This window comes from Streptomyces atroolivaceus (assembly GCF_000717025.1).
GTDB lineage: Bacteria > Actinomycetota > Actinomycetes > Streptomycetales > Streptomycetaceae > Streptomyces > Streptomyces atroolivaceus.
Genome location: NZ_JNXG01000002.1, coordinates 332819 through 389854 on the forward strand (window position 1 = coordinate 332819; position 57036 = coordinate 389854).

Annotated in this window: 51 protein-coding genes and 3 pseudogenes (2 of these 54 only partly in view); 31 read left to right on the forward strand and 23 right to left on the reverse strand. The window is 70.9% G+C overall.

All coding sequences use genetic code 11. The annotated features are described in order from the left end of the window. Both OO67_RS04760 and mptB read left to right on the forward strand, forming a co-directional pair. Positions 1-289: the final stretch of a geranylgeranyl reductase family protein gene (locus OO67_RS04760; RefSeq protein WP_033297515.1), read on the forward strand. 995 nt of this gene lie to the left of the window's left edge; 289 of the gene's 1284 nt are visible here — the last part of the coding sequence; its start codon lies off the left edge, out of view; the stop codon is at positions 287-289. 65 nt (positions 290-354) lie between these two features. Next, a complete protein-coding gene (gene mptB / locus OO67_RS04765) occupies positions 355-1842 on the forward strand; it encodes a polyprenol phosphomannose-dependent alpha 1,6 mannosyltransferase MptB (RefSeq protein ID WP_033297516.1) in 1488 nt (495 codons plus the stop codon). Between the two features lie 66 nt (positions 1843-1908). On the opposite strand, the gene OO67_RS04770 is transcribed toward mptB, so the two are convergent. After that, positions 1909-2742: a C40 family peptidase gene (locus OO67_RS04770; protein ID WP_033297517.1), complete on the reverse strand. Its 834-nt coding sequence runs from the start codon at positions 2740-2742 to the stop codon at positions 1909-1911. A 1079-nt stretch (positions 2743-3821) separates the two neighbouring features. Here OO67_RS04770 and OO67_RS04775 point away from each other — a divergent pair. The 15 genes from OO67_RS04775 to recQ all read left to right on the forward strand — a co-directional run bounded on the left by OO67_RS04775 (position 3822) and on the right by recQ (position 21931). Continuing rightward, positions 3822-4181: an NADH-quinone oxidoreductase subunit A gene (locus OO67_RS04775; protein WP_018490714.1), complete on the forward strand. Its 360-nt coding sequence runs from the start codon at positions 3822-3824 to the stop codon at positions 4179-4181. An 18-nt stretch (positions 4182-4199) separates the two neighbouring features. After that, positions 4200-4754, forward strand: coding sequence for a NuoB/complex I 20 kDa subunit family protein (locus tag OO67_RS04780; RefSeq protein ID WP_014154689.1), 555 nt, complete (start codon positions 4200-4202; stop codon positions 4752-4754). Then, on the forward strand, positions 4751-5467 hold the full coding sequence (locus OO67_RS04785; RefSeq protein ID WP_033297518.1) for an NADH-quinone oxidoreductase subunit C: 717 nt from the start codon (positions 4751-4753) through the stop codon (positions 5465-5467). Before OO67_RS04780 ends, OO67_RS04785 begins: the two co-directional genes overlap by 4 nt. After that, on the forward strand, positions 5467-6801 hold the full coding sequence (locus OO67_RS04790; RefSeq protein ID WP_033297519.1) for an NADH-quinone oxidoreductase subunit D: 1335 nt from the start codon (positions 5467-5469) through the stop codon (positions 6799-6801). Before OO67_RS04785 ends, OO67_RS04790 begins: the two co-directional genes overlap by 1 nt. A 29-nt stretch (positions 6802-6830) precedes the next feature. After that, on the forward strand, positions 6831-7682 hold the full coding sequence (gene nuoE / locus OO67_RS04795; protein ID WP_033297520.1) for an NADH-quinone oxidoreductase subunit NuoE: 852 nt from the start codon (positions 6831-6833) through the stop codon (positions 7680-7682). After that, positions 7679-9055, forward strand: a complete 1377-nt coding sequence (nuoF, locus tag OO67_RS04800; RefSeq protein WP_208860961.1) for an NADH-quinone oxidoreductase subunit NuoF — start codon at positions 7679-7681, stop codon at positions 9053-9055. Before nuoE ends, nuoF begins: the two co-directional genes overlap by 4 nt. Continuing rightward, positions 9052-11559 carry an NADH-quinone oxidoreductase subunit G gene (locus OO67_RS04805; RefSeq protein WP_033297522.1) on the forward strand — a complete coding sequence of 836 codons (2508 nt, stop codon included), beginning with the start codon at positions 9052-9054 and terminating at the stop codon, positions 11557-11559. Before nuoF ends, OO67_RS04805 begins: the two co-directional genes overlap by 4 nt. After that, entirely contained in the window at positions 11556-12974 is a 1419-nt protein-coding gene (gene nuoH / locus OO67_RS04810) for an NADH-quinone oxidoreductase subunit NuoH (RefSeq protein ID WP_033297523.1), read from the forward strand. Before OO67_RS04805 ends, nuoH begins: the two co-directional genes overlap by 4 nt. Then, entirely contained in the window at positions 12967-13563 is a 597-nt protein-coding gene (nuoI, locus tag OO67_RS04815) for an NADH-quinone oxidoreductase subunit NuoI (RefSeq protein ID WP_078597639.1), read from the forward strand. The genes nuoH and nuoI overlap by 8 nt, the downstream gene beginning before the upstream one ends. Next, complete coding sequence (locus OO67_RS04820; RefSeq protein ID WP_033297525.1) at positions 13560-14414, forward strand: NADH-quinone oxidoreductase subunit J; 855 nt, start codon at positions 13560-13562, stop codon at positions 14412-14414. The genes nuoI and OO67_RS04820 overlap by 4 nt, the downstream gene beginning before the upstream one ends. After that, positions 14411-14710, forward strand: a complete 300-nt coding sequence (gene nuoK, locus OO67_RS04825; protein ID WP_033297526.1) for an NADH-quinone oxidoreductase subunit NuoK — start codon at positions 14411-14413, stop codon at positions 14708-14710. Before OO67_RS04820 ends, nuoK begins: the two co-directional genes overlap by 4 nt. Before the next feature lie 12 nt (positions 14711-14722). Then, positions 14723-16618 (forward strand): NADH-quinone oxidoreductase subunit L, encoded by a 1896-nt coding sequence (gene nuoL, locus OO67_RS04830; protein ID WP_033297527.1) that lies wholly within the window; start codon positions 14723-14725, stop codon positions 16616-16618. Positions 16619-16622: 4 nt separating this feature from the next. After that, positions 16623-18194: an NADH-quinone oxidoreductase subunit M gene (locus OO67_RS04835; protein ID WP_033297528.1), complete on the forward strand. Its 1572-nt coding sequence runs from the start codon at positions 16623-16625 to the stop codon at positions 18192-18194. Next, on the forward strand, positions 18191-19855 hold the full coding sequence (gene nuoN / locus OO67_RS04840) for an NADH-quinone oxidoreductase subunit NuoN (protein ID WP_208860962.1): 1665 nt from the start codon (positions 18191-18193) through the stop codon (positions 19853-19855). Before OO67_RS04835 ends, nuoN begins: the two co-directional genes overlap by 4 nt. A gap of 120 nt (positions 19856-19975) precedes the next feature. Then, positions 19976-21931 carry a DNA helicase RecQ gene (recQ, locus tag OO67_RS04845; protein ID WP_033297530.1) on the forward strand — a complete coding sequence of 652 codons (1956 nt, stop codon included), beginning with the start codon at positions 19976-19978 and terminating at the stop codon, positions 21929-21931. An 18-nt stretch (positions 21932-21949) separates the two neighbouring features. Here the strand turns inward: recQ and OO67_RS04850 are convergent, their stop codons facing one another. The 11 genes from OO67_RS04850 to OO67_RS04900 all read right to left on the reverse strand — a co-directional run bounded on the left by OO67_RS04850 (position 21950) and on the right by OO67_RS04900 (position 35106). After that, positions 21950-22558, reverse strand: coding sequence for a Uma2 family endonuclease (locus OO67_RS04850; RefSeq protein ID WP_033297531.1), 609 nt, complete (start codon positions 22556-22558; stop codon positions 21950-21952). Positions 22559-22643: 85 nt separating this feature from the next. Then, positions 22644-25364 (reverse strand): fumarate reductase/succinate dehydrogenase flavoprotein subunit, encoded by a 2721-nt coding sequence (locus OO67_RS04855; protein WP_033297532.1) that lies wholly within the window; start codon positions 25362-25364, stop codon positions 22644-22646. An 11-nt stretch (positions 25365-25375) separates the two neighbouring features. Continuing rightward, positions 25376-26122: an ABC transporter ATP-binding protein gene (locus OO67_RS04860; RefSeq protein ID WP_033297533.1), complete on the reverse strand. Its 747-nt coding sequence runs from the start codon at positions 26120-26122 to the stop codon at positions 25376-25378. Further along, complete coding sequence (locus tag OO67_RS04865) at positions 26119-26985, reverse strand: ABC transporter permease (protein ID WP_033297534.1); 867 nt, start codon at positions 26983-26985, stop codon at positions 26119-26121. Before OO67_RS04865 ends, OO67_RS04860 begins: the two co-directional genes overlap by 4 nt. Continuing rightward, on the reverse strand, positions 26982-28355 hold the full coding sequence (locus OO67_RS04870) for an ABC transporter substrate-binding protein (RefSeq protein ID WP_033297535.1): 1374 nt from the start codon (positions 28353-28355) through the stop codon (positions 26982-26984). The genes OO67_RS04865 and OO67_RS04870 overlap by 4 nt, the downstream gene beginning before the upstream one ends. A 15-nt stretch (positions 28356-28370) precedes the next feature. Next, positions 28371-28598 carry a 4Fe-4S dicluster domain-containing protein gene (locus tag OO67_RS04875; protein ID WP_033297536.1) on the reverse strand — a complete coding sequence of 76 codons (228 nt, stop codon included), beginning with the start codon at positions 28596-28598 and terminating at the stop codon, positions 28371-28373. Positions 28599-28629: 31 nt separating this feature from the next. After that, on the reverse strand, positions 28630-29400 hold the full coding sequence (locus tag OO67_RS04880; protein ID WP_208860963.1) for a GntR family transcriptional regulator: 771 nt from the start codon (positions 29398-29400) through the stop codon (positions 28630-28632). A gap of 152 nt (positions 29401-29552) precedes the next feature. Beyond that, positions 29553-30236: a GOLPH3/VPS74 family protein gene (locus OO67_RS04885; protein WP_033297538.1), complete on the reverse strand. Its 684-nt coding sequence runs from the start codon at positions 30234-30236 to the stop codon at positions 29553-29555. Then, positions 30233-31462, reverse strand: a complete 1230-nt coding sequence (gene fahA, locus OO67_RS04890) for a fumarylacetoacetase (RefSeq protein WP_033297539.1) — start codon at positions 31460-31462, stop codon at positions 30233-30235. Before fahA ends, OO67_RS04885 begins: the two co-directional genes overlap by 4 nt. Before the next feature lie 110 nt (positions 31463-31572). After that, on the reverse strand, positions 31573-33597 hold the full coding sequence (locus OO67_RS04895; RefSeq protein ID WP_033297540.1) for a CocE/NonD family hydrolase: 2025 nt from the start codon (positions 33595-33597) through the stop codon (positions 31573-31575). 9 nt (positions 33598-33606) lie between these two features. Further along, complete coding sequence (locus OO67_RS04900; protein WP_033297541.1) at positions 33607-35106, reverse strand: peptide MFS transporter; 1500 nt, start codon at positions 35104-35106, stop codon at positions 33607-33609. Positions 35107-35262: 156 nt separating this feature from the next. On the opposite strand from OO67_RS04900, the gene OO67_RS04905 reads away from it, so the two are divergent. The 5 genes and pseudogenes from OO67_RS04905 to OO67_RS04925 form a co-directional block, all read left to right on the forward strand. Then, positions 35263-36273, forward strand: coding sequence for a polyprenyl synthetase family protein (locus tag OO67_RS04905; protein ID WP_033297542.1), 1011 nt, complete (start codon positions 35263-35265; stop codon positions 36271-36273). Positions 36274-36511: 238 nt separating this feature from the next. Further along, a complete protein-coding gene (locus OO67_RS04910) occupies positions 36512-37738 on the forward strand; it encodes a LolA family protein (protein ID WP_033297543.1) in 1227 nt (408 codons plus the stop codon). Between the two features lie 208 nt (positions 37739-37946). Continuing rightward, positions 37947-38933 carry an ABC transporter ATP-binding protein gene (locus tag OO67_RS04915; protein ID WP_033297544.1) on the forward strand — a complete coding sequence of 329 codons (987 nt, stop codon included), beginning with the start codon at positions 37947-37949 and terminating at the stop codon, positions 38931-38933. Further along, positions 38920-39807, forward strand: coding sequence for an ABC transporter permease (locus tag OO67_RS04920; RefSeq protein ID WP_033297545.1), 888 nt, complete (start codon positions 38920-38922; stop codon positions 39805-39807). The genes OO67_RS04915 and OO67_RS04920 overlap by 14 nt, the downstream gene beginning before the upstream one ends. Positions 39808-40005: 198 nt before the next feature. Then, positions 40006-40584 (forward strand): annotated as a pseudogene (locus OO67_RS04925) (TetR/AcrR family transcriptional regulator); the annotation flags it as partial. 127 nt (positions 40585-40711) lie between these two features. Here the strand turns inward: OO67_RS04925 and OO67_RS04930 are convergent. The 3 genes from OO67_RS04930 to OO67_RS04940 form a co-directional block, all read right to left on the reverse strand. Further along, positions 40712-41257, reverse strand: coding sequence for a flavodoxin family protein (locus OO67_RS04930; RefSeq protein ID WP_033297547.1), 546 nt, complete (start codon positions 41255-41257; stop codon positions 40712-40714). A gap of 114 nt (positions 41258-41371) precedes the next feature. Beyond that, entirely contained in the window at positions 41372-42181 is an 810-nt protein-coding gene (locus tag OO67_RS04935; RefSeq protein ID WP_033297548.1) for an HAD family hydrolase, read from the reverse strand. Positions 42182-42246: 65 nt separating this feature from the next. Further along, positions 42247-42696: a VOC family protein gene (locus OO67_RS04940; protein WP_033297549.1), complete on the reverse strand. Its 450-nt coding sequence runs from the start codon at positions 42694-42696 to the stop codon at positions 42247-42249. Between the two features lie 93 nt (positions 42697-42789). Between OO67_RS04940 and OO67_RS04945 the strand changes: the two genes are divergently transcribed. Then, positions 42790-43026: an ABATE domain-containing protein gene (locus OO67_RS04945; protein ID WP_051709129.1), complete on the forward strand. Its 237-nt coding sequence runs from the start codon at positions 42790-42792 to the stop codon at positions 43024-43026. On the opposite strand, the gene OO67_RS04950 is transcribed toward OO67_RS04945, so the two are convergent. From OO67_RS04950 to OO67_RS04960, 3 genes are all read right to left on the reverse strand, one after another. Continuing rightward, positions 43007-43456, reverse strand: coding sequence for a hypothetical protein (locus tag OO67_RS04950; RefSeq protein WP_033297550.1), 450 nt, complete (start codon positions 43454-43456; stop codon positions 43007-43009). The genes OO67_RS04945 and OO67_RS04950 overlap by 20 nt on opposite strands. A 118-nt stretch (positions 43457-43574) precedes the next feature. Next, positions 43575-44564 carry an EamA family transporter RarD gene (gene rarD, locus OO67_RS04955; protein ID WP_033297551.1) on the reverse strand — a complete coding sequence of 330 codons (990 nt, stop codon included), beginning with the start codon at positions 44562-44564 and terminating at the stop codon, positions 43575-43577. Positions 44565-44679: 115 nt separating this feature from the next. Further along, positions 44680-45540: an SDR family oxidoreductase gene (locus tag OO67_RS04960; protein ID WP_033297552.1), complete on the reverse strand. Its 861-nt coding sequence runs from the start codon at positions 45538-45540 to the stop codon at positions 44680-44682. 99 nt (positions 45541-45639) lie between these two features. On the opposite strand from OO67_RS04960, the gene OO67_RS04965 reads away from it, so the two are divergent. Beyond that, the gene (locus tag OO67_RS04965) at positions 45640-46047 is read left to right on the forward strand and encodes a winged helix-turn-helix transcriptional regulator (RefSeq protein WP_033297553.1); all 408 of its coding nucleotides are present in this window, start codon (positions 45640-45642) and stop codon (positions 46045-46047) included. A gap of 6 nt (positions 46048-46053) precedes the next feature. Here OO67_RS04965 and OO67_RS04970 read toward each other — a convergent pair whose 3' ends face one another. The 5 genes and pseudogenes from OO67_RS04970 to OO67_RS04990 all read right to left on the reverse strand — a co-directional run bounded on the left by OO67_RS04970 (position 46054) and on the right by OO67_RS04990 (position 52644). Continuing rightward, on the reverse strand, positions 46054-47055 hold the full coding sequence (locus OO67_RS04970) for a 2-oxoacid:ferredoxin oxidoreductase subunit beta (RefSeq protein ID WP_244300083.1): 1002 nt from the start codon (positions 47053-47055) through the stop codon (positions 46054-46056). A 55-nt stretch (positions 47056-47110) separates the two neighbouring features. Beyond that, positions 47111-49066, reverse strand: coding sequence for a 2-oxoacid:acceptor oxidoreductase subunit alpha (locus OO67_RS04975; RefSeq protein WP_033297555.1), 1956 nt, complete (start codon positions 49064-49066; stop codon positions 47111-47113). A 265-nt stretch (positions 49067-49331) separates the two neighbouring features. Next, the gene (locus OO67_RS04980; protein ID WP_033297556.1) at positions 49332-49991 is read right to left on the reverse strand and encodes a response regulator transcription factor; all 660 of its coding nucleotides are present in this window, start codon (positions 49989-49991) and stop codon (positions 49332-49334) included. Between the two features lie 210 nt (positions 49992-50201). After that, positions 50202-51339: pseudogene (locus OO67_RS04985) on the reverse strand (sensor histidine kinase). A 377-nt stretch (positions 51340-51716) separates the two neighbouring features. Beyond that, a pseudogene (locus tag OO67_RS04990) lies at positions 51717-52644 on the reverse strand (sensor histidine kinase). On the opposite strand from OO67_RS04990, the gene OO67_RS39525 reads away from it, so the two are divergent. The 7 genes from OO67_RS39525 to OO67_RS05020 all read left to right on the forward strand — a co-directional run. After that, positions 52562-52756, forward strand: a complete 195-nt coding sequence (locus OO67_RS39525; protein WP_244300100.1) for a hypothetical protein — start codon at positions 52562-52564, stop codon at positions 52754-52756. The pseudogene OO67_RS04990 and the gene OO67_RS39525 overlap by 83 nt on opposite strands. Positions 52757-52887: 131 nt before the next feature. Continuing rightward, positions 52888-53289, forward strand: coding sequence for an NADH-quinone oxidoreductase subunit A (locus OO67_RS04995; protein ID WP_033297557.1), 402 nt, complete (start codon positions 52888-52890; stop codon positions 53287-53289). Continuing rightward, positions 53280-53915, forward strand: a complete 636-nt coding sequence (locus OO67_RS05000; protein WP_033297558.1) for an NADH-quinone oxidoreductase subunit B — start codon at positions 53280-53282, stop codon at positions 53913-53915. Before OO67_RS04995 ends, OO67_RS05000 begins: the two co-directional genes overlap by 10 nt. Then, positions 53912-55150 carry an NADH-quinone oxidoreductase subunit C gene (locus OO67_RS05005; protein WP_033297559.1) on the forward strand — a complete coding sequence of 413 codons (1239 nt, stop codon included), beginning with the start codon at positions 53912-53914 and terminating at the stop codon, positions 55148-55150. The genes OO67_RS05000 and OO67_RS05005 overlap by 4 nt, the downstream gene beginning before the upstream one ends. After that, the gene (locus OO67_RS05010) at positions 55147-56115 is read left to right on the forward strand and encodes a complex I subunit 1/NuoH family protein (protein ID WP_033297560.1); all 969 of its coding nucleotides are present in this window, start codon (positions 55147-55149) and stop codon (positions 56113-56115) included. Before OO67_RS05005 ends, OO67_RS05010 begins: the two co-directional genes overlap by 4 nt. Next, positions 56115-56735 (forward strand): NuoI/complex I 23 kDa subunit family protein, encoded by a 621-nt coding sequence (locus OO67_RS05015; RefSeq protein WP_033297561.1) that lies wholly within the window; start codon positions 56115-56117, stop codon positions 56733-56735. The genes OO67_RS05010 and OO67_RS05015 overlap by 1 nt, the downstream gene beginning before the upstream one ends. Further along, a protein-coding gene (locus OO67_RS05020) for an NADH-quinone oxidoreductase subunit J family protein (RefSeq protein ID WP_244300039.1) crosses the window boundary here: on the forward strand, positions 56732-57036 show its start. It continues 427 nt past the right edge of the window; only the first 305 of its 732 coding nucleotides appear in the window; it begins with the start codon at positions 56732-56734; its stop codon lies beyond the right edge, outside the window. The genes OO67_RS05015 and OO67_RS05020 overlap by 4 nt, the downstream gene beginning before the upstream one ends.

A 57036-nucleotide genomic window follows, 5' to 3' on the forward strand; every position in this document is an offset into this window, starting at 1 on the left:
CATCGTGCAGGCCCACGCCCGCGCCACCCCGGCCCAGCGGGAACTGGCCCTGCACCACTACCCGAAGATCCTCAAGGACACCTACGGCGGTTACTACACGCTGGGCCGCGCCTTCGTGAAGATGATCGGCAACCCGAAGGTCATGAAGATCGCGACGCAGCGCGGCCTGACCCACCCCCTCCTGATGAAGTTCACGCTGAAGATGCTCGCCAACCTCACCGACCCGACGGGCGGCGACGCCATGGACCGCATCATCAACGGCCTCTCCAAGGTCGCCCCGAAGGCCTGAGCCGAGGGGCCCGGGGCGACCCGGGCCCTGGTCCCCCGCGGCCCGCCCTGCGATAGGTTCGGGCCATGGGGGCGACAGCGGCATGGACCACCGGCGGTTACCGACGACTCGGCGCGGCCGGGTCGGTGGCGGTCGCGCTGGGCGGCTGGGCCGTCGGCACGCTGCCCGCCCACGACCCGTGGGGCCTGTGGGTCCCCCACGGGACCGCGGTGACCGCGGCGGGCTACACACTGGCGTACGGCGGCCTGACGGTGCTCGTCGTCGCCTGGTGGCTGTACGGGAGGGCGGGAGCCTCCGTACGCGACACCCTCGTCACCCTCGCGTGGTGGACGGCCCCGATGGTCCTCGCGCCCCCGCTCTACAGCGCCGACGTCTACAGCTACATCGCACAGGGCGCGATGGTCCTCGAAGGCCATGACGTCTACAGCCTGGGGCCGTCCGTCCTCGACCCCGACGGGCCGGGCGGCGACGCCGCGGCGAGCGTCGGCGGGCACTGGACCGACACCCCGGCCCCGTACGGGCCCTTCTTCCTCCTGCTCGCGCGAGGCGTCGCCTGGGCGACCGGCGGCACGATCGTGCCCGCCGTGGTGGGGATGCGCCTCATCGCCCTGGGCGCGCTGGTGCTGATCGTGTGGGCGCTGCGGAACCTCGCCCGGGAGCACGGCCGCAGCGAGAGCGCCGCGCTGTGGCTCGGAGCCCTGAATCCGCTGCTGCTCATCCATGTGGTCGGCGGCGTACACAACGACGGGCTGATGACCGGGCTCATGCTGGCCGGGGTGCTGCTCGCCCTGCGCGGGAGGTGGATCATTGGGTCGGCGCTCGTCGGACTCGCCATGATGGTGAAGTCGCCCGCGGCGGTGGCGCTGCTGTTCGTCGGCGTCGTGGTGGGCCGGGCCGCGAGCGGGCCGGCCGTACGGCGGGTGGCGAAGGGGCTGCTGGCGCCCGGGCTGGTCGCCGGTGCGGTCGTCGTCGGCGTGACGTTCATCGGCGGCACCGGCTTCGGCTGGCTCGGGACCCAGAGCGTCGCGGGACGCATCCACACGGCGCTCTCGCTCAGCAGCGACCTCGGCCTGGGCCTCGGTGAACTCCTGCGGCTGCTGGCGGGGACCGACCCGGACCCGGTGAAGTCAGCGGTGCAGAACCTGGGGCTGCTGCTCGCCCTGGCGCTGATCGCCCGCCTCGCGTGGCATGCGACCACGGGGCGGACGGAACCCGTGCACGCCCTGGGTCTCGCGCTGCTGGCCCTGGTGGCGCTGTCGCCGATGGTGCAGCCGTGGTACCTGCTGTGGGCGACGGCGGTGCTCGCCGCCACCGCGAGCGGCGGCCGCGCCGTGGGCGCGGTCACCGTCCTGTCGGCAGCACTCGTCTACGAGACGCAGCCCTCCGGCTCGACCCCCGCGTACGGTTTCGTGCTGGCCGCCCTCGTGTGCGTGGCGGGCGTGGTGCTCCTGCGCCGGGACCGGGCCGGGCGGGCACGGGGACGTGTGCCGGGCCAGCGCCTGCCGGCCCCGGCCGAGTCTCAGGCCGAGGCGGGCGCACCCACGGCACGATGACGGGCCGTCACCCCGGCCGGTGGGGTGACGGCCCGCGATCGTGTCCGGGCGTGCGGAGCTTGTGAATCAGAGAACGCGGACGGCGCCCGACGGCGGGTCGTAGTCCAGGGACTGCTGTACGACGCCGGTGCTGGAGTTCTGCGCACCGACGAACTGGCCGCCGCCCACGTAGATCCCGACGTGGTACGCGCTGCCCGCACCGCCCCAGTACAGGATGTCGCCGGGCTGGAGGTTGTCGAGCGAGACCTGGGTCCCGGCCGTCGACTGGCTCTGCGAGACGCGCGGCAGGTCGATGCCGACCGAGCCGAAGGCGGCCTGGACCAGACCCGAGCAGTCCCACGAGTTCGGGCCGGTGCCGCCGGAGACGTACGCGTCGCCGACCTGGGACTGCGCGAACGCGATGACGGACGCGGCGGACCCGGTGGCGTTCGACGACGACGAGGAGGAGGCGGAGGAAGAGGAGGAGGAGTCCGAGGAGCCGGAGGACGCGCTGAGCGTGGTGCGCTCGGCGGAGCGGGAGGCGCGCTCGGCGGCCTCCGCCTTGGCCTCGGCGGCTGCTTCGGCCTTCTTCTTGGCCTCAGCCTTGCGGACGGCCTCGGCCTTGGCCTTCTTGGCGGCCTTGGACGCCGTCTCGGCCGCGGCGTCCTCGTGCGCCTGCGTCTCGAGGTCGAGAGCGACCGCCTGGGTCGCCTGCGCGGACGCGGCGACGGAGGTGGAGAGCCCGGCCGTGATGGTGGGCATCTCGATGGTCTGGGTGACCGGCTCGGCCTGGGCCGGACCGGCGGCACCCGCGACCGCGATGGTGCTGAGGACGCCACCGGCAACTCCTGCCCGCAGCGCCGTCTTCGAGGCGCTCTGGCGGGGCTTCCGGTGGCTGGGTATGTGAGCGGTGTGGGACATGGGTACTAGCGCTATCAGGGCTGTAGGGGTCCCATCAAGAAACGTGTGTTGCGACACAGTTACGTTCGGAATCTTTGAATCCGCTTATTCCGGGCCCTTATTGACGCCCTAACGGGCATTTCGGGCATGCATGTACACGCCTGTGATCACGGCGTTCTTTCAATACGCCCGAATTGCCCGTCGCTTACCATCCGTTCACACGGTTGGCCAAGCCCGCTTTTCTTGCAGCGTCCGTGGAGTGATGCAGGTCACAGCATGGGTCTCCCGTGAGAGGCAACCGTGCGCCCGCGCCCGGATCCGAGCCAGGGGCCCGCCTGCTTCTGGCCACCGCGTGACCTATTGGTGCGTCATGTCCGTTTTGGGTCAGACCCCTTCGGTGACCGGGGGTCGGCGGCTCGGGGCGGGGGTCCGGGGCGGGGGCCCGGTCGGGGGCCCGGGTCGGCTTCACCTCTCGTGCATCTCGTCCGATCATCCGCCCGGCAGGGGCGTGACGCCTCCCGGGTCGCGAGGCCGGCTCGATCGCGAGGGCGGGGTGCTCGATCGCGAGGGCCCTCGTGCCGCGGGGCGGCCGTCGAGCCCGCCCCCTCTCCTCCGCGCGCGGAGGCCCGACCCGGCACCCCTTTCCTCACCGAGCCCTTGGACGCGGAGAGTTAGTGAACGGATGCGCATGGCCACCGTCCACCTCGATCCCGTGGGCCCCTCTTCCGGGTGGGGGCGAGTATCGGCCCGTGCTCATATCACCTCATCGGCGTCCATCGCCAATTTGCATGTAGGTGCCTACTATTGATAGTGCCGCATGGCTTTGACCAGCATCGACGCCGCCAAATGTCACGTCTCGTAACCGCTCGGCCGCTTCGGGTGCGTAGATCACCGCTCATCCGCCTTCATGATCGTTCGGTAGGTGGTGGAGATCACAAACTCGGGTGTGCACCCCGTGTCGCAGATCACAGGACGGCAGGCATAGGATGCGGGGCAGTCGGGCTTGTGAACTGCCTCACATGTGCACGATCTTGATGAGGTGGCGAGCCGGTCGCCCGATGCGGTCCAACGGTCAAGGACGACTGGAAGGAGCGAGGAGCGTGAATGCCTACGCGCCCATCCTCGTGCTCGGCGCCCTCGGGGCAGGGTTTGCGATCTTCTCCGTGGTCATGGCCACGCTTATCGGCCCCAGGCGGTACAACCGGGCAAAGCTCGAAGCGTACGAGTGCGGCATCGAACCCACCCCGACTCCGGCCGGAGGCGGCCGTTTTCCCATCAAGTACTACCTGACGGCGATGCTGTTCATCGTCTTCGACATCGAGATCGTCTTCCTCTATCCCTGGGCGGTCAGCTTCGACGCCCTGGGGATCTTCGGGCTCGTGGAGATGCTGCTCTTCGTGCTCACCGTCTTCGTCGCCTACGCGTATGTGTGGCGCCGGGGCGGCCTGGAATGGGACTGAGGGGCTGAGGGGCACACCATGGGACTCGAAGAGAAGCTGCCGAGCGGCTTTGTTCTGACCACTGTCGAGCAGGCCGCCGGCTGGGTGCGGAAGTCGTCCGTCTTCCCCGCCACCTTCGGCCTCGCCTGCTGCGCCATCGAGATGATGACGACCGGGGCCGGGCGGTACGACCTGGCCCGTTTCGGGATGGAGGTCTTCCGCGGATCGCCGCGCCAGGCGGACCTGATGATCGTCGCCGGGCGGGTCAGCCAGAAGATGGCGCCCGTCCTGAGGCAGGTCTACGACCAGATGCCGAGCCCCAAGTGGGTCATCTCCATGGGGGTTTGCGCGTCATCGGGCGGGATGTTCAACAACTACGCCATTGTTCAGGGTGTTGATCATATTGTTCCGGTCGACATCTATCTGCCGGGGTGCCCGCCGCGTCCCGAGATGCTGATCGACGCCATCCTCAAGCTCCACCAGAAGATCCAGGGCTCCAAGCTCGGGGTCAACGCCGAGGAAGCCGCCCGCGAGGCGGAGGAGGCGGCCCTCAAGGCACTCCCCCTGATCGAGATGAAGGGGCTGCTGCGATGAGTGACGAGCTGAACACGAACAGCGGCCAGGTGCCCACCCCGCGGGACGACTCCGGTGAGGTCATCGGCGTACGCAAGGGCATGTTCGGCGCCGACAACGGTGGCGACACCTCCGGGTACGGCGGACTCGTCCGCACGGTGACCCTGCCGGGAGCCACCTCCCGGCCGTACGGCGGCTGGTTCGACGAAGTCGCCGACGAGCTGGAGGGAGCCCTGGAGGAACAGGACCTCCTCCCCGGCAACGCCATCGAGAAGACGGTCGTCGACCGGGGCGAGCTCACCTTCTTCATCGCACGCGAGCACCTCGTCCAGGTCGCCCGCACCCTGCGCGACGACCCGGCCCTGCGCTTCGAGCTCTGTACGGGCGTCAGCGGTGTCCACTACCTGGGGGACAAGGGACGCGAGCTGCACGCGGTCTACCACCTGCGCTCGCTCACCCACGGGCGGCTCATCCGCCTCGAGGTGTCCGCCCCGGACAGCGACCCGCACATCCCGTCCCTCGTCGGGGTCTACCCGACCAACGACTGGCACGAGCGCGAGACCTACGACTTCTTCGGGCTGATCTTCGACGGGCACCCCGCCCTGACCCGGATCATGATGCCGGACGACTGGCAGGGCTTCCCGCAGCGCAAGGACTACCCGCTCGGTGGCATCGCCGTCGAGTACAAGGGCGCCCAGATCCCGGCTCCGGACCAGCGGAGGTCGTACAGCTGATGACTACTCCCCACGCAACGCCCCACTCGACACCCCGCACCACCACCGAGGGGACTGTATATACGGTCACCGGCGGCGACTGGGACGAGGTCGTCGAGTCCGCCGCCAAGTCGGACGACGAACGCATCATCGTCAACATGGGTCCCCAGCACCCGTCCACGCACGGCGTGCTGAGGCTGATCCTGGAGATCGACGGCGAGACCGTCACCGAGGCCCGCTGCGGCATCGGCTACCTCCACACCGGCATCGAGAAGAACCTCGAATTCCGGAACTGGACCCAGGGCACCACCTTCGTCACGCGCATGGACTACCTGACCCCGTTCTTCAACGAGGCGGCGTACTGCCTCGGGGTCGAGAAGCTGCTCGGTATCGAGGACCAGATCCCCGACCGGGCCACCGTCCTGCGGGTGCTCCTGATGGAGCTCAACCGGATCTCCTCGCACCTGGTGTGCATCGCCACCGGCGGCATGGAGCTCGGCGCCACGACGATCATGATCTACGGCTTCCGCGATCGTGAACTCGTCCTCGACCTCTTCGAGCTGATCACCGGCCTGCGGATGAACCACGCGTTCATCCGGCCCGGCGGCCTCGCCCAGGACCTGCCCATGGGCGCGATCGACCGGCTCCGCGAGTTCGTCAGGACCATGAAGAAGAACCTGCCGGAGTACGACAAGCTCGCCACCGGCAACCCGATCTTCAAGGCCCGTATGCAGGACGTCGGCTATCTCGACCTGACCGGCTGCATGGCGCTCGGAGCCACCGGCCCGGTCCTCAGGTCAGCCGGACTCCCGCACGACCTGCGCAAGACCGACCCGTACTGCGGCTACGAGACCTACGAGTTCGACGTGCCCACCGCGGACACCTGCGACGCCTACGGCCGCTTCCTCATCCGCCTGGAGGAGATGCGCCAGTCGCTCAGGATTATCGAGCAGTGCCTGGACCGGCTGGAGCCGGGCCCGGTCATGGTCGGCGACAAGAAGATCGCCTGGCCCGCGCAGCTCGCGCTGGGACCCGACGGCCTCGGCAACTCGCTCGACCACATCAAGAAGATCATGGGCACCTCCATGGAGGCCCTGATCCACCACTTCAAGCTGGTGACCGAGGGCTTCCGGGTCCCGGCCGGGCAGGCGTACACCGCCCTGGAGTCGCCCAAGGGCGAACTCGGCGTGCACGTCGTCTCGGACGGAGGCACGCGCCCCTTCCGGGTCCACTTCCGGGACCCGTCCTTCACCAATCTCCAGGCCATGGCGGCGATGTGCGAGGGCGGCCAGGTCGCCGACGTCATCGTCGCCGTCGCGTCCATCGACCCCGTGATGGGAGGCGTCGACCGGTGACCGCGTCCAACCAAGAAGTCAGCCTGGGGATGCCGCAGCTCCCCGCCCCCGCCTACCCGGCCGACGTCCTCGCCCGGCTCGAGGCGGACGCCAAGGAGGTGATCGCCCGCTACCCCGGCAGCCGCTCCGCGCTGCTGCCCCTGCTGCACCTGGTGCAGTCCGAGGAGGGGTTCGTCTCCCGGACGGGCATGGCGTTCTGCGCCGACCAGCTCGGCCTCACCACCGCCGAGGTCACCGCGGTCGCCACCTTCTACACGATGTACCGGCGCCGGCCGAGCGGCGACTACCAGGTCGGGGTCTGCACCAACACCCTGTGCGCGGTCATGGGCGGTGACGCCATCTTCGACCGGCTCAAGGACCACCTGGGCGTCGGCAACGACGAGACGACCGAGGACGGCAAGGTCACCCTCGAGCACATCGAGTGCAACGCGGCCTGCGACTTCGCCCCCGTCGTGATGGTCAACTGGGAGTTCTTCGACAACCAGACGCCGGAGAGCGCCACCCGGCTCGTCGACGACCTGATCGCCGGCCGGACCGTCGAGCCCACCCGCGGCGCGCCCCTGTGCACGTACAAGGAGACGGCCCGGATCCTGGCCGGCTTCCCCGACCGGCGCCCCGGCGCCGTCGAGGCGAGCGGTGGAGCGGGCGCGGCCTCCCTGGTCGGGCTCAAGCTCGCCAAGGGCGAGGGCCCGTCGCCGGCACGCGTGGTCGGACCGAGGGGCGAGACACCCGGGGACGCGCAGCCCCGTGACACGGAGCCGGGCGCCGCACCCCACGACCCGTCGCCGACCGAGCACCTCAGCTCGCACGACGCACCGCAGAAGACGTCGGCCTCCGACCCGGAGCACCCGGCCGGGCCCGCCGCCGAGGAGGGGGAGTGATGACCTTGGCAGCCGAGATCGACAAGAACGGGACCAGCCCGGAGAAGCTCCTGGCCCCGGTCCTCTCCTCCTTCTGGGACGAACCGGAGTCCTGGACGCTGGACACCTACCACCGCCACGACGGATACGAGGGCCTGCGCAAGGCCCTGGCCATGTCACCCGACGACCTCATCGCCTACGTCAAGGACTCCGGTCTGCGCGGACGCGGGGGCGCGGGGTTCCCCACCGGGATGAAGTGGCAGTTCATCCCGCAGGGCGACGGCAAGCCGCACTACCTCGTGGTCAACGCCGACGAGTCGGAGCCCGGGACCTGCAAGGACATCCCGCTCCTCTTCGCGAACCCGCACAGCCTCATCGAGGGCATCGTGATCGCCTGCTACGCGATCCGCTCCTCGCACGCCTTCATCTACCTGCGCGGCGAAGTCGTCCCCGTACTGAGGCGCCTGCACGAGGCCGTGCGTGAGGCGTACGAGGCGGGCTACCTGGGGACGAACGTCCTGGGTTCGGGGCTCGACCTGGAACTCACGGTGCACGCGGGTGCGGGTGCGTACATCTGCGGGGAGGAGACCGCGCTGCTCGACTCGCTCGAAGGACGGCGCGGCCAGCCCCGGCTGCGGCCCCCCTTCCCCGCGGTCGCCGGTCTGTACGCCTGCCCCACTGTCGTGAACAACGTCGAGTCCATCGCCTCCGTTCCCGCGATCCTGAACAAGGGCAAGGACTGGTTCAAGTCGATGGGGAGCGAGAAGTCCCCGGGCTTCACGCTGTACTCGCTCAGCGGGCACGTCACCAGCCCCGGCCAGTACGAGGCACCGCTCGGCATCACCCTGCGCCAGCTGCTCGACATGAGCGGCGGCATCCGGGCCGGGCACCGCCTGAAGTTCTGGACCCCCGGGGGCTCCTCCACCCCGATGTTCACCGAGGAACACCTCGACGTCCCCCTGGACTACGAGGGCGTCGGCGCCGCCGGATCCATGCTCGGCACCAAGGCGCTGCAGTGCTTCGACGAGACCACCTGCGTGGTGCGCGCCGTCACCCGCTGGACCGAGTTCTACGCCCACGAGTCGTGCGGCAAGTGCACGCCGTGCCGTGAGGGCACGTACTGGCTCGTCCAGCTGCTCCGCGACATCGAGGCCGGCAAGGGGCAGATGGCCGACCTCGACAAGCTCAACGACATCGCCGACAACATCAACGGCAAGTCGTTCTGCGCCCTCGGCGACGGGGCCGCCTCGCCGATCTTCTCCTCGCTGAAGTACTTCCGCGAGGAGTACGAGCAGCACATCACCGGCAGGGGCTGTCCCTTCGATCCGGCCAGGTCGACCCTCTGGGCCGACGAAAAAGACGACAAGAACGCTCACCGGGGGGTGAACGCATGACAGTCACCACGAGTGCGCCCTCCGGGGGCGGCGAGGCGGCCGTTCCGCCCGAGGACCTCGTCACGCTCACGATCGACGGCATCGAGATCAGCGTGCCCAAGGGCACCCTGGTCATCCGCGCCGCCGAACTGCTCGGCATCGAGATCCCGCGCTTCTGCGACCATCCGCTCCTCGACCCGGCCGGCGCCTGCCGGCAGTGCATCGTCGAGGTCGAGGGCCAGCGCAAGCCGATGGCGTCCTGCACCATCACCTGCACCGACGGCATGGTCGTGAAGTCGCAGATCACCTCCCCCGTCGCGGAGAAGGCCCAGAAGGGGGTGATGGAACTCCTGCTCATCAACCACCCGCTGGACTGCCCGGTCTGCGACAAGGGCGGAGAGTGCCCCCTGCAGAACCAGGCGATGTCGCACGGCGGCGCCGACTCCCGCTTCGACGGGAAGAAGCGCACCTTCGAGAAGCCCGTCCCCATCTCCACCCAGGTGCTCCTGGACCGCGAGCGGTGCGTGCTCTGCGCACGCTGCACCCGGTTCTCCAACCAGGTGGCGGGCGACCCCATGATCGAGCTGATCGAGCGCGGCGCACTCCAGCAGGTCGGTACCGGCGAGGGCGACCCGTTCGAGTCGTACTTCTCCGGCAACACCATCCAGATCTGCCCGGTCGGGGCGCTGACCTCGGCGGCGTACCGCTTCCGTTCGCGGCCCTTCGACCTGGTCTCCACGCCCTCGGTGTGCGAACACTGCGCCGGTGGCTGCGCGACCCGGACCGACCACCGGCGCGGCAAGGTCATGCGGCGGCTCGCCGCCAACGACCCCGAGGTCAACGAGGAATGGCTCTGCGACAAGGGCCGCTTCGGCTTCCGCTACGCCCAGCAGCGCGACCGGCTCACCACGCCGCTCGTGCGCAACGCGGAGGGTGTGCTGGAGCCGGCGAGCTGGCCGGAGGCGCTGGAAGCGGCGGCTGCCGGACTCTCGGCCGCGCGCGGCAGGACCGGTGTCCTCACCGGGGGCCGGCTGACCGTCGAGGACGCCTACGCGTACAGCAAGTTCGCGCGGGTGGCGCTCGACACCAACGACATCGACTTCCGGGCCAGGGTCCACAGCGGTGAGGAGGCCGACTTCCTCGCCGCGCGGGTGGCAGGGCGCGGCCGCGACCTGGACGGCAGCGGGGTCACGTACACCGCGCTGGAGAAGGCCCCGGCGGTCCTGCTGGCCGGCTTCGAGTCCGAGGAGGAGGCGCCCGGCGTCTTCCTGCGGCTCCGCAAGGCCCACCGCAAGCACGGACAGCGGACGTTCGCGCTCGCCTCGCACACCAGCCGGGGCCTGGAGAAGGCGGGCGGCACGCTGCTCCCCGCCGCGCCCGGCACCGAGACCGAATGGCTGGACGCCCTCGCGGGCGGGGTCGGCCTGGAGGGCGAGGGGGCCGTCGCGGCCGAGGCACTGCGCGGCGAGGGCGCCGTGATCGTGGTGGGCGAGCGGCTCGCCGGGGTCCCCGGCGGACTGACCGCCGCCGTGCGCACCGCCGCGGCGACCGGCGCCACCCTGGTGTGGATCCCGCGCCGGGCCGGTGAACGCGGCGCGCTGGAGGCGGGCGCGCTCCCGTCGCTGCTGCCCGGCGGCCGTCCCGCTACGGACCCCCGGGCGCGGGACGAGGTGGCGTCCGTATGGGGCGTCGCCGAGCTTCCCGCCCGCTTCGGCCGTGACACCGGACAGATCGTGGAGGCCGCGGCCACCGGAGAGCTGGGTGCGCTGCTGGTCGCGGGGGTCGACCCCGAGGACCTGCCCGACCCTGCGGGGGCGCTGCGGGCACTGGACGAGGTCGGCTTCCTGGTCTCGCTGGAGCTGCGGCCCGGAGCGGTGACCGAGCGTGCCGACGTCGTCCTTCCCGTGGCGGCCGTCGCGGAGAAGCCCGGCACCTTCCTCAACTGGGAGGGCAGGGCGCGGATGTTCGAGGCCGCGCTGAAGCCCGAGCAGCTGCCGCGGACGCTCTGCCCCACCGATGCGCGGGTGCTGCACATGCTGGCGGACGCCCTCGACGTACACCTCGCGCTGCCCGACCTGAGGGCGGCCCGCCGTGAGCTCGACCGCCTCGGCGGCTGGCAGGGCGGCCATGCCGACGACCCGCGGGCGACGTCCCGCCCGGTGCCCCGGCCCGGCGACGGCGAGGCGGTCCTCGCGGGCCACCGGATGCTGCTCGACCGGGGCCGGCTCCAGGAGGGCGACGAGGCGCTGGCCGGTACGAGGCACGCGGCCGTCGCCCGGCTCTCCCCGGTCACCGCGGCCGAGTCCGGCGTGAAGGACGGCGATCTGCTGGCCGTCACCGGACCCGCCGGAACCACCGAACTCCCGCTGGCGGTGACCGAGATGCCGGACCGGGTGGTGTGGGTGCCGCTCAACTCCGTCGGCCGGGGAGTCCCCGCCGACACCGGCGCCCAGCCGGGCGGACTGGTCCGGATCGGTCCGGCCGCCCCGGGATCCCACGTCGTGACAACGGAGGTAGGAGAGTGACCGGCCTCGCCCGACTCGCCGCCGCACCGCAGGGCACCGTCCTCGCCGCCGAGGACCTCTCGATGTTCGGCACGGACCCCTGGTGGCTCGTCGTCGTCAAGGCGGTGTTCTGCTTCGCGTTCCTGATGGTGACCGTGCTGTTCTCCATCGTGTGGGAGCGCAAGGTCGTCGCCTGGATGCAGCTGCGCATCGGCCCCAACAGGCACGGCCCCTGGGGCATGCTCCAGTCACTCGCCGACGGCATCAAGCTGATGCTGAAGGAGGACGTCGTCGTCAAGCGGGCCGACAAGGTCGTGTACATCCTGGCCCCGATCGTGGCCGCCGCACCGGCGTTCATGGCGATCGCCGTGATCCCGTTCGGCCCGTCGGACAACAAGGTCTCGATCTTCGGCCACCCCACCACGATGCAGCTGACCGACCTGCCGATCGCGATGCTGTACATCCTCGCGGTCGCCTCCGTCGGCATCTACGGCATCGTGCTGGCCGGCTGGTCCTCCGGATCGACGTACCCGCTGCTCGGCGGGCTGCGTTCCTGCGCCCAGATGATCAGCTACGAGATCGCGATGGGCGCCGCGTTCGCCTCGGTGTTCCTCTACTCCGGCTCGATGTCGACCTCGGAGATCGTGGCGGCGCAGCAGGACCGCTGGTTCATCCTCCTGCTGCCGGTCTCGTTCATCATCTACGTCATCACGATGGTCGGTGAGACCAACCGCGCGCCGTTCGACATGCCGGAGTCCGAGGGCGACCTGGTCGGCGGCTTCAACACCGAGTACTCCTCGATCAAGTTCGCGATGTTCATGCTCGCCGAGTACGTCAACATGGTCACCGTCTCCGCGGTCTCCGTGACCCTGTTCCTGGGAGGCTGGCGGGCTCCGTACCCGATCAGCACCTTCTGGGAGGGCGCGAACCAGGGCTGGTGGCCGATGCTCTGGTTCGTCATCAAGGTGCAGCTGCTCCTCTTCTTCTTCATCTGGCTGCGCGGCACGCTGCCACGCGTCCGCTACGACCAGCTGATGAAGCTCGGCTGGAAGGTCCTCATCCCGGTCTCCGTGGTCTGGCTGATGCTGGTCGCCACGGTCAGGGCACTGAACAACGAGGGCTACGACTACTCCAAGATCCTGCTGTACGTCGCCGGAGCCGTGATCGCGGTCCTGCTGGTCTCCTTCGTCGCGGACGTCTTCCGCGACCGGAAGACCAGGGCCGCCGAGGAGGCGGCCGGACCGGAGCCGGCGTTCGACCCCATGGCGGGCGGATACCCCGTGCCGCCGCTGCCCGGCCAGACCTTGCCGCCGGTGCCGCGCCGAAGTCCACGACGTGAGCGGGAGCTCGTCGTCAGTGGCGGGCCGGACACCCGTAGCGACGATCAGGCGGGTGCCGGAAGTTCGAGTGACGGAAGGGAGGCCGACGGTGTCTGAGTCATCAGAACCCTCAGGGGAGAAGTTCCAGAATCCTGTGGCCGGCTTCGGCGTGACCTTCAAGGCCATGTTCAAGAAGCGGCTGACCGAGCAGTACCCGGAGACGCAGAAGGTGACGGCGCCGCGCTTCCACGGCCGGCACCAGCTCAACCGGCATCCGGACGGGCTGGAGAAGTGCGTCGGCTGCGAGCTCTGCGCATGGGCGTGTCCGGCGGACGCCATCTACGTCGAGGGCGCGGACAACACGGACGAGGAGCGCTACTCCCCGGGCGAGCGCTACGGCCGCGTCTACCAGATCAACTACGCGCGCTGCATCCTCTGCGGGCTCTGCATCGAGGCGTGCCCCACCCGGGCACTGACCATGACCAACGAGTTCGAGCTCGCCAACACCACCCGCGAGAGCCTCATCTACACCAAGGACGAGCTGCTCGCGGGGCTCGAGGAAGGCATGGTCGACAGCCCGCACGCGATCTTCCCCGGCATGGACGAACAGGACTACTACCGCGGTCTGGTGACCGAGTCCGCTCCCGGTACGGAGCGCCAGGTCGCCGTCTCCAAGGGAGAAACGGACAAGGAGGTGGACGCATGACCCCCGCCCTGGCCGCAGCGGCCACCGCCACCTCGACGGGCGAGGCCGTCCAGTTCTGGATTCTCGGCACCGTCGCCGTCATCGGCGCACTCGCCACCGTCCTGATGAAGAAGGCGGTGCACAGCGCGCTGTCGCTCGCCGGCACCATGATCGTGCTGGCGGTCTTCTACCTCGCCAACGGCGCCTACTTCCTGGGCATCGTCCAGGTCGTCGTCTACACCGGCGCGATCATGATGCTGTTCCTCTTCGTGGTCATGCTCGTGGGCGTCACGGCGGCGGACTCCCTCAAGGAGACGCTCAAGGGCCAGCGCTGGCTGGCCGCCGCGTGCGGACTCGGCTTCGGCATCCTGCTGATCGCCGGCATCGGACAGGCCTCGCTGAAGACCTTCAACGGGCTGGGGACGGCGAACGCCCGGCACGGCGGAAACGTCGAGGGCCTCGCCAACCTCATCTTCACCAAGTACGTGTTCGCCTTCGAGATCACCGGCGCCCTGCTGATCACGGCGACCGTCGGCGCGATGCTGCTCACGCACCGCGAGCGCACCGAGCGCGCCAAGACACAGCGTGAGCTCTCCCAGGAGCGGGTGCGCAGCAGTCACCTGCCGCCGCTGCCGGCTCCCGGTGTCTACGCCCGGCACAACGCCGTGGACATCGCCGGACTGCTCCCGGACGGCACCCCGTCCGAGCTCACCGTCATGCAGACACTGCGGCAGCGCGGACAGATCCGCGACGTGTCCCGCGAGTCGCTCGCCGACCTCAAGGCGCTGGAGCAGCGCTCCGGGGAGCGGCTCGGCCGTGACGGCGCGCCAGCCCGTGACCACGCGGATGAAGAGGAGGAGGTCGCCAAGTGAATCCGGTCAACTACCTCTACCTCGCGGCCCTTTTGTTCACGATCGGCGCCTCCGGCGTACTGATCAGGCGGAACGCGATCGTGGTGTTCATGTGCATCGAGCTGATGCTCAACGCCTGCAACCTCGCGCTCGTCGCGTTCTCCCGGATGCACGGCAACCTCGACGGCCAGATCATCGCGTTCTTCACGATGGTCGTCGCCGCCGCGGAGGTCGTCATCGGGCTCGCGATCATCGTGTCGCTGTTCCGCTCCCGCCACTCGGCCTCGGTCGACGACGCCAGCCTGATGAAGCTGTAAGGGGTCGGAATCGTGGAAAACCTGATTGCGCTGCTGGTCGCGGCGCCCCTGCTCGGAGCGGCGGTCCTGCTCTGCGGCGGCCGCCGGCTCGACCGGGCGGGACACTGGATCGGCACGGCGCTCGCCGCCGCGTCGTTCGTCACCGGTGTCGTGCTCTTCACCGACATGCTCGGCAGGGGCGCCGAGGACCGCGCCCTGCACCAGCATCTGTACAGCTGGATCCCCGTCGAGGGGTTCCAGGCCGATGTGGCCTTCCAGCTCGACCAGTTGTCGATGACGTTCGTCCTGCTGATCACGGGTGTGGGCACGCTGATCCACATCTACTCCATCGGCTACATGGAGCACGACGAGCGGCGCCGCCGCTTCTTCGGCTACCTGAACCTCTTCCTCGCCGCGATGCTCATCCTGGTCATCGCCGACAACTACCTCCTGCTGTACGTCGGGTGGGAGGGCGTCGGTCTGGCGTCGTACCTGCTCATCGGCTTCTGGCAGCACAAGCCCAGCGCGGCCACCGCCGCCAAGAAGGCCTTCCTGGTCAACCGGGTCGGCGACATGGGCCTGTCCATCGCGATCATGCTGATGTTCACCACCTTCGGGACGTTCGCCTTCGGGCCGGTGCTCGGAGCGACGGGGGACACGAGCGAGGGCAAGCTCACCGCGATCGGCCTGATGCTGCTCCTCGCCGCCTGCGGCAAGTCGGCCCAGGTGCCGCTGCAGTCCTGGCTCGGTGACGCGATGGAGGGCCCGACCCCGGTCTCGGCCCTGATCCACGCCGCCACCATGGTGACCGCGGGCGTCTACCTCATCGTCCGTTCCGGAGCGATCTTCAACGGGGCGCCGGACGCCCAGCTGGTCGTCGTGGTCGTCGGAGCCGTCACGCTCCTCTTCGGTGCGATCGTCGGTTGCGCGAAGGACGACATCAAGAAGGCACTCGCCGGGTCGACGATGTCGCAGATCGGCTACATGATCCTCGCCGCGGGCCTCGGCCCCATCGGCTACGTCTTCGCGATCATGCACCTGGTCACGCACGGCTTCTTCAAGGCCGGGCTCTTCCTCGGCGCCGGGTCGGTCATGCACGGCATGAACGACGAGGTGGACATGCGGAAGTACGGCGGACTGCGGAAGTACATGCCGGTCACCTTCGTGACGTTCGGCCTCGGCTACCTCGCGATCATCGGCTTCCCCGGTCTGTCCGGCTTCTTCTCCAAGGACATGATCATCGAGGCGGCCTTCGCCAAGGGCGGCACCGAGGGCTGGATCCTCGGCTCCGTCACGCTGCTGGGCGCCGCGATCACGGCGTTCTACATGACGCGCGTGATGCTGCTGACGTTCTTCGGCGAGAAGCGCTGGCAGCCCGACGCGGAAGGCCACGAGCCGCACCCGCACGAGTCGCCGAAGTCGATGACGATCCCGATGATCGTGCTGGCCTTCGGGTCGGTCTTCGCCGGAGGCTTCTTCTCCATCGGCGACCGCTTCATGCACTGGCTGGAGCCCGTCACCGGACACGACCACGGACACGCCCCGGTCAGCGCGGCCACCGTCACCGCCGCCACCATGGTGGTGCTCGTCATCGGTGTCGCCATCGCCTGGGCCATGTACGGGCGCAAGCCCGTACCCGCCGTCGCCCCGCGCGGCTCCCTGCTCACCAGGGCGGCCCGCCGGGACCTCCTCCAGGACGACTTCAACCACGTGGTCCTGGTCCGCGGCGGCGAACACCTCACCCGCTCCCTGGTCTACGTCGACCACACCCTGGTCGACGGCGTCGTCAACGGCACGGCCGCCTCGATGGGCGGGCTCTCCGGCCGGCTGCGCAAACTGCAGAACGGCTATGCCCGCTCCTACGCGGTCTCGATGTTCGGCGGTGCGGCGGTACTCATCGCCGCGACCCTGCTGATGAGGGCGGTCTGATCCCATGTCCTTTCCCCTCCTGACAGCGACGGCCGCGCTCCCGGCGATCGGCGCGATCGCCACCGCGGCCGTCCCGGCAGCCCGGCGCACCGCCGCCAAGTGGCTCGCCCTGGGCGTCTCGCTGGCGACGCTCGTCCTGGCCGGCGTCGTGTTCGCCCGGTTCGAACCGGGCGGCGACCGCTACCAGCTCACCGAATCGCACGCCTGGATCGCGGACTTCGGCGTCCGTTACGAACTGGGCGTCGACGGCATCGGGGTGGCGCTCCTGGCGCTCACCGCGCTGCTGATCCCCTTCGTCATCCTCGCGGGCTGGCACGACGCCGATCCTCTGGAGACGAACAGCTCCCGCTGGCGCCCCACCCAGGGCTTCTTCGCCCTGATCCTGATGGTGGAAGCGATGGTGATCCTGTCCTTCGTGGCCACCGACGTCTTCCTCTTCTACATCCTGTTCGAAGCCATGCTCATCCCGATGTACTTCCTCATCGGCGGCTTCGGGGACCGGGCGCACGCGGGCAGCGACGAGAACGCGGCGGCACAACGCAGCTACGCGGCCGTGAAGTTCCTCCTCTACAACTTGGCCGGCGGGCTCATCATGCTGGCCGCCGTCATCGGGCTCTACGTCGTCGCGGGGAGCTTCTCGCTCTCCGAGATCGCGGAGGCCAGGGCCAACGGGTCGCTGGAGATGGCGACCTCCACCGAGCGGTGGCTGTTCCTCGGGTTCTTCTTCGCCTTCGCGGTGAAGGCCCCGCTCTGGCCGCTGCACACCTGGCTGCCCAACGCCATGGGTGAGGCGACCACACCGGTGGCCGTCCTGATCACCGCGGTCGTCGACAAGGTCGGCACCTTCGCGATGCTCCGCTTCTGCCTCCAGCTCTTCCCGGAGGCCAGCAAGTGGGCGACACCGGTGATCATCGTCCTGGCGCTGATCTCCATCGTCTACGGTGCGCTGCTGGCCGTCGGCCAGCGGGACATCAAGCGGCTCATCGCCTACGCGTCGATCTCGCACTTCGGCTTCATCGTGCTCGGCATCTTCGCGATGACCAGCCAGGGCCAGTCGGGTGCCACGCTCTACATGGTCAACCACGGCCTCTCGACGGCCGCGCTGATGCTGGTCGCCGGATTCCTCATCACCCGGCGTGGCTCGCGGCTCATCGCCGACTACGGCGGGGTGCAGAAGGTGGCGCCCGTCCTGGCGGGAACCTTCCTCATCGGTGGCCTGGCCACCCTCTCGCTGCCCGGCCTGGCCCCGTTCGTCAGTGAGTTCCTCGTCCTCGTCGGTGTGTTCAGCGCGTATCCGGTGGCCGGCATCATCGCCACCGTCGGCATCGTGCTCGCCGCGCTCTACGTCCTCGTCCTCTACCAGCGGACGATGACGGGGCCGGTCAGGGAGGGGATCGGGGGCATGCCCGACCTCAAGGTCCGTGAACTGGCGGTGGCCCTCCCGCTGATCGCCCTGCTGATCTTCCTGGGTGTCTTCCCGAAGCCGGTCACCGACGTCGTCAACCCGGCGGTGCAGCACACCATGCACGACGTACAGAAGAAGGACCCCCAGCCCGAGGTGGAGGCCGCCAAGTGAGCGCAACAGCTGTCCACAGCCTGTGGACGACGGCGGGCGGGGTGACATCGGCCGCTCCGGGCGACAAGTTCACCGCTCCGACCATCGAGTACGCCCAACTGGCGCCCGTCCTGATCGTGGTCGGTGCCGCCGTCCTCGGAATCCTGGTGGAGGCGTTCGTCCCGCGACGGGCCCGCTACACCACCCAGGTCCTCCTGACGGTCGTCGCGATCGCCGCCGCGTTCGCCGCCGTGGTGGGGCTCGCCGCCGACGGTTACGCCGGGGAGAACGCGAACATCGCCGCGATGGGTGCCGTCGCCGTCGACGGGCCCGCCCTGTTCCTCCAGGGCACCATCCTGCTGGTCTCCATGGTCTCCGTCTTCACGTTCGCCGAACGGCGCCTCGACCCGGCCTCGCACGGCAACCGCGTGGACTCCTTCGCCGCCCAGGCCGGTTCGGTGCCCGGCAGCGACGGGGAGAAGGCTGCGGTCAAGGCCGGATTCACCACGACCGAGGTCTTCCCGCTGGCCCTCTTCTCCGTGGCGGGCATGCTGGTCTTCCCCGCGGCCAACGACCTCCTGACGCTCTTCGTCGCGCTCGAGGTCTTCTCCCTCCCGCTCTACCTCCTGTGCGCCGTCGCCCGCCGCAAGCGGCTGATGTCGCAGGAAGCCGCGGTGAAGTACTTCCTGCTCGGCGCCTTCTCCTCGGCCTTCCTGCTCTTCGGGATCGCCCTGCTCTACGGGTACGCGGGAACCGTCTCGTACGCGGGCATCGCACACGTCGTCGACGGCACCGTCCAGCAGATCGACCCGGCACTGGCCGGCACCATGGGCAACGACGCGCTGCTGCTGATCGGCGGGGCGATGCTCCTCATGGGCCTTCTCTTCAAGGTCGGAGCGGTCCCCTTCCACATGTGGACCCCCGACGTCTACCAGGGCGCCCCGACCCCGGTCACCGGCTTCATGGCGGCGGCCACGAAGGTCGCCGCGTTCGGCGCGCTGCTGCGCCTGCTGTACGTGGTGCTGCCCGGCCTCACCTGGGACCTGCGCCCCGTCATGTGGGGTGTCGCGATCGTCACGATGCTGGGCGGGGCGATCGTCGCGATCACCCAGACCGACATCAAGCGTCTCCTGGCGTACTCCTCGATCGCGCACGCCGGCTTCATCCTCGCCGGTGTCATCGCGGCCAGTCCGGAGGGCGTCTCCTCGGTCCTCTTCTACCTCGGGGTGTACTCCTTCGTGACCGTCGGTGCCTTCGCCGTGGTCACCCTGGTGCGCGACGCCGACGGTGAGGCGACCCATCTGTCCAAGTGGGCCGGTCTCGGCCGGCGCTCGCCGCTGACCGCGGCGGTCTTCGCGGTCTTCCTGCTGTCCTTCGCCGGTATCCCGCTCACCTCGGGCTTCTCCGGCAAGTTCGCCGTCTTCAAGGCGGCGGCAGACGGCGGCGCGGGCGGACTCGTCGTGGTCGGTGTGGTCTCGTCGGCCATCGCCGCGTTCTTCTACGTCAGGGTCATCGTCCTGATGTTCTTCAGCGAGCCGAAGGCGGACGGCCCCACGGTCGCCGTCCCGTCCCCGCTGACGATGACCACGATCGCGGTCGGAGTCGCGGTGACCCTGGTGCTCGGCCTGGCCCCGCAGTACTTCCTCGACCTGGCGGGCCAGGCGGGAGTGTTCGTGCGGTAACGCGGAGCAGCACGACGACGACGCCGGACGGGCCGTGAAGTCAAGCCCGTCCGGCGTTGTCGTACACGGCGCCTATGGTTGCTGTGGACGAGTGAAGGACGGAACGGGACGGGCGGAACGATGAGTGTGACGACCGAGAGCGCCGCGCGGCAGACGCTGCACCGGGTGTTCGGGTACGAGGCGTTCCGCGGCGAGCAGGGCGCGGTGATCGAGCACGTCGTCGGGGGCGGCGACGCGGTCGTGCTCATGCCCACCGGCGGCGGCAAGTCCCTCTGCTACCAGATCCCCGCCCTGGTCAGGCCGGGTACCGGCATCGTGATCTCCCCGCTGATCGCGCTCATGCAGGACCAGGTGGACGCCCTGCGCGCGCTCGGTGTCCGTGCGGGCTTCATGAACTCCACGCAGGACTTCGACGAGCGCCGCTCGATGGAGGCCCAGTTCGTCGCCGGCGAGCTCGACGTCCTGTACCTGGCCCCGGAGCGGCTGCGTCTCGACTCGACGCTCTCGCTGCTGGCCCGCGGGGAGATCTCCGTCTTCGCCATCGACGAGGCGCACTGCGTCGCCCAGTGGGGCCACGACTTCCGCCCCGACTACCTGGCCCTGTCCGTGCTGGGCGAGCGCTGGCCCGACGTGCCCCGCATCGCGCTGACGGCCACGGCGACCGACGCCACGCACCGGGAGATCACCCAGCGCCTGGGCATGCCCGAGGCCAGGCACTTCGTGGCCAGCTTCGACCGGCCCAACATCCAGTACCGCATCGTGCCGAAGGCCGACCCGAAGAAGCAGCTGCTCACCTTCCTCAAGGAGGAGCACCCGGGAGACGCGGGCATCGTCTACTGCCTCTCGCGCAATTCGACGGAGAAGACCGCGGAGTACCTCAGCCGCAACGGCATCGAGGCCGTGCCCTACCACGCGGGCCTGGACGCCGGGACGCGCGCCGCCCACCAGTCCCGCTTCCTGCGCGAGGAGGGCCTGGTCGTCGTCGCGACCATCGCCTTCGGCATGGGCATCGACAAGCCCGACGTGCGCTTCGTCGCCCACCTCGACCTGCCGAAGTCCGTCGAGGGCTACTACCAGGAGACCGGCCGCGCGGGGCGTGACGGGGCACCCTCCACCGCCTGGATGGCGTACGGGCTCCAGGACGTCGTCCAGCAGCGCAAGCTGATCCAGGGCGGCGAGGGCGACGAGGCGTTCCGGCGCCGGGCGGCCTCGCACCTCGACTCGATGCTGGCGCTCTGCGAGACCGTCCGGTGCCGCCGCGCCCAGCTCCTGACGTACTTCGGCCAGGAGCCGGGCGAGCAGACCTGCGGCAACTGCGACACCTGCCTCACCCCGCCCGAGACCTGGGACGGCACGGTGGCCGCCCAGCAGCTGCTGTCCACCATCGTCCGGCTGAAGCGGGAGCGGAACCAGAAGTTCGGGGCCGGCCAGATCATCGACATCCTGCTGGGCCGCAGGACCGCGAAGGTCATCCAGTTCGACCACGACCAGCTCTCGGTCTTCGGGATCGGCGACGAACTGGCCGAGGCGGAGTGGCGGGGCGTGGCGCGCCAGCTGCTGGCCCAGGGGCTGCTCGCCGTCGAAGGGGAGTACGGCACGCTGGTGCTGACGGATGAGTCCGGCTCGGTGCTCAGCCGGGAGCGCGAGGTGCTGCTCCGCAAGGAGCCGAAGCGGCCCACGACCCGGTCCGGCGGGGCGGGCGAGCGGAAGGCCAAGTCGGCGGCGGCTGTGGCCGACCTGCCGGCGGAGGCCGTCCCGGTCTTCGAGGCGCTGCGCGCCTGGCGCGGCGCCCAGGCCAAGGAGCTGGGCCTCCCGGCGTACGTGATCTTCCACGACGCGACGCTGCGGGAGATCGCGGCGTTGCGCCCGGCGTCCCTGGCGGAGCTGGGCGGGGTCAGCGGGCTCGGCGAGAAGAAGCTGGCGACGTACGGCGAGGGCGTGCTGGAGGTGCTGGCGGGGCTGGGAGACGCGGGCTCCACCACCGCTCCGGAAGCGGCCCCCGCACCGGCCCGCCCCGCAGTGCACGACGCGGACCCGGAGTTCGGCTGGGACGAGGAGCCGCCGGAGTTCGAGTGACCCCGGGTGGCGCGGGCGTTATCGGGGGTCCGCCGGCCTGCGGCGGGAGACGATCGCGGTCAGGTCGACATCGACGGGGAAGGGCGTGGAGACCTTCATCCGGTCGTGGAAGATTCCCGTGGATGTGTACGCGCCGGTGGCGGGCTCCAGCTCGAAGGCGTAGACGACCGCCCGGCCGTCCTGGTTCTCCACCCGCCAGTAGTGCGGGATCCTCGCCCGCGCGTACTTCACGGGCTTGGTCTCCCGGTCACGGGTGACGGACTCGTCGGAGACGACCTCGATCGCGAGCAGCACGCTGCTCGCGGGGAACCGTGTCTGCCGCAGACTCTCGACCGCGTCCGCACGCACCACTACGACGTCGGGTTCGGGCCGGTTCTGGAAGTCGACGTCGATGGTGAACTCCCGCACGACCTCCAGCTCGGGCGGCGCCAGCGACTGCAGCTGCCAGTTGAAGAAGTCGACCGCCCGTGAATGGAACAACGTCTGCGGACTCACGAAAACCAGACTCCCGTCGATCAGCTCCGTATGCGGAGGCAGATTCGGGAGTGTGTCCAGGTCATCGGCGGTCCAGCCGCCCACGGGCGGGACCGCCCACCGCGGCTCGGGGGCCTCGGGTTCGATGCTCATCAGTGCTCCCATGGGACGAAGCCTCGCGGGTCCGTTCAGCGTATCCGGCGAGAACCGATCATGGCCGCTCAAACGTGTGAGCGAGTCACGCGTCGTTGACCCCCACACCCCTGGCCGCGTACGCGCGCACATCCGCGTCCGCGTCCGTGAGCACGCCCGAAAGGGCCTCCCGGGCCGCCTCGTGGGGCGTGTGGTGGAGCAGAGCCAGGACCGCCGCCTTGCGTACGTCGGCGTTCACGTCGGCGAGCGCTCCGGCCAGTGGGCCGACCGCGGAAGCCGGGTCCGCCGAGGAGAGCGCCGTCGCAGCCCCCGCCCGGACCTGCCACGCGCGGTCCGCCAGCGCAGCGGTGGCCTGAGCGGCGTACGGCTCAGGGCACCCCGTAGCCGCGAGCGCACCCAGGGCAGCCGCCCGCACCAGCAGGTCGGGGTCGTCGAGCAGCGGGGCCAGTCGCTCCGGGCCGGGGGACCGCGTGGCCGCCAGGCCCTTCGCCACGGCCACCCGGACCTCCCGGGACGGGTCGGTCACGGCTCCGGCCAGCAGACCGGTCGCGTCCACCGAGACCAGGGCGCTCACCGTGTGGATGCGTACGTCGATGTCGGGGTCGCCGAGCGTGCCCGCGAACAGCTCCGCGTCCCCCAGCCGCAGCGCCCGCAGCGTGTCCAGCGCCGTGGACCGTACGACGGGGTCGTCCGAGCCCAGCGCCGCCACCAGGGGTTCGCGCAGGGCCGGTTCGGCCGGCAGCACCTCGACCAGCTCCCTCAGGGAGGCGGCGGCCGCCGCCCGCACCGACGGGGCGGGGTCCGCGAGCGCGGCAGCCAGCGCGGGCCCCGCGCCCTCCGGCGTCGACTCGGTGAGCGCGGTCACGGCGGCCCGCCGTACCGCCGGGTCGGAGTCGGCCAGGTACGGTGCGAGGTCCGGCAGCTCCGGCTGTTCCTCGGCCAGCGCGAGGAGTTCGAGGATGCGGGGAGAGGGGCCGGACGAAGCCGAGGCGGAGGCCCCGGAGCGCACGGGCGCCGTGGAACCGGAAGGAGCCGACTCCCGCGCCCCGGCCGTCGCGACCTGCTCGGCCTCGACCTCGCCGAGCTCCCGCGAGGGCCCGCCCGCCGGGTCGAAGCCGTCCACCGGCACGAGGTACGGCGCCACCGGCCGCGCAGTGAACTCCATCGCCCCCGAAGCCGACTTGCGCAGGTCCAGGTGGTGGAACCAGCCCTCGTCGTCGCGCTCCGGATGGTCCGTACGCTCGTGGTACAGCCCCCAGCGGGACTCCGTGCGGGCCAGCGAGGAGCGCGCCGCCATCTCCGCGCAGTCCCGGATGAAGCCCACCTCCGCGCACCGCATCAGCTCGTGCGGGGTCGTCGCCCCCATCTCCGCGATGTCCGTGCGCATCCGCTCGAAGTGCTCCAGCGCGAGCGAGAGCCGCGCTCCCGACTTGGGCGGTGCCACGTAGTCGTTCACGAACCGGCGCAGCTTGTACTCGACCTGGGTCTGCGGCGGGCCCTCCGGGTTGAGCAGCGGCCGGTAGACCAGCTCGTGTGCCTCGCGCAGCTGGCCGGCGGGCAGTTCGCCCTCGTACGCCGTGTACCGCGAGGCGTCGGCGCCCGCCAGGTCGCCGTAGACGAACGCGCCGATCATGTAGTTGTGCGGGACGCAGGCCAGGTCCCCGGCCGCGTACAGGCGTGGCACCGTCGTCCGGGCCTGGTCGTCGACGCGGACCCCGGAGGCCGAGTGACCGCCGCACAGGCCGATCTCGGAGATGTGCATCTCGATGTCGTGCGTGCGGTAGTCATGGCCCCGGTTCGCGTGGAACGTGCCGCGCGTCGGCCGTTCCGTGGTGTGCAGGATGCCCTCCAGGGCGCTGACGGACTCCTCGGGGAGGTGGCTCAGCTTCAGATACACCGGGCCCCGGTCCGAGGCGACCTCCGCCGCGAACTCGGACATCATCTGCCCCGACCAGTAGTCGGAGTCGACGAAGCGTTCCCCGTGCCGGTTCACCTGGTAGCCGCCGAACGGGTTGGCGACGTAGGCGCAGGCCGGACCGTTGTAGTCCTTGATCAGCGGGTTGATCTGGAAGCACTCGATGCCGGTCAGCTCGGCTCCCGCGTGGTACGCCATGGCGTAGCCGTCACCCGCGTTCGTGGGGTTCTCGTACGTACCGTAGAGGTAGCCGGAGGCGGGCAGCCCGAGCCGGCCGCACGGCCCGGTGGCCAGCACGACGGCCCCGGCGCGGACCGTGACGAACGCTCCCGTACGGGTGTTGAAGGCCGCCGCGCCGATCGCCCGGCCGTCGTCTCCGGTGAGGACGCGGACCGGCATCACCCGGTTCTCGATCCGGATCCGCTCGCGCATCTCCCGGCGCCGCAACTGCCGGTAGAGGACCTTCTTGACGTCCTTGCCCTCGGGCATCGGCAGCACGTACGAGCCGGAGCGGTGCACCTGCCGGACGGCGTACTCCCCGTGTTCGTCCTTCTCGAACTTCACCCCGTACGACTCCAGCCGCCGCACCATCCCGTAGCCGCGCACCGCGGTCTGCCGGACCGTGGACTGGTCGACGATGCCGTCGTTGGCCCGGGTGATCTCGGCGACGTAGTCGTCGGGTTCGGCCCGGCCGGGGATCACCGCGTTGTTCACGCCGTCCATGCCCATGGCGAGGGCGCCCGAGTGCCGGACGTGCGCCTTCTCCAGCAGCAGGACGGAGGAACCGTGCTCGGCGGCGGTGAGCGCGGCCATCGTGCCGGCCGTGCCGCCCCCGACGACCAGTACGTCGCAGGAGAGTTCCTCGGCGTCGGCGAGGGCGGGGATCTGCACGGTCGGGCCTTTCAGTGGGTGGAGGTGAGCGATTCGAGGACCCCGCGGCGCAGCGCGACGGTCGCCGGGTCGGTGTGCGCGGCGCGTTCGCGCGGACGAGGTACGTCCAGGACGCGCCCGGTGGGCAGCAGCGCGACCCGGTCGCCGAGGAACAGCGCCTCGTCCACGTCGTGCGTGACGAAGACGACCGTGGCGCCCGTGCCCCGGAGGACGTCGACGAGCAGCTGCTGCATCCCGGCCCTGGTCTGGGCGTCCAGTGCCCCGAAGGGCTCGTCCATCAGGACCGCGCGCGGCTCGGCCGCCAGGGCGCGGGCGAGCTGGACGCGCTGGCGCTGACCGCCGGAGATCCGGTGCGGGAGCTTCGCGCCGTGTTCGTCGAGGCCGACCCGGGCCAGCCAGGACTCGGCACGCGCCCGGCGTTCGGCGCGCGGGACGCCCCGGATGGCCAGGGGGAGTTCGACGTTGGCCCGCACCGTGCGCCAGGGCAGCAGCGCGTCGTCCTGGAAGACGAGGGCCCGCTCCGCGCGGGGTGCGGTGATCGCGTCGCCGTCCTGGGTGACCTCGCCGCCGAGGGCGGGCAGCAGCCCGGCCAGGGTGCGCAGCAGCGTGGACTTGCCGCAGCCGGACGGGCCGACGACGGCCAGGATCTCGCCGGGCACGACGTCGAGGTCGATACCGTCCAGCACCGGGGCCCCGGCCCGGCCGAGCACGGCACCGCGCAGGGTCAGCCGCAGGCCCGGGGGAGTGGTCGTGGTCATGGGCGCACCCGCTCCTTCGTCAGGGGGACCGGCGCCGCCGCCGGAGGGACGACCGGGTTCCGGTGCCGTACGGGGGACGGAGGGCGGCTGCCCTCCGTACGCGGAAGCCACCGCGTGAGCCGGCGGCCCAGCAGCTCCACCGCCGTGGAGGTGATCCAGCCGAGCAGGCCGATCGTGGCCATGCCGACGAAGACCCCCGGATAGTCGACGACCGTGTAGTCCTGCCAGGTGCGGTAGCCGACCCCGTACTCGCCGGAGATCATCTCGGCGGAGATCACACAGATCCACGACACCCCGATGCCGACGGAGAGCCCGCCGAGGATGCCGGGGAGGGCGCCGGGCAGGACGACGGAGCCGAGGATCCGCCACCGGCCGCCGCCCATGGTCAGGACCGCCTCCTCCCACACCGGGGTGAGTGCCCGGACCGCGTGCCGGGTGGAGACCATGACGGGGAAGAACGCCGCCGTGCAGGTGATGAAGACGATTCCCTGCTCGTTGCTGGGGAAGAGCAGGATCGCCACGGGCACCAGTGCGATCGCCGGGACCGGGCGGATCACTTCGAGAACGGGCCCCAGCAGGTCCGAGGCGATCCGGGACCGTGCGACGGCCGTGCCGACCGTGATGCCGAGGACGGCGGCCAGGGCGAAGCCGGTGACGATCCGGGTCAGGCTGTCGGTGAGGTCCTGCCAGTACGCGTCGCTGCCGAGCCGGTCCCCGAACGCCCGGGCCACATCGGTCACCGTCGGGAACTGCTCGAAGCGCAGCCACAGATTGACGTCGTAGGAGGTCAGCAGCTGCCAGACGCCGAGCGCGGCCGCCAGGGAAAGCCCCCGGAGCGCGATCGACCACCGCCGCGCCCTCATGACGCGCGGGCCAGTTCGAGCGCGGTCGCGTACGGGACGACACGGGCGCCGGGGTGCGCGGCGGCATCCGCGCGGGCGGCGGCCCCGGTGACGTACGGCCGCAGCTCCGGCCCGTCCGACACCCAGACCGCCCGGTCCGCGAACCACAGGGTGCCGGTGCCCGCGTCGGGGACGTACGCGGCCCGGACCTCGCCCCGGTGCCCGGCGGCGTACCGCAGGACCTCGGCGGGGGTCGCGAACGCCGACGTGGTGTCCTTGCCCATCAGCCAGACCTCGCCGCCGCGGGCGGCGGGCGGGCCGGCGGCCCGTGCCTTCGCGTAGGCGGAGCCGTACACCCGCTTCACGTACTGCTCGTCGACGAAGGAGCCGACGTCCACGTCCCCGATCAGCTTCGCCGAACGCAGCACCGGGACGTCCTTCTCGAGCGCGGCCACCAACGCGGGTTTCACCGTCGTGTCGAAGGTGGCGATGCCCTGAGGGCCGTTGTAGAGATGGACGACCTCGGCCGGCAGACCCGTCGCCTTCGCCACCGACTCGGAGGCCGCCACCGGGTGCGCGTGCAGGTACTCCGTCGCCCGGCCCTGCGCCCGGAGGAAGTCCTCCAGCACGGCGGGCCGCTTCTTCGCGAAGTCCTCGACGACGGTGACCCCGTGGAAGGTCGGGAGATTCAGCTCCGCCCCGTCGTAGAGCGCCTTCGCCCGGCCCTGGAAGGCCAGCAGCCCCGGCCACGCCACGAACTGCGACAGGGCGTCGGCGCTGCCGGCCTGGAGGGCCGACGCCCCCACCGCGGGCTGCTGGTTGAGCTTGCGGATGTCCTTCTCCGGGTCGAGCCCGGCCTGCTGGAGCGCACGGACGAGCGTTCCGTCGGCGGCCGAGCCGACGCTCGTGGAGACCTTCTTGCCCCGCAGGTCCTTCAAGGAGCCGAGATCCGAGTCAGTGCCGGTCACCACGGTGTTGAGACCGCCGCGCAGGTTGTAACCGGTGACCGAGACCAGCTTGGTCGGACGGTTCAGCTGTTTGCCGCGGGCCGCGTTGATCAGCAGCGGGAAGTCGCCCATCGAGCCGATGTCGATCTTCCCCGCGGTCATCTGGGCGGTGATCGGTGCGCCGGTCGCGTAGTCCTGCCACTTCACCTCGTACGTGACGCCGTCCCGCTCGCCCCGGGCGCGCAGTTCGTCCTCGAAGTAGCCGAGCGAGCGCAGCAGGGTGCCCGCCGTGACGGTGTTGATGGTCCTGGACTGATAGCCGACGGTCACCGTGACCGTGCCGTCGTCACCCGCGCTCGCCTCGCCGCCGCAGCCCGCCATGAGCGGGACGAGCAGGGCGGAGGCCAGCAGGGCCCCGGCAGTACGGCTTGCCGTGCGTCGCATGGGAGGTGGTGCCTTTCACCGGAGGAGGTAGGGCATGTTGACCGTGACCGCGTCGGTGGGACACCGGGCCGCGCACGGGCCGCAGTACCAGCACTCGTCGACGTGCATGTACGCCTTGCCGCTGTCCGGGTGGATGGCCAGGGAGTCGAGCGGACACATGTCGACGCAGAGGGTGCAGCCGTCGATGCACTTGGACTCGTCGATGGTCACGGGCACGTCGGCCCGCTGGGGCGCCAGAGGCATGGCGGTCTCCAGGAAAGAGGGGGAAGGGGGTTCAGCCGGCCCTGTGCAGCAGGCCGCTCATGCTGATGCGGTCACCGCGGAACCGGATGAACTCCAGGTCCACGGGGCGCCCGTCACGGAGATGGGTGAGGCGTTCCAGCATCAGGACGGCGGAACCGTGCGGGGTCTCCAGGACGGCGGCGGAGTGCGCGTCGGCGTTGACGGCCTCCAGGGTGATCTCGGCCGTGCCGAGCGGCTGCCCCGTGAGGGTCTCCAGCAGCCGGAAGACGTCGGTGTTCTCCAGGTCGCAGCCGAGCAGGCCGGTCCCGATGTCCATGGGTACGTAGGTGAGGTCGAGGGAGAGCGGCAGCCCGTTCAGCAGCCGGCGCCGCTCGATGTAGAGCACGTCGGTGTGCTCCGCGATCCGGAGACGCCGCGCCACCGGCCCCGGTGCGGGGACGGGGCCGACGGTACGGACCTCGTTGGTGACCCGGCCGTGTTCGCGGAGGGTCTCGGCCAGGCCCTGGAGCCGGTCGAGGCGGTGCGGGTACCTCTCGCCGGCGACGACGGTGCCGACACCCGGCTGCCGTTCCACCAGACCTTCGGCGCGCAGCAGGTCCAGGGCCTGGCGGACGGTGTTGCGAGAGACGCGGTAGTCGCTGCCGATCGCGTCCTCGAGGGGCAGTACGCCACCCGGGAAGCCGCCGGTGCGCACCTGATGGCGCAGCAGGTCGGCCAGCAGCCGGGCATGGTCCGCGCGCAGCCGGCGCCGACGGGCGGCGGCGACGGGCACGGTGTGCTCACGGGTGCGTTCGGCTGGCATGCGCTGGACCATACCGACGGGGTGCGGACGATGGTGTTGCCACAGTGTTGCGCCACCTGAGAGCGCCGGGCGCAACGCCCTGACCAGGCATGTTCCGCTCGGCCGGTGAAGATCTGCCACCCGGACGACCACCCCTCGGACACCCGGGGACGTCAGTCGCCGCCCCCACCACCGCCGCCCCCACCACCGCCGTCCCCGCCACCGGCCCGGGCCGCCTTGTCCTGGCGCACGTTGCGGTGCACGGCCGAAGCGGGCCACTCCTCGCGGGCCAGGGTCCTCGACGCCGCGCGCGTGCGGCGGTCGCCCTGCCTCACCACCGACGGCAGCTCCACCGCCGCCGCCAGCGCCGCGAGCAGCCGGTCCCGGCGGTCGGGGAAGCCCGCCGCGCGGGACTCCTCGAAACGCCGCCGCACCTCCGGTGCCGGGGAGGCGGGGCCCGACGGGTGGCGGTGGAACGGGAACAGGCCCAGGAAGCGGCGGGTCTCCCTGCGCAGGACGCCGCGCTCCACCAGGGCGTCCAGATACAGCCCTTCGGCCCGCCGCCCCGCCTGCCGCACCCAGCGCCCGGCCGGAACCCCCGAGCCGAATCTGTTCTTGCCCGGCGGCGGAAGGCTGCGCAGGAACACCGCGAGCAGCGGGTCCGGCGGGTCCAGCGGGTTCACGACCACCACCCGGCCACGCTCCTCGGCGATCCGCCCCTGTAGCTCCAGCTCCGCGAGTACGGCCCCGGCGACGCCGTACTCCAGGAACCGGCCCCGGCAGTACGGCTTGCCGCGTACGGGATCCAGGGCGAGCAGCAGCAGAGCCTCGGGGAGTGTGGGCCCGGTGCCGTTCACGGCGAGGCCGTGATCCGTCCGGTGACCTCACCGAGCCCGACCCGCGTGCCGTGCGGCCCGGGGGCCCACGCCGTCAGGGTGACGGTGTCGCCGTCCTCCAGGAACGTCCGCTTGCCCTCGGCCAGGTCCAGCGGGTCGCGGCCGTTCCAGGTGAGCTCGAGCAGGGAGCCCCGCTGTCCGGGCTCGGCGCCGCTGACGGTGCCGGAGCCGTAGAGGTCACCCGTGCGCAGCGAGGCGCCGTTCACCGTCATCTGGGCCAGTTGCTGGGCCGCTGTCCAGTACATGGAGGCGAACGGAGGCTCGGAGACGGTCTGCCCGTTGATCTCCACGGAGATCCGGATGTCGAAGCCGCCCGGCTCCTCGTCGTCCGCGTCCTCCAGATACGGGAGCAGCTCGGCATCCCGCACGGGCGGTGCCGTGCGGGCCGCGTCCAGCGCCTCCAGCGGGGTGACCCACGCCGACACGGAGGTGGCGAAGGACTTGCCGAGGAAGGGGCCAAGCGGCACGTACTCCCAGGCCTGGATGTCCCGCGCCGACCAGTCGTTGAGCAGCGAGAGCCCGAAGACGTGCTCGCGGAAGTCCCCGAGCGCCACGGGCACCCCCTGCTCCGAGGGGACGCCCACGACGAAGCCGACCTCGGCCTCGATGTCCAGCTTCACCGAGGGGCCGAAGACCGGGGCGGGATCGGCCGGCGCCTTGCGCTGCCCGGACGGGCGCACCACGTCCGTACCGGAGACGACGACCGTGCCGGCCCGCCCGTGGTACCCGATCGGCAGGTGCTTCCAGTTGGGGGTGAGGGCCGCCCCGTCGGGGCGGAAGATCCTGCCCACGTTGGTGGCGTGGTGCTCGCTCGCGTAGAAGTCGACGTAGTCCGCGACCTCGTACGGCAGGTGCAGGGTCACCGAGTCCAGCGGGTACAGCAGCGGCTCCAGGTCCGGCCGGTGGGACGGGACCGTCACCCACGCCGTCAGGGCACGCCGCACATCCCGCCAGGCGGTGCGCCCCGCCGCAAGCAGCGGCATCAGGCTCGGCTGCGCCAGCAGCCGGGCGTACGGCGAACCGAGGGCGTGTGCCGCTGCTCCGGCGTCCAGCACATGCGCGCCGACACGGACTCCGACCCTTCGGTCCTCGGGGTGCCCGGGGGTGGAGAACACGCCGTACGGAAGGTTGTGCGGACCGAAGGGATCGCCCTCGGCCAGGTCGAGCGGGCTGCTCTGCTCGGGCATCTGTCGCTGCCCCTTTCCAGTCGCTTGAGGAACACGTTACGTCGGCGTCGCCGGTCGGCGGCAGTGCCTCAAGTAGGCGTAATGCCCGGAAAGTTACCTGATAACCCCGGTCAGCCCGCCGTGCGGGGGATCCTCTTCTCCCAGGTCCGGTGGAAGACGACCTCGTCGCCGTCCCTGCACACGACCTCGTTGGACGTGATGAAGTCCTCCGCGTCCGCGCTCGTCTCGGAACGTGTCTCGATCCGCACGTCCCAGGACATCTCGGGCCGGTGCAGCCGGATCGTCCAGTCCGAACGGGCCCTGGCCGACAGCGGGTCGTCCTCCTGGACCGTGTACGTCTCCAGCGCGTCCTCGGTGAACTCCAGCCCGTCGGGGTAGACGCGCGTGCCGCCGTAGCGCGGATCGACCTCCAGACGCCATTCGCCCTTGGCCACGTCACGGACCACCAGACGCTCGGGGCGCTGCTCGTCGAGCGTGACCGGGAAGACCACGCCGAGCGGCTCCGCCTGCTCCGGTTCACCGAAGGTGATCGCGGGGTCCTCGGTGTGCCGGCGCACCGGGAGCTCGACGAGGCTGCCCTCCGCCTCGAGCGTGAAGCCCGCCGAGCCGGCCTGGGGCCAGATCCACGGCCAGTACGAGGAGGAGACGGCGAGCCTGATCCGGTGGCCGGGCGGGAAGGTGTGCCCGATGCCGTTCAGCTGGAAGGTCACGTACTCGGTCTCCCCGACGGGCCAGTCCTCCGCGCGGTCGCGCCCGTGACGGGTGGCCAGGTTGAGGGCCCCGCGGGTCACCAGGGTGGAGGCGCCGTCCGGGGCCACGTCACAGAGCCGGGCGATCACCTGGCCACGCGGTACGTCCATCCGGAGCAGGAGCGTCACCTGTGGACGGCCGAGGATCTCGATCGGGGCGTCCTCGACGGGAAACTCGAAGCACACCGACTTGGCGTCCTCGTCCCGCTGGTCGGGCGGCAGGTCGGCGTCGTTGCCGAACGGGAAGAAGCGCCCCGCGTCCAGCCCGGTCTGCTGCGGTGAGCGGACGGTCCGCGGCCCGCCCTCCAGGCCGTACGTGACCGGAGCGACGTTCTCGGACGGCCAGGCCGCGTCGCCGACCCAGCGGCCGGGCAGTGTCTCGTAGACCGTGGCGGGGCGGTGCGAGCCGCTGATCCAGGACCGCAGCAGGGGCTCGTTCATCACCCCGGTGTCCTCGTCCTTGAGGTGCTGGTCCCACCAGCGCAGCGTCTCCTGGAGGAAGCCGATCGCGGGCCCCGGTGGGAGGCCGCGGTCCGGGTACTGGTGCGACCAGGGGCCGATCAGCCCGCGCACCTGCCCGGGGTCCAGATGCTCGACGAGCCTCAGGACGGTGTCGCGGTACGGGTCGTGCCAGCCGCCCACCGCCAGGACCTTCGCCTCGATGGCGCCGTAGTCCTCGCAGACGCTGCCGTGCTTCCAGTAGTCGTCACGGGTCTGGTGCGCCAGCCACGTGTGGATGAAGGGCTCCACCTTCTCGAGCCGCCGCAGCCACATGTCCCGCCAGTCGTCGCCGACGTCGGCCGGGTCCGGGGGCCGGGAGACGAAGGCCAGCATGGTGGAGGCCCAGGCGTGCATGTCCACACCGAGGACGGAGCCGCCCATGTAGTGGACGTCGTTGTCGTAGCGGTCGTCGGCCGAGCACACGGTGACGACCGCCTTCAAGGGCTCCGGTGCGAGCGCGGCGATCTGGAGCGAGTTGAAGCCGCCCCAGGAGATGCCGAACATGCCGACCTTCCCGGAGCACCACTCCTGCTGGGCCAGCCAGTGCACGACGGCGACGCCGTCGGCGAGCTCCGTCGCGTCGTACTCGTCGCCCGGCACGCCCTCGCTGTTGCCGTGCCCCCGGACGTCGACGCGCACGGAGGCGTAGCCGTGGCCCGCGTACCAGGGGTGGCGCTGCCAGTCGCGCGGAGCGGTCCAGTCGCTGAGCCGGTAGGGCAGGTACTCCAGCAGCGCGGGCACCGGTTCGTCGGTGACCGGCCGCCAGATCCTGGCGTACAGCTGTGTGCCTCCCCCAGAGCCTCCGGCCTGGGAGGTGCCCCCATCCAACGGGATGTAGAGGTCCTCATGGGTGGTCTCGTACGGGAAATCGGTGCGGATGTGCATGGCGGTACCTCAGTGGACGGGGTGCATGGTGCGCTTGAGCCAGGGAGCGGCGGCGATGACGGCCACACCGGCCGCGACCGCGATAGCGCCATTGACACCGAAGTAGGCGGGGTTGGAGACCTCGCCGTAGAGCTTCACGATCTGTGCCTGGATGCCGTTGGCGAGGGCCAGCGACAGGAACCACAGCGCCATCGTCTGGCTGGCGAACGCCTTGGGGGCGAGCTTGGTGGTGGCGGACATGCCGGAGGTCTCCAGCAGGATGTCGCCGAGGCCGAGCAGCAGGTAGGAGCCGACGATCCACCAGGCGGCCATCCTGTACGTGTCGTCGGCGTGGCCGGAGGTCGGAATGACCATCAGGAGGAACGACAGCCCTCCGAGGATCACACCGATGGCGATCTTGTTCGAGGCGTGCGGCTGGCGCGGCCCCATCCGGGCCCAGACGGCGGCCACGACGGGGGCCAGCGCGACCTCGAAGGCGCCCAGCGCGGAGGCGTACCAGCTCGCCGGGAAGTGGAAGCCGAAGATCTCCGTACGGGCGTTCGTCGATGCGAGCAGCATCATCGTCGAGTACGCCTGGAAGAGGATGAAGTTGAAGACGACGGAGGCGAGGAAGAGCACGACGTACGGCCGGAGCCTGCCCCGCTCCTCCGGGGTGACCCGGGGGCTCCTGAACATCACGACGAAGTACACGACGGGTGCGATCACCGAGACGAGGGTGAGCACGTCGACGAACCGGTCCATCGTGAGCCAGCCGGCCAGGGCCAGGGCCGTCGCCACCAGGGCGGCCGCGACGACGCCGGCCGCGATGGTCAGCACGGCCCTGCGCATCGGGCCGGGGGCGAGGGCGTACTCCGCCGCGTGCTTTCGCCCGGCCAGGTGACGCCGGCCCGCGACGTACTGGATCAGGCCCAGCGTCATGCCGACCGCGGCGGCCGAGAAGCCCCAGTGCCAGCTCGCGTGCTCGCCGAGCCATCCGGTGACCAGGGGGCCGGCGAAGGCGCCGATGTTGATGCCCATGTAGTAGAGCGCGAAGCCGGCGTCGCGGCGCTGGTCCTCCGTGCGGTAGAGCTTGCCGACCATCGAGGCGACATTGGGCTTGAGTAGACCCGTACCCGCGCTGATCAGGCCCAGGCCCACCCAGGTCATCGTGGCGGTGGGCACGGCCATGGCGTAGTGGCCGCAGGCGATGAGGATGCCGCCGTAGAGGACGGCACGGTACGAACCGAGGATCCGGTCCGCCAGCCACCCGCCGGCGACGGACACGAGGTAGACGAGGGTTCCGTAGGCGGCGGACACGGAGGCAGCGGTGCCCGGGTCCATGCCCATGCCGCCGTCGGAGACCTTGTCGGCGAAGAAGAGAACCAGGATGGCCTGCATCCCGAGGAACGAGAAACGCTCCCAGACCTCCAGCCCGGACAGGGTCATCAGACCCCGTGGCTGGCCGAAGAAGGCGTGATCGTCTTCGGGCGGTGGCTGGGCCGGTTCGGTACCGGTCGCGGTGTGGGACAAAACGACAACTCCTGATCGTATGAGCTGATGTCGAACATACCGGCGGTGGCGGGAAGGCGCCCACGGTGATCCAAAGGGGACCGGATACGCTGAGTTGAGTGAGGACAGCGACACATCGACAATCCGTGTGATCGTCAGCAGACAGGAGATCCCCTCGTGACCGTCGTCGGGCCGTTCGGACTGAGCGTGCGGGACCAGGCTCTTGAGGCCGATGTCCAGGCCGGTTTGGCCGCTGTCGAGGCGGGGCTGCTGGATGCCACCAAGAGCGAGGTCCCGTTCATCACGGAGGCCGCGCAGCACCTCGTCAGCGCGGGGGGCAAGCGCTTCCGGCCGCTCCTGGTGATGCTCGCGTCCCAGTTCGGTGACCCCGACGCGCCGGGCGTGGTCCCCGCCGCCGTGGTCGTCGAGCTGACGCACCTGGCGACGCTGTACCACGACGACGTGATGGACGAGGCGGACGTACGCCGCGGGGTGGAGAGCGCCAACACCCGCTGGGGGAACTCCGTGGCCGTGCTGACGGGCGACTTCCTCTTCGCGCGCGCCTCGCACATCCTGGCCGACCTCGGGCCGGAGGCCGTCCGCATCCAGGCGGAGGCCTTCGAACGCCTGGTCACCGGGCAGATCCTGGAGACCGCGGGCCCGCGCGACGGGCGCGACCCCGTCGACCACTACATGGACGTACTGGGCGGCAAGACCGGCTCGCTGGTCGCCGTCTCCGGCCGGTTCGGCGCCCTGATGGCAGGGGCCGACGAGTCGGTCGTCGACATCCTCACCCAGTACGGCGAACGCCTCGGCATCGCTTTCCAGCTGGCCGACGACGTCCTGGACATCGCCTCCGACTCCCACGAGTCTGGCAAGACGCCCGGCACCGACCTGCGCGAGGGGATCCCCACCCTGCCGGTGCTCCACCTGCGCGCGCGGGCGGCGGCCGAGGGCCGTCCGGAGGACAAGGAGCTCGTGGAGCTGCTGGACGGCGACCTCTCCGACGACGCCCGGCTCGCGGAGGCGCTGCGCGGCCTGCGCGCCCACCCGGCTCTCGAGCAGGCGCGGCGCGACACCGTCCGCTACGCGCAGGAGGCCCGGGCGACGCTGGCACCGCTGCCCGAGTGCTACGCGAAGGCCGCGCTGGAAGAACTGTGCGACGCCGTGGTGCACCGCGCCGGCTGACCCGTACGGGCCCGCGGACCGGCAAGGGCTCCGCGGACCCCTAAGGGCTCGGCGGACCGCGTGGTCCCCGGGTCATCCCGGAGAGGTACGCACAGTTGCTCCCGAGGGCTGACGCTTGTGTCCGCCCGATTTGGTCAGATGGATAACAACCACTCCTGACCACATCGGGTGAGAATGGCGGCGGGGAGTGGACACGTGCAACGGGATGGCAGCCGCCGACCACGGAGGTAGAGCACACATGGCACCGAACGACAGCGCAATGACCAACGGCGAGGCCACGGGCACTGTCGTGGGCCGCCGGAAGGCGGCACGCTACATCGTCCCGTTCGCGGTGGCGGGAGTGGCGGCGGCGACGATCGGGCTCGTCCCGGCGCTCGCGGACTCCGGCGACCCCGAGCTGCCGGAGATCACCGCCCAGGAGCTCATCGAGAAGATCGCCGCGTCGGACCAGGAGCAGCTCTCCGGCACGGTGAAGGTCACCACGGACCTCGGCATCCCTTCGCTCGGCGGGCTCGCGGGCTCCTTCGCGCCGGGCGCCGCATCGGGACCGGGGGAGTCCAGTGCGTCCCCCGACGCCAAGCTGATGGAGCTGGCCTCCGGCACGCACACGCTGCGGGTCGCGGTCGACGGCCCCGACAAGCAGCGCCTCTCGATCCTCGGCGAGGGCTCCGAGTACAGCCTCGTCCACAACGGGGACGACGTCTGGGGATACGACAGCGAGAGCAACGAGGTCTACCACGCGAAGTCCGACGGGAGCGGGAAGGCCGAGGAGCACAAGGCGCCCAAGGGCGTTCCGGCCACTCCGAAGGAGCTCGCCGAGGAGGCACTCGCCGCAGTCGGCGACACCACCTCCGTCACCGTCGACGGCACGGCGCAGGTGGCGGGACGCGATGCCTACAAGCTGCTGATCAAGCCGAAGCAGTCCGGTTCGACGATCGGTTCCGTCACGGTCGCGGTGGACGCCTCGACGGGCGTACCGCTGAAGTTCACCCTGGCCCCGAGCAGTGGCGGCAAGGCGGCGGTCGACGCCGGCTTCACCGCCGTCGACTTCGCGAAGCCGGACGCCTCCTCCTTCTCCTTCACCCCGCCCAAGGGCGCGAAGGTGACCGAGGCCGACGAGCTGAAGGACGAGGCGGAGAAGAAGGGTGCGGCGGACAAGGTCCGGAAGGACCTGACCGCACTGGAGGACTTCAAGGGCCTGAACGTCATCGGCGAGGGCTGGAACGCCGTCGCCGAGATCGAGGTCCCGGGCGGCGCGGGGCTGCCGGCCCAGGGCTCCGGCGACGTGCCCGCGCAGGCGCAGCAGTTCATGGAAGCGCTGGGCGACAAGGTCACCGGCGACTTCGGCTCGGGCACGGTCTTCAAGACGCGCCTGGTCAACGCGCTGCTGACGGACGACGGCAAGGTCTACGTCGGCGCGGTCACGAAGGACGCGCTGGTGAAGGCGGCCGACACCGCCAAGTAGGACGCACCGCACGCCCCGCCCCGTCGTACGCTCCGTACGGCGGGGCGGTTCGTGCGACAGGGCGGCCCGTGCGGGGCTGATGCTGCGGCGGGCGTGCCAGGGCGGCCCGTGCGAGGGCTGATGGCGTGGCGGGGCGGACACAGGCGGCAGGACGCGGGCGCCGGACGACGCGGGCGCCGGACACGGCGGGACGGGACCGGGAGTGCGCATGACCGACACAGTGGCCGCGACGGCGGAGCGGGAGACGGGGCCGGGGCCCGGCACCGTGATCGAGACCCGCGGGCTCACCAAGCGCTACCGGGGCGGGCAGCTGGCCGTCGACGGGCTCGACCTCGCCGTCCCCGCCGGAAGCGTCTTCGGCTTCCTGGGGCCCAACGGCTCCGGCAAGACCACCACGATCCGGATGCTGATGGGGCTCATCGCCCCGACCTCCGGCACCGCACACGTCCTGGGCCGCCCCGTGCCGACCGCCGCCCGCACGGTGCTCCCGCAGGTCGGCGCGCTCATCGAGGGGCCCGCGCTGTACGGGTTCCTGACAGGCCGTGCCAATCTCGTGCGCTTCGACTCCGCCGATCCGACGGCTGATCCGCGCACCCGGCGCGCTCGGGTGGAGAGCGCCCTGGACCGGGTCGGGCTCGCCGGCGCGGCCGGCAAGAAGGCCAAGGCGTACTCACTCGGGATGAAGCAGCGCCTCGGGCTCGCCGCAGCGCTTCTCCAGCCGCGCAGCCTGCTCGTGCTGGACGAACCGACCAACGGCCTCGACCCGCAGGGCATGCGCGAGATCCGCTCGCTCGTACGGGAGCTGGCGGCCGAGGGCACCACCGTCTTCCTCTCCTCCCACCTGCTCGACGAGATCGAACAGGTCTGTACCCACGCGGCGGTGATGGCCCGCGGCCGGCTCGTCGTCCAGGGCCCGGTCTCCGCGCTCGCCGCGGGCGCCCGTGGCCGGCTGACCGTGACCACCCCCGACCCCGGTGAAGCGGCCCGCGTCCTCGCCGCACACGGGGCGACCGGCCTGGTGACCGACGGGGACCGGGTGAGCGCCGAGGCACCGCCGGGCGAGGTGGAACTCGCGGACCTCAACGCCGCCCTGGTGCGCGGTGGAGTCCGCGTACGCGCCTTCGGCGTCGAACGGGCCTCGCTGGAGGACGCCTTCGTCGCACTCACCGGAGAGGGATTCGATGTCACAGGCTGAACTCACGGCGGGCCCCGCCGTCCGCGCACCCCGCCGGCTGTGGGCCCTGGGGATCCTCCGCTCCGAGCTGACCACCACATTCCGCCGGTGGCGCACCGTGGCCCTGCTCGGTGTGCTGGCGGCCGTGCCCGTCCTCATCGGGATCGCCGTCCGCATCGAGACGGGTGACGGCTCGGAGGGCGGGCCGGGTGGCGGCGGAGGCGGCCCCGCCTTCCTCTCCCAGGTCACCAACAACGGGCTGTTCCTGGTCTTCGCGGCGCTCTCCGCGACGCTTCCCGTCTTCCTCCCGATGGCCGTCGGCGTCATCGCGGGGGACTCCGTCGCGGGCGAGGCGAGCGGCGGCACCCTGCGCTACCTGCTGGTCGCGCCGGCGGGCCGCACCCGGTTGCTGCTCGCGAAGTACGCGTCGGTGCTGGTCTTCTGCCTGGTCGCCACCCTGGTCGTGGCGGTATCGGCGCTCGCGGCCGGGGCCCTGCTCTTCCCCGTCGGGGAGGTCACGACGATCTCGGGGACCCGGATCGGCTTCGGTGAAGGACTTCTGCGGGCCGGACTGATCGCGGTCGCCGTGGCGGTGTCCCTCGTCGGCTTCGCGGCACTGGGACTCTTCATCTCGACGCTCACCGACAGCGGGATCGCGGCGATGGCCGCCACGGTCGGGGTGCTGATCACCGCGCAGATCCTGGACACCATGCCGCAGCTCGACGGGATCCATCCGTATCTCTTCCCGCACTACTGGCTGTCCTTCACGGACCTGCTGCGTGACCCGGTCTACTGGGACGAGATGGTCAGGAACCTGGGCCTGCAGGCGGTGTACGCGGCGGTGTTCGGCTCCGCGGCCTGGGCGCGCTTCACGACGAAGGACATCAGCGTCTGAGGGGCCCGGGCAAGGACCGTCCGTACCGTCGGCCGGTCGAGCCGTCCCCCGATCGGCTCGTCGCGGCACGAACGGCACGAACGGTGCGCTGCACGGAACGTCACGACACGGTACGTTCCGTTTCCAGCCTCGTCATTGTTCGACTTTTGGCGACGACCTGTCAATAAGCGGTGGGCGGAATCCCCCTATGCTCACCGAATGATCACATCGCCGAGTTCCCTGCGCCGCAGCGAGAGGTCACGACGGGCGACGCTGGACGCCGCCCTGGAGCTCTGTACGGAGAAGGGGTACGGCCGGGTCACCGTCGAGGCGATCGCGGCTCGCGCCGGCGTGAGCAAGAAGACGATCTACCGGTGGTGGCCGTCGAAGGGCGCGGTGATGCTGGAGGCGTTCGCCGAGGTGTTCGTCGGCTCGACCCCGTTCGTCGACACCGGTGACGTGGCAGCCGATCTGCGCTCGCACATCAACGGCGCGGTGAGGCTGGTCTCCACGCCGCCCTACGGTCCGGCCTACGCGGGGATCCTGTCGGAGATGCATCACGACGACGACCTCGCGCGTGCCGTACTCGAACAGCTGGTCCAGCCCCGCGTCGCGGCCGCCGTCGGACGCCTGCGGCGCGCCCAGGAGCAGGGGCAGATCCCGGCGGGCGCCGACCTGCCGCTCGCGGTGGAGCTGCTCTACGGCCCCGTCTACTACCGCCATGTGCTGCGGAAGCCGGCCCAGGACGAGGCCACGGTCGCCGCGCTGGTGTCCCATGTCCTGCGGTCCCTGGCCGCCGGCGACGACAGCGCTCCGACGGCCGGCGGGAGCGGCACCCCCGCCGGGGGCGGCGGCGCGGCACCGGGCGGGCCCCCCGCCGGGGGTGGCGGCGCGGTGCCGGGCGACGCCCCCGCCGCGGGGCGCGTCAGCTGAAGAACTCCTTCGCCCTGGCCGTGGCGCCGGTGTCGGACAGCACGTCGCCGGGCTTGCTGCCGTTGCCCAGAAGTACCCCGCCCCACCGCATCCCCAGGTAGCGCGCCGAATTCCGCAGGGTTCCGACGAGGGGCTCGGCGACCGCCGGGTCGGCGTCCGCGAGCGCGGTGACACCCCACAGGGTCTTTCCGGCCATCCGCCGCTGGAAGTCGGTCCCGGGCGTCTCCAGCCAGCCCGACCAGTGGTCCAGGTACCGCTTGGCGGAGGTGGAGACCGCGTACCAGTACAGCGGTGAGGCGACGACCACGTCGGTGGCGGCGAGCGTCGCTTCCAGCAGGGTCGCGGCATGCCCCGTGGGGGCGGTGTGGCCGTCCGTGTGCCGCCGGTCCTCGAAGTCGGGCAGCGGGAGCTCCCGCAGGTCCAGCCACCGCTGTTCCGTGCCGGCCGGAAGCTGTTCGGCCGCGAGCCGGGCGAGCGTCTCGGTGTTGCCGTCGGCACGGCTGCTGCCGAGGAGGAAGAGGAAACCGCGTGTGGCCATGGAGTGCCCCCAAATGAATGCGTACGACTTTTACCGGCGTACGCATCATATGCATGTGCATGGAGTTGGGGGGAGTGTTCTCCCAATCCCGTGCACTCGGGCAGCCGTGTGTTCTCAGGCGAAGAGCCGCTCGAGGACCACCGCCACACCGTCCCGGGTGTTCGAGAGTGTGATCTCGTCGGCCGCGGCCCGCAGCTCCGCGTGCGCGTCGGCCATGGCCACCCGGTGGCCCGTGAGGCGGAACATCGGCAGGTCGTTGGGCATGTCGCCGAACGCCACCGCACCGGCGAGGTCGCGGCCCAGCAGCCCGGCGGCCAGGGAGATCCCGGTGCCCTTGTCCACTCCGTAGGGTGCCAGCTCCACCGTTCCGGGGCCCGCCATCGAGACGGACGCCAGATCGCCCACCGCCCCACGGGCGGCCGCTGCCAGCTGGTCGTCCGTCAGCTCCGGGTGGCGTATCAGCACCTTGATGACCGGCGCCGCCCACAGGTCCGCGCGGCGCCCGGCCCGCTGCGCGGGGAGGGAGGGGTGCGGCATGCGGTAGCCCGGTTCGATCAGGGTCCGGCCGGCGGCGCCGTCCTGGTCCACCGCGGCGAACACCTGCCCCACCTCGGCCTCGATCTTGCCCAGCGCGGTGTCGGCCAGTTCCCGGTCCAGCGTCACCGAGCTCAGCATGCGGGCCGAGCCGGCGTCGTACACCTGTGCGCCCTGACCGCAGACCGCGAGGCCGGTGTAGCCGAGGTCCGCGAGCAGGGCGCGTATGCCGGGCACCGGCCGGCCGGTGACGATCAGGTGCTGCGCGCCGGCCGAGGCGGCACGGGTGAGCGCCGCGCGGGAGCGGGCGCTCACGGTGTCGTCCGGGCGCAGCAGCGTGCCGTCCAGGTCGGTGGCGACAAGGGTGTAAGAGGCGGGTGGCGTGAACATGGGGTTAGCCTAGAGAGATCGCCCTCTCCTCGTACGCCGCTGACCTGCGCGGACGGTCGGCTCCGTCAGTGGACGCAGAACTCGTTGCCCTCCGGGTCGAGGAGCACCTGCCACGACCCGGAGGGTTGCTCGACGACCCGCAGCACGCTCGCGCCGAGCCCCACCAGCCGTTCCACCTCGGTGTCGCGCTGCCCGGGGGCCGTGTGGACGTCCAGGTGGAGGCGGTTCTTCACCGTCTTGGGCTCCGGTACGCGCTGGAAGAGGAGCCGGCGCCCGAGCCCCGTCCCGCTCTTCTCCTCGTACGGATCGTCCGGATGACGCACCGCGGCGAGATCGCGCCAGGCGCGTCGCCCGTGCGGTTCGACCGTGGCGGTCTCGGGCACCGCCCCGGCGCCGAGCAGCTCCTCGATCAGGGCGCTGTTGTCCTCGACGAGATAGCCGAGGGTCTCGGCCCAGAAGTCGGCCTGGGCGTGCGGTTCGGTGGCGTCGATGACGACCTTCCAGTGCAGTGTCATGCAAACCGTTTGTACTGGTTACATGAATGGTGGGGCAACGGGCACGCCGGAACCCGGGCTGTTTCTCCGTACGCCGCGCGGGCGGGAGTTCTGGTGCGGTGGGGGGAGAGCCGGCTCCCGCACGGGCTGCGGCTCGTCGTCGCCGAGACGGATCTGGACCGCGCCCGTCGCTGCGGGGGCGCGCTCTGGCGGATGACGGCGGCCCGGGCGCGTGGTGACGAGCTCGCCGGCGGCGACCCGGACGTGGTGAACGCCTCGGCGGCCGTGCCCCCGCTGGGGGCGGCCATGACGCCGACCGGAGTGCCGGACCTCAGCGGGCCGGGCAGGTGACGCAGACGTGCCCGCCGCAGGCCGTCAGCAGCTCCCCGGCCGCCGCGCTCACCTCCGGATCGCCGTCCGCCGCCAGCCGCTCGGCCGTGGCCCGGCCCGCGAGGACGGCCAGATGTGCGTCCCTGGTCCACTCCGGGTGGTGCGCATGACCGCGGGCGAGGATCGTTCCCAGCAGGCCGAGCACCCCGGCGCGGTCCTTCACGGTGTCCATGGCGGCGAGCTCCCACAGGAACGGCACCGTGGCGGCCGTCGCGTCGAACACGGCCATGGCGCCTATCCACCGCCCCAGATCGCTCAGCGCGTCGTCGGCCGACTCGCTGTCGCCCCAGGCGATCCGCGACAGCATCCCGGGGACCTGGGAGGCGGAGCCCTGGGCATGGCGCAGCTCATGCCACTGAACGTGCCTCATGTCCTTCAGGATCGTCCCCATCGGGGCACTCAATCAGCCTTTACGAGCGCCGTCCACCATGCCTGCCCCACGCATCGGATCCGGCTCCCGCACCCCGTCCAGCACCTCCAGGTACCGCCGCGCCGCGCAGCGCCGGTGACTACTTCGTGGCCGGGGCTTCCGCGTCCGGGGCGGAGACGCAAGCCGTCCCGATGGGTGCCGTGGCCTCTGCCGCCCGCACGGCCAGGCGCAGCGCCTCCGCCCTCGTGCGCCGTGCCGTGCGCAGTGCGTCCCAGGTCAGGAGCATCAGTGCCACCCAGACAAGCGCGAAGCCGGCCCACCGCTCGGGCGGCATCGCCTCGTGGAAGTAGAGGATGCCCAGCGCGAACTGGAACACGGGCGCCAGATACTGCAGCAGGCCCAGGACGGACAGCGGCACCCGGATCGCCGCGGCACCGAAGCAGACGAGCGGGATCGCGGTGACGAGCCCGGTCGCGGCGAGGAGGAAACCGTGCCCCGCGCCCCCGGCCAGGAACGTCGCGTCGCCGCTCGCCCCGAGCCACAGCAGGAAGCCGAGCGCGGGCACGAACAGCACGGCGGTCTCGGCGGCCAGGGACTCCAGGCCGCCCATGTTGACCTTCTTCTTCACCAGGCCGTACGTCGCGAACGAGAACGCCAGCACCAGCGAGACCCACGGAGGCTGGCCGTAACCGATGGCCAGCACGAGCACCGCGGCGAAGCCGGTCGCCACCGCGGTCCACTGCACCGGCCTCAGCCGCTCACCGAGCAGTAGGACGCCCATGGCGATCGTGACCAGTGGATTGATGAAGTAGCCGAGGGACGCCTCGACGACGTGGCCGTTGTTGACGGACCAGATGTAGAGGCCCCAGTTGACGGAGATGACGGTCGCGGCGATCGCGATCAGCCCCAGCCGCCGGGGCTGCCGTATCAGCTCACCGATCCACGCCCAGCGGCGCAGGAACAGCAGGGCGATGCCCACGACGCCCAGCGACCACACCATCCGGTGAGCGAGGATCTCCACCGCTCCCGACGGCTCCAGCAGCGGCCAGAAGAGGGGCACGAGGCCCCACATCCCGTACGCGCCGATTCCGTACAGCAGGCCTGCCCGCTGTTCGTTCTTCCCCTTCACGGGCCCTCCCGGCACTCCGGTCGGCTGTCGGCCGACTGGACGACGGTAACGCCGGAAGAGCCCTCTGTCATTGCCGTCTCACGGAAACGCTCGTGACAGGCGCCGAGGGGCCTGTTCAGACGGTGGCGACCGCCGCGGCGACCGTCTCGGCCAGGGGGGTGGTCGGCCGGCCGATCAGGCGGGCCAGGTCCCCGCTCGTCCCGGCGAGGAGGCCCCGCGCGATGGCCTCGTCCACGTCGACGAGGATCGCGGCGAAGGGGCCGGGTACCCCGGCTCCGACCAGGATCTCCTGGTGCACCGATGCGGGAACGTTCCTGTAGGCGATCTCCTTGCCGGTCGCGGCGGCGACCACGGCCGCGTACTCGGCCAGGGACCAGGCCACGTCGCCGCTCAGCTCGTACACCGCGCCGAGGTGCCCCTCGCCGGTCAGTACGGCGGCGGCGGCGTCCGCGTAGTCGGCCCGCGTGGCGGAGGCGACTCGTCCGTCGCCCGCGTTGGCGACGACCGCGCCGTGCTCCAGGACCGGGGCCAGGTTCGCGGTGTAGTTCTCGGTGTACCAGCCGTTGCGCAGGAAGGTGTGGGGGAGCCCGGAGTCGAGGATCAGCTGTTCGGTGACCTTGTGCTCGTCGGCCAGCCGGAAGTCCGCGTCGGGGCCGCCCAGTACGCCGGTGTACGCGAGCTGCGCGACACCCGCCGCCTTCGCGGCGTCGATCAGAGCGCTGTGCTGCGGAACGCGCCTGCCGACCTCGTTGGCCGAGATCAGCAGCACGCGGTCACCGGCCCGGAAGGCGCCGGTGAGGGTTTCGGGGCGGTCGTAGTCGGCGATGCGGAGCTCGACGCCCCGGGCGGCGAGCGGGGCGGCCTTCTCCTTGTCGCGGACGACGGCGGCGACCGACTCCGCCGGGACCGTGGCGAGCAGCCGCTCGACGACGAGACGGCCGAGTTCGCCGGTTGCTCCGGTGACGACGATGCTCATGGGTTTCCTCCTGTGCGCTGATCCTGGACGGGTCTTCGCACTCACTGTAGGAGGTGCGCTTTCCTAACGAAAGTACCCACTTTGAAGTAAGGTACTGGCATGAGCGTAAGCGGGATCAGAACTCCGGACGTCAACCAGCCGATGTGCCCCTCCCGGCTGGTGCTGGAGCACGTCACCAGCCGCTGGGGGGTGCTGGTGCTGGCGGCACTGCTGGAGCGTTCGTACCGCTTCAGCGAGCTGCGCCGCACCGTGGGCGGCGTCAGCGAGAAGATGCTGGCCCAGACCCTGCAGACGCTGGAACGCGACGGCTTCGTGCACCGGGACGCCAAGCCGGTGATTCCGCCGCGGGTGGACTACTCGCTCACCCCGCTCGGCAGGGAGGCCGCCGACCAGGTCTGGGCGCTGGCCCGGTGGTCCGAGCGGCAGCTGGACGAGGTCGAGTCGGCCCGCGCGGCATACGACGAGGCCCGGAGCCGGCCGGCTCCGGGCCTCGTGGGACAGGGCTGAGGCGGATCAGCCGACCACGGTCCACGTGTCGTTGCCGGCCAGCAGGTTGCTCAGGTCGCCCTTGCCGTGCTGCTCGATCGCGGCATCCAGCTGGTCGGACATGAGGGCGTCGTAGACCGGGCGCTCCACGCTCCGCAGGACGCCGATCGGCGTGTGGTGCAGGGTGTCCGCGTCCGCCAGCCGGGACAGCGCGAACGCCGTCGTGGGGCTCGGGTTGTGGGCGTCGTGGACGAGGATCTGCGACTGGTTCTCCTCGGTGACGGTGACGACACCCAGATCACCGGTGAGGGGATCGCGGACGACGCCCTTGGAGCCTTCGGAGCCGAAGCGGATCGGCTTGCCGTGTTCGAGGCGGATCACCGCCTCCTCGGCCCTCTCCTTGTCCTTGAGCACCTCGAAGGCGCCGTCGTTGAAGATGTTGCAGTTCTGGTAGATCTCCACCAGTGCGGTGCCGGGGTGGTCGGCGGCCGCGCGCAGCACGCTCGTGAGGTGCTTCCGGTCGGAGTCGACGGTGCGGGCGACGAAGGAGGCCTCCGCGCCCAGAGCGAGGGAGACCGGGTTGAAGGGGGCGTCGAGCGACCCCATCGGCGTCGACTTGGTGATCTTGCCGACCTCGGACGTGGGGCTGTACTGCCCCTTGGTGAGCCCGTAGATCCGGTTGTTGAACAGCAGGATCTTGAGGTTCACGTTGCGGCGCAGGGCGTGGATGAGGTGGTTCCCGCCGATGGACAGCGCGTCGCCGTCACCGGTGACGACCCAGACGGACAGGTCGCGGCGGGAGGTGGCCAAGCCCGTCGCGATGGAGGGGGCGCGGCCGTGGATGGAGTGCATCCCGTAGGTGTTCATGTAGTACGGGAAGCGGGACGAGCAGCCGATGCCGGAGACGAAGGTGATGTTCTCCTTGGCCAGCCCCAGTTCGGGCATGAAGCCCTGTACGGCCGCGAGGACCGCGTAGTCACCGCAGCCCGGGCACCAGCGCACCTCCTGGTCGGACTTGAAGTCCTTCATGGACTGCTTGCCCTCGGCCTTGGGCACCAGCTGGAGGAGTTCGTTGGCGTTGGCTTCAGGCACCGTTGGCCTCCTTGAGGGCTGTGGCGAGCTGCTCGGCCTTGAAGGGCATTCCGTTGACCTGGTTGTAACTCTGCGCGTCCACGAGGTACTTGGCCCTCAGCAGCAGGGCGAGCTGACCGAGGTTCATCTCCGGGACCACGACCTTGTCGTAACGCCTCAGCACCTCACCGAGATTCCGCGGGAACGGGTTGAGGTGACGCAGATGGGCCTGGGCGATGGTCTCGCCGGCCGCGCGGAGCCGCCGCACCGCCGCCGTGATCGGCCCGTACGTCGAACCCCAGCCCAGGACCAGGGTCGTCGCACCGGCCGGGTCGTCGACCTCCAGGTCCGGGACCTGGATGCCGTCGACCTTCGCCTGACGGGTGCGGACCATGAAGTCGTGGTTGGCCGGATCGTAGGAGATGTTCCCCGACCCGTCCTGCTTCTCGATCCCGCCGATCCGGTGCTCGAGCCCCGGGGTCCCCGGTACGGCCCAGGGGCGGGCCAGCGTCTCCGGATCCCGCTTGTACGGCCAGAAGACCTCGGTGCCGTCCGCGAGTTCGTGGTTCGGCCCGGTCGCGAACCGTGTCCGCAGGTCCGGCAGGCTGTCGGTCTCGGGGATCCGCCACGGCTCGGAGCCGTTCGCGAGGTAGCCGTCCGAGAGAAGGAAGACCGGAGTCCGGTAGGTCAGCGCGATCCGGGCGGCCTCCAGTGCCGCGTCGAAGCAGTCCGCCGGCGTCTTCGGCGCCACGATCGGCACCGGCGCCTCACCGTTGCGCCCGTACATGGCCTGGAGCAGGTCGGCCTGCTCCGTCTTGGTCGGCAGCCCGGTGGACGGCCCGCCGCGCTGGATGTCGATGATCAGCAGCGGCAGCTCCAGCGACACCGCCAGGCCGATCGTCTCCGACTTCAGCGCCACACCCGGGCCCGAGGTGGTGGTCACGCCCAGCGACCCGCCGAACGACGCACCCAGCGCCGCCCCGATCCCGGCGATCTCGTCCTCCGCCTGGAACGTCCGTACGCCGAAGTTCTTGTGCTTGCTGAGCTCGTGCAGGATGTCGGACGCCGGAGTGATCGGATACGAACCCAGATAGACCGGCAGATCAGCCTGGCGGCCCGCCGCGATCAGCCCGTACGACAGGGCCAGGTTTCCCGAGATATTGCGGTACGTTCCCGTCGGGAAAGCCTGGGACGCGGGCGCGACCTCGTACGAGACCGCGAAATCCTCTGTCGTCTCACCGAAATTCCAGCCCGCGCGGAACGCCGCCACATTCGCCTCGGCGATGGCCGGCTTCTTGGCGAACTTCGACCGGAGGAATGTCTCCGTCCCCTCGGTCGGACGGTTGTACATCCAGGACAACAGTCCGAGCGCGAACATATTCTTCGACCGCTCGGCCTCCTTGCGGGAAAGCCCGAACTCCTTCAAAGCCTCGATCGTCAAGGTCGTCAACGGCACCGGATGCACGTTGTACGCCTCGAGCGAGCCGTCCTCCAGAGGAGATTCGGCGTAACCGACTTTCGCCATCGGCCGCTTGGTGAACTCATCCGTGTTCACAATGATGTCCGCGCCGCGCGGCACATCGGCGATATTCGCCTTCAGGGCGGCGGGATTCATCGCCACCAGAACATTGGGTGCGTCGCCCGGTGTCAGGATGTCGTGGTCCGCGAAATGCAGCTGGAACGACGACACCCCCGGCAGCGTGCCGGCAGGCGCCCGGATCTCGGCCGGGAAGTTGGGCAGGGTCGACAGGTCGTTGCCGAACGACGCCGTCTCCGACGTGAACCGGTCACCCGTCAACTGCATGCCGTCACCCGAGTCACCCGCGAAACGGATGATCACCCGGTCCAGACGGCGGATTTCCTTCTCGGCGGCCCCCGAACGGACGAGCTGCGGGGCGCGCTGTTCCCCGACGACAGCCTCGCTGGCCTCATCGGACTTTCCGGCTGGGCTACTGACCTGGCTGGTCACTGAACTGGACCTCCCTCGGGGCGGCGGCTCGGGACCGGCCGGCCCGCCGGCGGTCCAGGCCCCACCCTACTTCTGTAAGGGTCGCCTTCCTCGGACCGGTCATATGGTGGACGCGTTTCAGGACGTGAATGCGTCACGCTTTGCCATATTGTCCGGACCCCTCGATCACTGGATGAACCCCCTCATGCTCATCCTTTCGTCCCGGGCCTGGGGTTTCGCCTGACGGCGGGTGGATCATCCAGGCATTGGGTAGATCATCGCGTTGTCACGAGTTCAGATAAGTGAGAACGGCGAGAACGCGGCGGTGATCCCCGTCACTGGGTGACAGGCCGAGTTTCAGGAAGATGTTGCTGACGTGCTTCTCCACGGCTCCGTCGCTGACCACCAGCTGCCGGGCGACGGCTGAATTCGTACGTCCCTCGGCCATGAGACCGAGCACCTCCCGCTCGCGCGGCGTGAGGCCCGCCAGCACGTCCTGCTTGCGGCTCCGGCCCAGCAGCTGTGCCACCACCTCGGGGTCCAGGGCGGTCCCGCCCCGTGCCACCCGCACCACGGCGTCCACGAACTCCCGGACCTCGGCGACGCGGTCCTTCAGCAGATAGCCCACCCCGCGGCTGCTGCCGGCCAGCAGTTCGGTGGCGTACTGCTCCTCGACGTACTGCGAGAGCACCAGCACCCCGATGTCCGGATAGTCCTTGCGCAGCCGTACCGCCGCCCGCACGCCCTCATCGGTGTGGGTCGGTGGCATCCGCACGTCGGCGACCACCACGTCCGGCAGCGCGTCCTGCCCCGCGAGGTCGTGCACGGTCTTGATCAGCGCCTCGGCGTCCCCCACCCCCGCGACGACGTCATGCCCGAGATCGGTCAGCAGCCGGGTGAGCCCCTCCCGGAGCAGCACCGAGTCCTCGGCGATGACGACCCGCACTCTTTCCTCCACGACGTTGTGTCCCCCACTGTCGGTGTTCCGTGTGTACGCCGCTGTCGCGCGCCGCTCTGTGTGTCCAGCATTCCAGCATCGGCACCGCCATGGGCCCCACACCAGCGGTTCCGGTGCCACCGGACGCGCGACGGTGCCCCGGCCGCCGTGACGGCGGCCGGGGCACTGCGGACGTGGATCCTGTACGGAGCCGGAGTCTCAGCCCCGCCAGGGCAGCTCGGCCGTGACCGTCGTCGGTCCGCCGGCGGGGGAGTCGACGACGAGGATGCCGTCGACCGCGTCCAGCCGCTCCGTCAGGCCGGCGAGACCGCTCCCCCCCGCCACACCGGCCCCACCGCGCCCGTCGTCGGTGACCTGGAGCATGAGCCGGTCCTCCGCCCGCCACACGTCGACCGAGGCACGGGTGGCGCGGGCGTGCTTGCTGACGTTCTGGAGGAGCTCGGAGACCGTGAAGTACGCGATGCCCTCGATGGCCTGCGCGGGCCGTGACTCCAGGTCCACCACGACCTTCACGGGGACGGTGCAGCGGGAGGCGATGGCGGAGAGCGCGGCGTCGAGGCCGCGGTCGGTGAGGACGGCGGGGTGGATGCCGCGGGCGAGGTCGCGGAACCCTGGTGGCCAGCCGGGAAGGGCCGAGCAGACCCAGGACCATCACCCGGTCCACGGACACCAGACCACGGATGATCCACGGGGTGACCAGGACGAGAGCCAGGCCGAGCCCGCTGGTGACCGCGACCTCGAAGGTGGAGTCGAGGTAGACCTGGTGCGTGCTGTCGCCGTACAGCTGGATGCCGTCCACACCCACGTACGCCGGGAAGACCCAGCGCCACAGCGGATAGGTGAACGCTGCCCAGCCGTAGGCCCAGAACGTCACCGCGACGGTGAACGCGAACGTCGCCCACGGCATGTGCAGCACCGCGTAGAGCAGATGCCGCCAGGACACCCCGCTCTTCAGGACCGCGCCGACCCAGGACATCAGGCCACCCTTCCCGCGCACCGGCGCGGGGTCCGCGACGTCGAGCCGCAGCAGCCCGCGCGCCCGGCCCCGCTCCACGGCCCCGAAACCGCGGCACATGGCCAGGCCGGCGGCGAGTACCGGAATGCCGAGGAAGGTGATCAGCATGCCCAGCCCCAGCGACACCATGGTGACCGCGAAGCTGAACAGAACCACGCTGATGGGCAGGCTCAGGAGCAGGTAGCCCAGCTCACGCCACGTACGCGCCTCGAACGGCGCGCGCAGCGCCGCGGGGAGGAAGTGCTTCGCCGGGGGGTAGCCCCCCGACCCGGTGCCGGGCCTCAGGTGGTCCCGCGTGTCCGGTCCGTATGCCGTGGCCATCAGTGGCGTCCGTCCGTTTCTTCCGAGCGGGTGAGTCCCGCGGGTTCTCCGAGCGGGTGCGTCCCGCGAATGTGTCCGAGCGGGTGCGTCCCGCGAGCCGGTACAGCGGCTGGTACCCCAAGACTGCTGTGCCGGGAGCCGCGGCACCATGAGGACGGTCTCCGTATCCGGCGGGGGGTTTTCCCCACCACGGAAGTGCGGTCCCGCCCGACGGCCGCTCCCTCACCGACGCGGCGTCGCGCGGCGCGAGGCCCGCGGCGAGCAGCCACGAGGTGGCCGCCCTGCCCGAGGCCCGCGGCGAGCAGCCACGAGGAGGCCGCCCCGCCCGAGGCCCGCGGCGAGCAGCCACGAGGAGGCCGCCCCGCCCGAGGACCCGGTCACGCCGCACCGACCCGCTCCGCCTCGGTGTCCGCGCGGTCGCGCCAGGGCAGCTCCGCGGTGACCGTGGTCGGGCCGCCTTCGGGGGAGTCCAGGACGAACTGCCCGTCGACCGCGCCCAGCCGCTCCGCCAGCCCCGCCATGCCCGTACCGCCGTCGAGCCGGGCGCCGCCCGTCCCGTCGTCCCGGACCTGGAGCATCAGCCGGTCGCCCGACCGCCACACGTCGACCGAAGCCGCCCTCGCACGGCTGTGCTTGCTGACGTTCTGGAGGAGCTCGGAGACCGTGAAGTACGCGATGCCCTCGATGGCGGCGGCGGGCCGGCCCGGCAGGGCCACCGACACGGTCACGGGGACGGTGCAGCGGGAGGCGATGGCGGAGAGCGCGGCGTCGAGGCCGCGGTCGGTGAGGACGGCGGGGTGGATGCCGCGGGCGAGGTCGCGGACGCTCCAGCTCGTCGGAGGGCGACAGCAGCGCCCGCGCCATCGCCCGGTCCGCGTTCGTCAGCCCACGCGCCAGGTAGGGGAGCACGGGCCAGAGGACGAACAGGCTCACCAGCGTCACGGCGAACGTCGCCACGCCCCACGGCAGCCGGATGAACGAATACAGCAACGTCCGCCAGCCCACCGGGTCCTTCAGCCCCGCCCACAGCCAGGTGAAGAAGCCCTGGCCCCGACGGCTCCGCGCCATCGGGCTCGGCTCCTCGATCCGTACCCCGAGCATGCTCCGCGCCCGGCCGCGCTCGACCCGCCCGAGACCGCGCGCGCCCTGAAGTCCCAGCGCGAGCAACGGCAGTCCGATCACGGTGACGGAGAGCCCGGCGCCCACGCCGACGAGGAACACCGTGTACACGAACCCGGCGATCGCCACCGGCAGATTGGCCAGGAGATACGCGATCTCCTTCCACGTCCACCGGTCGAAGGCGATGCGTGCGGGCGGCGGCCGGTCGTTGTCCGGCGGGGAGGGGCTCATGGTCATACGACCAGCGTGCCGGGCCGGGCGCGCCCACGCCATGGGGTTCGTGGGTGAGGCCGAGTAGGGATAACCCCACCTCCCGTGTCACCTCCGGCCCCACCCGTTGTGCGACGGGGCTGCTTACCCTCTCTTTAACAGGGCCTAGACTCCCGTGCGTACAGACCGTCGAACAGGTTGAGGGAGCGAGGGACGGACGTGGCGGACGTGCCGGGACCGACCGTTCTCGCGTCGGACTACTTCCAGAGCTACTCAGTGGTCGGACTGCTCGCCGTGGTGGGCGTGCTGTTCGTCGCCGTCGCCTTCGGGGCCGGCCGGCTGCTGAGGCCCGTGGTCCCGACGCCGGAGAAACTCCTCACGTACGAGTGCGGCGTGGACCCCGTGGGGGAGGGCTGGGCCCACACCCAGGTTCGCTATTACGTGTACGCCTTCCTGTACGTGATCTTCGCCGTCGACTCGATCTTCCTGTTCCCGTGGGCGACGGTGTTCGCGGCCCCCGGATACGGGGCGACGACACTGGTGGAGATGTTCATCTTCCTCGGTTTCCTGGCCGTGGGACTGCTCTACGCATGGAAGAAGGGCGTTCTCGAATGGGCGTGACGAGCCGGCCGAACCCCGAACCTCCCGTGTCGCTTCCCGACCCGGCACCACTGCCCGAGCCGAAGAGGCTCGGCGTGCTGTCCAGGCTCGCGCCCGAACCGATGAAGGTGGTCCTCAACTGGGGCCGCCGTTACAGCCTCTGGGTCTTCAACTTCGGGCTCGCCTGCTGCGCCATCGAGTTCATCGCCGCCTCCATGGCGCGCCACGACTTCATCCGGCTCGGCGTCATCCCGTTCGCGCCCGGCCCCCGGCAGGCCGACCTGATGGTCGTGTCCGGCACGGTGACGGACAAGATGGCCCCGGCCGTGAAGCGGCTCTACGAGCAGATGCCCGAGCCGAAGTACGTCATCTCCTTCGGCGCCTGCTCCAACTGCGGCGGGCCGTACTGGGATTCGTACTCCGTGACGAAGGGCGTCGACCAGATCATCCCCGTCGACGTGTACGTACCCGGCTGCCCGCCCCGGCCCGAGGCGCTCCTCCAGGGCATCCTCAAGCTCCAGGAGAAGATCGCCCGCGAATCGCTCGCCGAGCGGTACGCCACGAAGGACACGGCCCGCCCCTCCGCCGACGCCCTACGCAGCGGTCTCGTCGCACCCCCGAAGACACCGGGGGAGGAGCGGACATGACCGCCTCGGACACCTTCGACCGTCTGCCCGACGCCGTCACCGAGGTCTTCGGCGCGGATGCCACCGCCGCGCACGCGTACGACCTGCTGACCGTCGACGTCCCCGCCGCCGCCTGGACAGCCGCCCTCGAAACGGCCCGCGACGAGCTGGGCTGCACCTACTTCGACTGGCTGAGCGCCGTCGACGAACCGGGCACCGGCTTCCGGGTCTGCGCCCATGTCGCGGCCCTCGGCGGCGGCACGGTCCGACGCCTGCTGCTCCGCACGACCGTCCCGCACGACGCGGCCACGCTGCCCACCGCCGTCGGCGTCTACGCGGGCGCCGCGTGGCACGAGCGCGAGACGTACGAGATGTTCGGCGTCGCCTTCGAGGACCACCCGCATCTCGTCCCCCTGCTGCTGCCCGAGAGCTTCGAGGGCCACCCGCTGCGCAAGGACTTCGTCCTGGCCGCCCGGGTCGCCAAGGCCTGGCCGGGTGCGAAGGAACCGGGCGAGTCCGAACACGGGGGGCCCAAGCGACGCACGATGCTGCCCCCCGGGGTGCCCGATCCGAACGAGTGGGGCCCGCTCAAGGGGCAGCTGCCGCCCGCTCCTGCCCGCCCGGCCCGGGGAGCGCGTGCGGCGGGCGACCGCCCGGCGCGCCGGGCCCGCAGCGCGAGCGAGGGCTCGGCGGCGCAGCGGCCGGACGCGGCGGAGTCCCCGCAGGCGGCGCCGCCGCGCCGGGCCCGCAGCGCGTCCCAGGGTTCTGCCAGCCAGGCCACCGGCCCGGCCGCGCCTCCGGGCGGTACGCCGGACGCCGGTGTCGCGCGGTCCGGCGGCGGCGACGCGGCACGCGCGACGGGTGCGGCCGGCAGCGCGGACGCACCCTGGCACGACGCGCGCCCGGCCTTCGACGACGCGCAGGCGCAGCCGGCGCCGGAGCGGCCTGAGCCTGAGCCGGCGCCTGCGCCTGAGCCGGCGTCGACACCGGGACCTGAAAAGCCGTCGGAGCCCGAGCGGCCCTCAGAGCCCGAGGCATCGGACGCCTCTGCGCACGGCGACGCCGACCACGGCCCGGACGGCACCCCGGACCATGCCTCGGACGGCACCCCGGACCATGCCTCGGACGGCACCTCCGGCCCCGAGCCCGACCGCGGCGCCGAGTCCGACCGCGGTGCCGGTCCTGAGGCCGATCCCGCGTCCCGAACCGACCGCTCCGCCGGTCCCGACCGTCCCGCCGGAGGCGATACCGCGTGAACGACGTACTCGACGTCGCCCTCCGCCTCGCCATCGTCTTCGCCGTCTTCATGGTGGTCCCGCTCGTCGTGGGGCAGGCGGAGCACAAGGTGATGGCCCACATGCAGGGCCGCCTCGGCCCCATGTACGCGGGCGGGTTCCACGGATGGGCCCAGCTCGTGGCGGACGGGGTGAAGTTCGCGCAGAAGGAAGACGTCGTACCGGCCGCCGCGGACCGCCGCATCTTCCAGCTGGCGCCCGCCGTCGCCCTGCTCCCGTACCTCCTCGTGATCGTCGCCATCCCGATCGGCCCCAGCGAGGGGGCGGTCGGTCAGGTGGTCGACGCGGGCATCTTCTTCGTACTGGCCGTCATGGGCGTCGGCGTACTCGGCTCACTGATGGCGGGCTGGGCCTCGGCCAACAAGTACTCCCTCCTCGGTGGCCTCCGCACCGCAGCGCAGCTGCTCGCCTACGAGCTCCCGATGCTGCTCGCCGCCGCCTCCGTGGCCATGGCCGCCGGTACCGTGTCGCTCCCCGGCATCCTCAACGCCTTCGAGTGGTGGTGGCTGCCCTGGCAGATCGTCGGCGCCCTGGTCTTCTTCGTGGCGGGGCTCGCCGAACTCCAGCGTCCGCCCTTCGACATGCCGGTCGCGGACTCGGAGATCATCTTCGGCGCGTACACCGAGTACACGGGACTCCGCTTCGCCCTGTTCCTGCTGGCCGAGTACGCCGGAATCGTCGTCCTGTGCGGTCTGACGACCGTCCTCTTCCTGGGCGGATGGCACGGGCCGCTGGGCGCCGACGGGCTCGGCTGGGTCTGGACCCTGCTCAAGACCGGTGTTCTCGCGTTCGTCGTCATCTGGCTCCGGGTCACCTACCCCCGCCTGCGCGAGGACCAGCTGCAGAAGCTCGCCTGGACCACGCTCATCCCCCTCGCTCTCGCGCAGATCGCGCTCACCGGCATCGTGAAGGTGGCGATCAACTAGTGCCCCCGATCCCCGGCTCAGGCCTGGCCAAGGGTCTCGCCGTCACTCTGCGGACCATGACGAAGCGCACGGTCACCGCGCAGTACCCCGACGTACAGCCCGAACTGCCGCCCCGCTCCCGGGGCGTCATCGGACTGTTCGAGGAGAACTGCACGGTCTGCATGCTCTGCGCCCGTGAGTGCCCCGACTGGTGCATCTACATCGACTCCCACAAGGAGACGGTGCCCCCGGCCGCGCCCGGCGGTCGCGAGCGCAGCCGCAATGTCCTGGACCGTTTCGCGATCGACTTCGCCCTGTGCATGTACTGCGGTATCTGCATCGAGGTGTGTCCTTTCGACGCGCTGTTCTGGTCGCCCGAGTTCGAGTACGCGGAGACGGACATCCACGAGCTCACCCATGAGCGCGACAAGCTCCGTGAGTGGATGTGGACCGTGCCCGAGCCGCCCGCGCTGGACCCCGGAGCCGAGGAGCCCAAGGAGATCGCCGCCGCCCGCAAGACGGCGGACAAGCTCCAGGCCCAGGAGGAGCGAGTGGCCCAGGAAGCCCGGGAGGCCCAGGGAGCACAGCCCGGCAAGGAAGCCCAGTCGGGCCAGGCGGCGGAACAGGAGGGGCAGGAGTGACCCTCGCGGCCACCGCCGGACACCCCGGCTTCCTCTCGCCGACCGGCGTCGAGATCGCCTTCGTCCTGGTTGGGCTCGTCACGTTCGGCGCGGCCCTCATCACCGTCACGACCAAGCAACTCGTGCACGCCGCCCTCTGGCTCGTGGTGGCGCTCGGCGGCATCGCGGTGGAGTACCTCCTGCTCACGGCCGAGTTCATCGCATGGGTGCAGGTGCTGATCTACGTCGGCTCCATCGTGGTCCTCCTCCTCTTCGGCCTGATGCTCACCAGAGCTCCCATCGGCCGTTCCCCGGACGCCGA

Excerpts from the sequence above, each read along its gene's own strand:
- OO67_RS04970 (WP_244300083.1), bottom strand. The coding sequence starts at position 47,055 with ATGAAGGACTTCAAGTCCGACCAGGAGGTGCGCTGGTGCCCGGGCTGC.
- OO67_RS04950 (WP_033297550.1), bottom strand. The coding sequence starts at position 43,456 with ATGGGGACGATCCTGAAGGACATGAGGCACGTTCAGTGGCATGAGCTG.
- mptB (WP_033297516.1), top strand. The coding sequence starts at position 355 with ATGGGGGCGACAGCGGCATGGACCACCGGCGGTTACCGACGACTCGGC.
- OO67_RS04805 (WP_033297522.1), top strand. The coding sequence starts at position 9,052 with ATGACAGTCACCACGAGTGCGCCCTCCGGGGGCGGCGAGGCGGCCGTT.
- fahA (WP_033297539.1), bottom strand. The coding sequence starts at position 31,462 with ATGCCCGAGCAGAGCAGCCCGCTCGACCTGGCCGAGGGCGATCCCTTC.
- OO67_RS04820 (WP_033297525.1), top strand. The coding sequence starts at position 13,560 with ATGACCCCCGCCCTGGCCGCAGCGGCCACCGCCACCTCGACGGGCGAG.
- OO67_RS04960 (WP_033297552.1), bottom strand. The coding sequence starts at position 45,540 with ATGAGCATCGTCGTCACCGGAGCAACCGGCGAACTCGGCCGTCTCGTC.
- OO67_RS04930 (WP_033297547.1), bottom strand. The coding sequence starts at position 41,257 with ATGGCCACACGCGGTTTCCTCTTCCTCCTCGGCAGCAGCCGTGCCGAC.
- recQ (WP_033297530.1), top strand. The coding sequence starts at position 19,976 with ATGAGTGTGACGACCGAGAGCGCCGCGCGGCAGACGCTGCACCGGGTG.
- nuoE (WP_033297520.1), top strand. The coding sequence starts at position 6,831 with ATGCCGCAGCTCCCCGCCCCCGCCTACCCGGCCGACGTCCTCGCCCGG.
- OO67_RS04865 (WP_033297534.1), bottom strand. The coding sequence starts at position 26,985 with ATGAGGGCGCGGCGGTGGTCGATCGCGCTCCGGGGGCTTTCCCTGGCG.
- OO67_RS04915 (WP_033297544.1), top strand. The coding sequence starts at position 37,947 with ATGACCGACACAGTGGCCGCGACGGCGGAGCGGGAGACGGGGCCGGGG.
- OO67_RS04835 (WP_033297528.1), top strand. The coding sequence starts at position 16,623 with ATGTCCTTTCCCCTCCTGACAGCGACGGCCGCGCTCCCGGCGATCGGC.
- OO67_RS04785 (WP_033297518.1), top strand. The coding sequence starts at position 4,751 with ATGAGTGACGAGCTGAACACGAACAGCGGCCAGGTGCCCACCCCGCGG.
- OO67_RS04870 (WP_033297535.1), bottom strand. The coding sequence starts at position 28,355 with ATGCGACGCACGGCAAGCCGTACTGCCGGGGCCCTGCTGGCCTCCGCC.
- OO67_RS04940 (WP_033297549.1), bottom strand. The coding sequence starts at position 42,696 with ATGACACTGCACTGGAAGGTCGTCATCGACGCCACCGAACCGCACGCC.
- OO67_RS04880 (WP_208860963.1), bottom strand. The coding sequence starts at position 29,400 with ATGCCAGCCGAACGCACCCGTGAGCACACCGTGCCCGTCGCCGCCGCC.
- OO67_RS04875 (WP_033297536.1), bottom strand. The coding sequence starts at position 28,598 with ATGCCTCTGGCGCCCCAGCGGGCCGACGTGCCCGTGACCATCGACGAG.
- OO67_RS04790 (WP_033297519.1), top strand. The coding sequence starts at position 5,467 with ATGACTACTCCCCACGCAACGCCCCACTCGACACCCCGCACCACCACC.
- OO67_RS05005 (WP_033297559.1), top strand. The coding sequence starts at position 53,912 with ATGACCGCCTCGGACACCTTCGACCGTCTGCCCGACGCCGTCACCGAG.
- OO67_RS04860 (WP_033297533.1), bottom strand. The coding sequence starts at position 26,122 with ATGACCACGACCACTCCCCCGGGCCTGCGGCTGACCCTGCGCGGTGCC.
- OO67_RS04850 (WP_033297531.1), bottom strand. The coding sequence starts at position 22,558 with ATGAGCATCGAACCCGAGGCCCCCGAGCCGCGGTGGGCGGTCCCGCCC.
- OO67_RS04780 (WP_014154689.1), top strand. The coding sequence starts at position 4,200 with ATGGGACTCGAAGAGAAGCTGCCGAGCGGCTTTGTTCTGACCACTGTC.
- OO67_RS04770 (WP_033297517.1), bottom strand. The coding sequence starts at position 2,742 with ATGTCCCACACCGCTCACATACCCAGCCACCGGAAGCCCCGCCAGAGC.
- OO67_RS04910 (WP_033297543.1), top strand. The coding sequence starts at position 36,512 with ATGGCACCGAACGACAGCGCAATGACCAACGGCGAGGCCACGGGCACT.
- OO67_RS04895 (WP_033297540.1), bottom strand. The coding sequence starts at position 33,597 with ATGCACATCCGCACCGATTTCCCGTACGAGACCACCCATGAGGACCTC.
- OO67_RS04920 (WP_033297545.1), top strand. The coding sequence starts at position 38,920 with ATGTCACAGGCTGAACTCACGGCGGGCCCCGCCGTCCGCGCACCCCGC.
- OO67_RS04935 (WP_033297548.1), bottom strand. The coding sequence starts at position 42,181 with ATGTTCACGCCACCCGCCTCTTACACCCTTGTCGCCACCGACCTGGAC.
- OO67_RS05000 (WP_033297558.1), top strand. The coding sequence starts at position 53,280 with ATGGGCGTGACGAGCCGGCCGAACCCCGAACCTCCCGTGTCGCTTCCC.
- OO67_RS04965 (WP_033297553.1), top strand. The coding sequence starts at position 45,640 with ATGAGCGTAAGCGGGATCAGAACTCCGGACGTCAACCAGCCGATGTGC.